Raw genomic sequence first — 57,671 nt, 5'->3', positions numbered from 1 at the left:
AACCCAGTTTCTGGTCTAGAATGGTCAGTTTTTGAGAAAAATACCCAGAAACCGGGTTTTTGAAGGCTTCAAACCCTAGCTAAAAGAGTAGTGCTTTTTCACGTCTTGGTGAATTTGCCAAGTGCAGGACATTCCCGCAGGAAAAGTCACTAAGTCCCCTTGACCCATTGTGACAGGTTCGCCCTGTTCCGGGGTAACAGTAACTTTCCCTGCGAGGAAATAACAGGTTTCCGTGGCATCGTAAGTCCAAGGAAACTCCGATACTTCTTTTGTCCAAATCGGCCAATTTGGGACCCCTAATGTTTCTAAACGCTCGGGAGTGACTTGAGGTTCAATTTGAATGGTTTGTCCTTGTTGTACGGTCATAGAGTTTGATTGGATTATCTTTTAGCCAATGAGTCTTAAGGTGATTGTATCGCGCTCTGTGCAGAGTTAATTAGGGCTTGCTGTGCCACTTCGTGGAGCTATGCCTACGGCAAACTACGTGAACGCTAACGTGGAGCTTGCCGTTAGCCATATCTTTATCTTAGGCGAAGGAGACTATCCGATACAGATTTTTATTGCCATTAATCCCCTTTAATTTAATTCTAAGTGTCAGCCATTATTCCTAGGGTTAGATGGGCTGGTAGGATAGCAACAACACAGAGACTTATCTGCGCCCTTACTCACCATTCCCCCCCTTGTTTACCAGTCATGCTAAAATTAGTTTAAAGAACTTAGTTGGGTAGGTTTGCCATGAGATTTATTAACCCCAAAACCGACTACGCTTTTAAAAAAATCTTTGGTTCTGCTGAAAGTAAGAACATCTTAATCAGTTTTCTCAATGCTTTAGTCTATGATGGCCATTCAACTATTGAAGATTTGGAAATCATCTCGCCCAATTTGCCCCCTCAACTCGAAGGTTTAAAAGATACCTATTTGGATGTTAGAGCGCGGTTGAATGATGGCACATTGGTAATTATTGAAATGCAAGTTTTAAATGTGCAATCTTTTGGGAAGCGGGTTTTATTCAATGCAGCTAAAACCTATGCCTTTCAACTGCAACGGGGACAGGGATATCGATATCTAAAACCCGTGATTGCTTTAACCTTAACTGATTTCGAGATGTTTCCCGGACAGAATCAATTGATTTCCCGCTTTGTTTATCGAGAGAAATTTGAAGGCTGGCATTATCCTGAGAATGAGATGGAGTTAATCTTTGTGGAATTGCCGAAGTTTACCAAGGAACTAAACGAGCTTGAAACCTTGACAGACAAATGGATTTATTTTATGAAATTTGCTAGATCGCTCAATTCAATTCCTGATAATATGGAGGATATTGCGGAACTTCATCAAGCCTTTGAAATTGCTAATCAAGCTGGGTTAACCCTAGAGGAATTAGAGGAGTTAGATCGGCGGGAAATGTTTATTTATGACCAACAGGGTGCGATCGCTTTAGGAGTTGAACAAGGACTTGAACAAGGACGAGAACAAGGACGAGAACAAGGACGAGAACAAGCAAAACGTGAGGTCGCTCGCAACTTATTGGGTCAACTGAATGATGAGGCGATCGCCCAAGTCACTGGATTAAGCCCGGAAGTCATCGCAGCTTTAAGGCAGGAGATGCCTAATAATTAGGGTCTGCTGAAAAAGCCCAACGCTACACTCAACAAGGGAATTGATAATTGATAATTATTAATTGACAATTATTTCCGACTCCCCCACAGGGGATATCAGATCACTTAGCCAATAAGGGTTTTAATTCGGGCAGATCCTCTAAGGAAATTTCCCGTAAACCCATCATTTCCGTGAATTGACTGGCAGGGGTTTCCAATTCTGGTTCTGCCACATTCAAAGAATCATCATCCAAGGAAAGCGTTTCCAGTGCGTCCTCTTCCTCCACTGCGCTGGTTTCCAATTCTTCGGGAACTTCCTCGCTAATGGTATCCTCTGTCATTACTGCCGCGTCGGAAGATTCTACAGGTTCTACAGCCGTCGTTTCTAATTCACCCTCAATCTCTTCAAGAGAACTATCCTCCTCCACAGTAGGAGTTTCCAGTGCTTCTAGATCATCCTCGGGACTGGTTTCTAATTCTCCCTCGATCTCTTCAAGAGAACTATCATCCTCCACAGTGGGAGTTTCCGGTGCTTCTAGATCATCCTCGGGACTGGTTTCTAATTCTCCCTCGAAATCATCAGGAGTCAAGTCTAGCTCAGTTAACCCCGTTTGTGTTTCCACCTCTTCAAGGGTGTCATCCTCCACAGTAGGAGTTTCCGGTGCTTCTAGATCATCCTCGGGACTGGTTTCTAATTCTCCCTCGACTTCTTCAGGGGTGAATTCCAGTTCAATCTCTACCTCTTCAAGGGTGTCATCGTCTACAGCAGGGGTTTCCGGTGCTTCAAGATCATCCTCGGGACTGGTTTCTAATTCCCCCTCGAAATCATCAGGACTGCTGTCTAGTTCCGTTAATCCGGTTTCCGATTCAATGGGGATGTTATCATCTACGCCTAATAAGCTGGTGATTTCCTCGACTTGTTCTGGGGACAGTTCATTTAACCCCACTAAACCGGGGAAAATGCGACTATTGGGGCCAATTTGCTGGAATCCGCGTAAACCGACAGCCCGACCGCGATCGCTTCTTGTGGCCACCAAATAGGACGCACCCCGATTATTCACGCTGCGGACTTTCACCCGTCCCGGACGAATATTCCGCGCATTGAACTGTACCGATTGCAGGATTTCATAGTTCACCTGTGCAGTACCTGAAGCGTCGGAGAGGTTAAAGACACTGAGATTAGAGGAGGTATTGAACAGACTTAAGGTGTTGGGAGCATTCACCAAAAAGGTGGTAATGAAAACCTGTAGGGTTTGTTCAAGAGTCGGAGCAGGGGGAGCGCTAGGACTAGAAGGGGTGGGAGTTGGGGGTGAACTGGGTTGGGTAATCACCACCACAGAGGATCCCCCTTGGGGAGGGGGAGTCGGTTGAGGACTGAAGGTAATCCCTAAGTCAGAGAAGGAGGTGTTCCGGGAAAGGGTGACGAACGTTCCCCCACTGCGTCGGAAACGGAGGGTGCCATCGTCAAAAAACCGGACAACCGATGAACCAATTTGTAGGTCAGATCCTGTAACGATGGTGGGGTTGGTAATGTTGTAGACGAGGGTGAGGTTCTCATCATCAACGGGATTGTAATAACGGAATTCCGTCAGGTCAACGGTGCGACGGAAGGGGGTTAATCCGGCCGTGGCATAGAAGTTTACGCCATCTTCCCCTTCTCCTGTAATGGTGGTGTTACCTTGTTTAAATTCAAAGCTAACTTCTCCCTCTTCCCCACTAAAGGCAATGGCCCCTTGACCGAAAATGGAGGTAATTCCTCGGACTCCTCGGTTTTCAGTTTTAATGCGGAATGAATCTAAATCTCGGCTGAGGTTGATTTCACCATCCACGTCGTTGGAGACTCCGGGAATATGGATATCAAGATAGCCGACATTGCCTCTGACCTTGAATTCCCGCTCCCCTCGGGTGCCAACGCTTTGGATGCGGAAGGTGCGGTTAGCGGCTCCGAGGAAGTTTAAACCGTCTTCGGCAAATTCTAAATCATATTCGCCCGCTTCTAAATCTTTCCCTTCAAACTCGAAGCGAATGCGACGGACAAGGGTTTCTGGTTCCGGGAGACGAAATTCTCTGGAGTTGACGAGGGTTAAACTGGCAGGCAGATCAATTAATCCAGCGTTAATATCTGCTTCAAATTCCCCAACTTGTAGGTTGCCGGGATCAGCAATAAAACGGTCTGAGGAGTCATCGGCAAGGCTAACCTCTCCTGCATTGGGGAGGAAAATGAGGGGACTGGCTCCAATGACTTCAGGACGGATGAGGGTGCCTGGAATATCGAGGGGGGAATCACTAAAGTTAGTGAGGGTGAAACTCAGGATGGTGTCGCGATTGATGAAGGGGACTAACATCCCTTGGGGGGTGAAGGCAATGCCGGATAGTTGTCCTTGAATGAGTCCGCGATCGCCTGATTCAATTTCTCCTACCGTACCACGATCGTCAAAACTGGCGGCAGTCGGCACAAACGCCGGATTTGTTAACACCCCATTGGGACTCTCAATCTTTAATTCATTCAGATTGAGGTCAAATAACCGAATCGCTCCATCTGCACTGGGAACAAAAAAAGCCGCTTCTCCCGCTAGATTACCGCCTGTTACAGGAATTTGGGCTTGTGCAGGTGCGATCGCACACATCGAACCCACCGTTAACCCGATATACAATGCCGCCCGATAGCGATTATCAATCATCATACTTCCTCTCATCTTCACACTGTAGAATCTAAATTCTCGCCCATCCCATCCCCTCTCGATTGCTCCGGATCAGACTACAACAGCCCAGTAGAAGGGAAAGAATAGACCTTGAACCACGCCTAAAATTCTCTCGACAGCGAATTTTTCCAAGGTCTGTATTCTGCTGACGATTTTTCCCCTCGGAAGTTCCCGCCATAAACAAAAAGTTTTGTAAACTTTTTTACCACCGGAAACTTCCGTAATTTCTCGGATATGCTCTAATCGAACTTCAGCACGGGGTGATAAGCGTAGCACAAACGAGAGCCATAACCCACTAAAAACAACAGTTTACGAGAACCAGACCTTAGAAATTAAACGTCGTCCGCAAAGCCCCAATCGTAATCGTGTCATTAGCAGAATTTTGCAATGGATTAAAAATCACAATCACCCCCGGAGTAACACTGACATTATCCGACACCCGAAAACGATAAAACAATTCGACATGAGTCGTCGTACTCGGTTGTCCCCCCGGAGTCGCGTTAGGATTGCCCAAACTCAAGAACGTTGGGACATTGCGACCATCAGGCAGATTACTACTGGTAATTTTCGGCGGTTGTCCCACATATAACCCCGCCACATTGCCCTCTCCCAACAAATCCGAGAACCGGAGAAACGCCATCCAGTTAAGAGTTTGCACACTCCCCGCTTCCACCTTATAGTTCGTGGTGGTATACCCCACCCATCCCCCTAAAGCCACTTGGGGAGTCACTCGAAACTCCAGCGCCCCACCAAAAGCATCCGTCGTCATCGGAGCGCGGAAATTATCAGAATTGGGAATAATGACCAGATCATCCCCCACCCCTGTCCTTAAACTACCCAAAATCGGCGTATAAGCATTCACATATTGCAGAGAAAGGTCAATATTATCCGTCGGGGAAACCACCAACTGACCCCCCACAATCGTGCTGCCATTTTGGCCACCAAATAAGCCCCCACCCGTAGAATTTTCTGGATCTCCCGTAGAATAAACCGCCTGAAAACTGAAACGATCGGTAATTTGCCAATCAATCCCTAAACCCCCTTGTCCACTGCCCACATTAATAATCGGATTCCGTTGAGCAAAACGAGACAGAGGGCCTGACCCCGCGCTTTCAATGCGGTTTACCCCTCGGAAAACATTCGTCGGACTCACCCCCATTGGACCAACAATCACAGCCAAACGATTCGCAATCAAATGACGATAATTGAGGTCAGAAAGCAGCATACTGTTGTCTGTGTCCCCCTCATAGCCCAAACTCACATAATTACCCACCGTATTGGTAAAGGTGCGTCCCGTGTTGCCGTCTCCCATTTGGAAACTGGTCAGCAAGAGACTATAGGGACTAAATTGAGTAAATAAACTCAGTTGAGCATTGTGGATGACATTAATTTTGGTATCTTCATCCCGCAAACGATTCTGGAACAAATCAAAATCATTATCTGGGCTTCGCCCTTGAATCCCGATGACCGCTTGTCCAAAGAGTTTGGTCGTAGTAGAGAACTGATTTTCCTCTAAAAACGCCACTCGTCCCTCTAAACTATCCACCCGGGTAGCCAAAGTGTCGATATCTGCTTGAAATTCTGTCACCAAGCGCTGCATCACTTCGAGATCCTGTAATGTCACCGCATTAGCTTGTTGAGCAATGAGCCTTTCCAAGTATTGGATACAAGCATTCAGTCCAGCCGCGAATTCATAACGAGTGAGGGGGCGCGCTCCCCGAAATGTATTATCTGGATAACCGCTTAAACAGCCGTAGCGGTTAGTTAAGTCCATCAACGCCTCATAAGCCCAATCCGTGGGGGAAACGTCCCTGAATTGGCTCACAGGAGCAAATTGAGCAATAGGATGGTTGCCATCAATAGCCGCTTGATAGACCCCATCAAAAGTAATTTCAGCCTCACTACTGTTCAGGGTATTAGACAAGGGAGCAGATTCGACTAAATCAGGATTGGAGTCCAATTCTTCTCGTTCTTCTGCCGAGTTTTGTAGGGCGTGGACTGTGGGAAAAGCGTCAGATAAGGGCATTTCGAGATCAGCCACCGGGTAGATATCCTCTGCGACCTCGGGAGAAACATTTAAATGTCCTTCTAAATTTCCTTCCGTTTCCAACTCTTCTAAACCAATTTCAGGAGGAAGAGCCACACTGGTTTCAGACCTCAAAACTAACTCAGGAGTGAAAACAAATTCCCCCCCATCCCGTTCTATTCCTTCTAGAGAGAGTTCTGAGGGTATTACTACCTCTTCCCCTGCCCATCTATCAACCTCTAACGCTTCTAATCCTATGGTTGCCTCTTCCTCACGAATTATCCCAGCATCCCGTTCTAGCTCTTCCAAGGGGCTTAAGGTTTCTTCCTCAACAGTAGGGAGAAGGGCATAGGTATCAGCTTTAGAGGAAGGTTCTGTATATCCCTCTTGACTCATCTCCCCCCCCGTCGTGACAGCATCTAACACCGAGGAAGCATCTTCCCAATAGGGGGAGACAGTTTCGGGGCTGGTTTCAGCAACAGCAATCTGTGTTACAGCTCCGAGCAAAGTAAACAGAAAGGTAGAAGAGGCCACCTTTCCAGCATAGAATTTTCGGTTCATCACTCACTCCTCATCAACCAAGAAATCATCCAGGGTTCGCCTAACATATTAGTTGAGTCTTGGGAAATTGCGTGAGTAATATAGAATCGTTCTATATTTTGATTGGCAGTGAATCCTCGGATTGAGGTTGCCCTTTTGTCAACTATGGATAATTTTGTGATCCGAGTGAGCGATCCGGCTGAACCGAAAATTGGTCAATTGCTGGAGCGATTAAATCAATATTTAATGGAGTTATATCCCCCAGAGGTGAATTATATTCCCTCCCTTGAATCTCTGCGACAACCCAATGTGACCTTTTTAGCGGCTTGTTTGCAAGAGGAAGTAATTGGATGTGGAGCTTTAATAGACCAGCAGGGGAAATACGGTGAGATCAAGCGGTTGTTTGTCAAACCCGAGTTTCGACGGTTAAAAATTGGCGATCGCCTTTTAGCCAGTCTGGAAAAGTCTGCCATCTCCTTGAACCTTCCTTGGATTCGTTTAGAAACTGGTATTCTTCAGCCGGAAGCCTTAAGGCTATACGAAAAACGAGGATATCAACCCTGTCCCCCTTTTGATTGTTACAAAGAAGATCCTTTAAGTGTTTTTTTACAAAAGCAATTATTGAGAAGTTAACAACTTGGAAGAGCAACAGTTCAGTTGAGAAGTGAACAATGAGAAGGCAAATATAGGTCTATTTTTCTCAAAATTTGCTAAACTAAAAAAGACGATTCCCCCTCACCCAGAGGAGATAATTCCTATGACCATTTCCTTGGATTGTGAGATACTCTACCCCGACAGTGACGGTCAGCCCATGGCAGACAATACCCTACAATTTCGCTGGATTGTCCTGATTAAAGAAAACCTAGAACTGCTCTTTGCTGACCAGCCCGATGTGTTTGTGGCCGGAGACTTACTGTGGTACCCCGTAGAAGGACACCCGGAAATCCGAGTCGCTCCCGATGCTTTAGTCGCATTTGGCCGTCCAAAGGGAGAACGAGGATCTTATCGACAATGGGAAGAGGATAATATTGCCCCTCAAGTCGTATTTGAAATCCTGTCCCCCGGCAATCGTTTAAAAGAGATGCTCAAAAAGCAGGAATTTTACAATGATTACGGGGTGGAAGAATATTATATTTACAACCCAGACCGTAATGATTTACATGGACTGTATCGCACAGCAGAAGGATTGAGAGCGATTGAAGAAATCCAGAACTGGATAAGTCCTCGTTTAGGGATTCGTTTTGTTGTAACTGGGACGACGTTGGAACTTTATCGTCCTGATGGGCGACCATTCTTGAGCTTTTTGGATTTGGAACAACGGGCCGAGCAGGAAAGACAACGCGCTGAACAAGCTGACCAACAGGCCCGGCAAGCTGACCAACGGGCCCGGCAAGCTGACCAAAGAGCGGAACAGGAACGCCAACGAGCGGAACAGGAAAGGCAACGGGCCCAACAAGCTGACCAACGAGCGGAACGATTAGCGGCACAACTGAGAGCGCTAGGCATTGACCCGGAAGGCTAAATTCTGGAGTTTGCCGTATTGCACTTCTCCCTAAGCCCCCATTTTGAGCCATTGAAAGACTTGTTCTGCGGTAAAAAATAACGCATTAGGGGATGCTAAATAGCTTAGAACCAGAGAATTTAAAGGGGAGAAGCCTACGCTTCCCCCCTCCAATTTTAACCAAAACTCAAAGCCTTTCCTCGCACTTCCGTATGAAGCACCCCCCGTTCATAGGCCACTTGACCCCCAACAATGGTATATTCCGGCCAACCCGTGAGCATCCATCCCTCAAAGGGACTCCAACCACACTTAGAAACCACCTCCTCCCGCAAAACCGGGTGTTCTCGCTCCAAATTTACTAACACTAAATCCCCATCATAGCCCACCTCAATTAAGCCCTTGTTGGGGATGTTATAGGCCTTAGCCACAGCCGTAGACATCCAATTGGCCACCTGTGCATAGGTACAGCGCCCCCGTTTCGCTTGGGTTAACATCAAAGGAAAAGAAGTTTCAACCCCCGGCATTCCCGAAGGCGATAAAGGATAAGGTTTCGCTTTCTCTTCCAAGGTATGGGGAGCGTGGTCTGTAGCAATAAAATCAATCACCCCGTCCAATAAAGCCCGCCATAATACTTCATTATCCCATTCCGTTCTTAGGGGGGGATTCATTTGGGCTAAGGTGCCAATTTTGGCGTAAGCCGTTTGATTTAATAACAAATGTTGGGGCGTAACTTCTGCTGTCACCCAACTGGGTTTTTCCTGCCGCAAGAATTGCGCCTCAATCCCGGTCGAAAGATGCAAAATATGTAAACGACGCTGGTATTTTTTGGACAATTTCAGCGCCAACTGGGTCGCATTTAAAGCCGCTTGGGGGTCTTGAATTTGAGAGTGAACGGCCGGGTCAGAAAAATCAGTGAATTGTTGACGGCGCTCATTAATCCGCCCTTGGTCTTCTGCATGAACGGCAATTAAGCGGGTTCCGGTGGCAAAAATGGGTTCTATTTCGGCCTCGGTACTCACTAACAACGCTCCATGAGCAGACCCCATAAATATCTTAATCCCACAGCTAGGGTTCGCCTCTCGTAGGTCGGGTAAATTTTCCGGGGTTGCACCCATAAAAAACCCATAGTTGACGAGACATTTCTGGGCAGCCCGTTGTAATTTATCGTCTAGTGCTGCTTGGGTGGTGGTCAGGGGGCGGGTGTTGGGCATTTCGAGGAAGGATGTCACTCCGCCCCGCGCACAGGCACAACTGGCTGTAAAGAGGTCTTCTTTGTGTTCGAGGCCTGGTTCCCGGAAATGCACTTGGGGGTCAATTACACCCGGAAAGAGGGTTAAACCTTCGGCCTCAATGATTTTATCCTCGGTTTGGGCTTCGAGTTCAGAGGCAATGGCGCTGATTTTGCCTTGTTCAATGCGCACATCTCCTTTTAGGAAATCCTGATTGGGGAGCAAAATCTGAGCTTGACGGATCAGTAAGTTAGCAGTCATCGTAATTTGGGGGAATAAAATCTGTGGTAAGATTTGGAACGGAATCCAAGCCAAAGGTTAGTTCTTGGCTTCACGGTCTGAGGTCAAATCCTGATCTAAAATTCGGGTCAGGATGTTCTTTGGTGTTTTCTAATTCTACCCCGTTTTTAAGACCCCTTGAACCAATGACTCGAATTGTTTGTCTAGCCAATTCTTGGAAACATGGAGAACGCTGCATTGCGGGAATTGATACGTTTACAAAACAGTGGATTCGTCCTATTTCTGATTTAGAAAAAGGAAAGATTTCCAAGGAAATGCGCCAAATTAATGGCATTGAACCTGCTTTATTAGAGGTTTTAGATATCCCCTTAGAGGGAATGCCGAGTGAGGAGGATTGGGAACGGGAAAACCGGGTGCTGTTACCGGGAACATGGAAACGATTAGGTCACGTTTCGGTTAATTTCTTGCAGCCTTTCTGTGAAAATGAAGGGCATATTCTCCACAATGATCAACGGTATGTTACAATGGAGTATTTGCAATCTTTATCCTTCGGAGAACGCCAGACGTTGCAGTTAGTGGAAGCGGTGGATTTTCAGGTGCGTTCAACGGGTAAACGTTTTGAGGCGATGGAAAAGTGGTCAGGGACGGTGATCACGGTGACGGGACGGGAGATGACGGGGATTATTACGGATCCGGTGTTCAATCGGCGGTTGAGTTTGGGAGATACTCCGCCTTCCCATTGTTTGGTGACGTTTAGCCTCAGTTGGCCTTGGGTGCCTCCGGGGTGGAAGGAAGAGGGAAGTCCCTGTTGGAAGTTAATCGCTTCGGTTATCCCCTGTTCTTCATAATACGATACATCCCCAATAGGCTGGAAATATTGTGCTGGATGTAGTCGATGCGGATTTCAAATTCGGTGATGCCTTTACGGAAGGCGCCTAGGACTTTTTGGGGGTGGGGTAGGTAGAGGGCGGTTTCGGGGTAATACTGGGTGTGGAGTTGGAAGGTGATGCCTAGCTGTAGGGCTTCAAAAATCAAGTCGGCGGCTTCTGGATTGCCGGAGTCTTGGGCGAGGTGGTAGGCGGCACAGAGTCCCTCCATACGGACGGCTGTGGGGATGGTGAGGGGAGGATAGTAGAAGCTGCCTAACCAGTCGATGTCGAGGGGGTCACGGTTTTGGGCTTGGGCGATCGCATCGGCAATCCGTCCAGCATGGGTCAGGTAGAGGGCGGAAGGACGTTCGGGAAAGAGTTCACGGAGGGCATAGAGCAGCCAGTGATCATGGGGGAGGAGTTCATCAGGGACGGCTTCCCGTTTCTCAATCAGGGTGGTGGCGGCGGTGTCGGCATTATCTAACCAAGTGGTATCGCGGGTCAGACGATAGAGACGTAGGAGGGAGAGGATGGCCTCAGCGGGGTAGTATTGGGAGACAAATTGACTGTCGGTGCCGTCGGGATAGGCTTGTTTGTGGAGGGTAAAGGTGCCGTCGGGTTGTTGCAGGCTACGGATGCGTTTCCCGAGTTCTAAAATAATGGGGACGTAGGGTTTATCTTGGGTGAGTTCGGTATATTTGGCGAGGGCAATGATGGTTAAGGCGTTGCCTCCGAGTTTGGCGTAACCATTTTCTACGATGCAGGTTCCGACACCGGGGGAGGGGGCGGGATACATGGATTGGAGGAGGTAGGAGATGGCAGAAAGACAAACTTCGAGTAATTCTTTGTCTTGGGTCACTTCGTAGAGTTCGAGGAGGGCGTAAATAGTCCCGGCATGGCGCAGGATGTTGTACTCTGGTGGGGTTTGGTCGGACTGGGGGAGGTAACGATAAAGAAATTGTCCCTCGGAGTTGAGGGAGGCTTTTAGGTAGTTGCCTCCGGTGATGGCGGCTTCTAGGATTTGGTCGGGGGAGAGGGTTTGATAGTTGAAAATACGATGTCCCCGAAACAGGGATTTTAGGGTTTTTCCGTCCCAGAAGAAACTCCGAGACTCAAATTGATAAAATTTGATTTCTTTGGCCTGCTCAATGCGTTCGTAGGCAGCCAGTTGTTGGGGATGGGTTTGTAGGTATTTTTTAATTCGCTTCGGTTGTAGGTGTAATTCGCTGTTAACGAGGTTGTGGATGTGGAGGTGTTCGGGCAGGAAGGCAATTTGGGAGTCGGCATCAAAGGCTAAACCGTAGAGACTCCGTTCTAGGGGGATGGGGAGGTCGGAGTTTAAACGATGGACGGGGACGACTTTCTGCACGATGTCGAGTTTGAACCAAGTGATGGCGGGGGGCAACTGAGGACGCAGTTGAGTCAGGGCATTTTCTACGGCTTGGGTAATCCCTCGACCCCCTCCCCAAGCGCATTGGGCGGTTGTTTCCCCGTCACTAGCGGATAGGGCCACCAGACGAGGACTTTGGTCTGTGTTGAGGTGGGCGGGAAAATTTAAGGGTTCTTGGGGGTTTTGTAGGGTGGCTTCGAGGGAATAGGCGATCGCTTCGAGATCCATTTCCCCCAAAACAAAGATGTTTTGAATGTCCCCAAACCAAACTTTTTGCTGCGTCATTTTTATCCCGTTCAACCCTGTACCGATTTCAATTTATCTTACATCTTCCCTTTGAGGGGTCAGGACAAAAACCCCTCCTCGGTGTTCTCCCCCCATGACTCAACCCCGCTCCAAAAAGGTCAAACCTCCAATTAGCACGGTTTTTGCTTCTTGGCTCAGTATTTTTACTGAACTAAGAAAATATAAATATTTTCCCCTGTGTCCTAATAAATGCTTAAATATTTTCCGCAATATAGGCTGAAAGTTATATATATCAAGTTTTTTGCTATAAAGCTATTATTCCCGACAAGCTGAATAAACGGCGTTTAAAATTTGGCGGTTCTCTGTAAAGATTAGATGAAGATTGGCTATTTTTTATACAAGGTCACTACGGGATCGGTTAAATTAGAAGATAGGAAGGAATAGGAATCATCAGGGGCAATCATCTACAAGCCAATTATTTTTGCTTAAAGCACAGGGGACCAGGGACGATGATGACTCAACTTCTCACCAAACCGTTACAACTAGCTACTGTGAGTGCTGTTTTATGGGCGATCGCAACTTCTGCCACCCAAGCGGCCTCTCTCACTTGGAACTACGCAGCGGACTCCTCCTCTGATGGTATTAGTACCTTGGGGGTATCCAGTGAAAGTGAGATGTTTGGGTTAGCCTACGCCCAAGACTCGGAAAATATTTACTTTGCCTTTAATAGCAATCTCTCATTAGGGGGAACCAATCCTTGGGGGGATTTCTTCTTAAACTTCAACTACTGGCAAAATCCCAGCATTGATAGTTCTTTAGCCAATGGCAACCTCTTAGCGGTTCACTTCGATGCAGAAAATAGTTCCGGGGCGACGGAAGGATTAGGGGTTTATCAACTCAACCCCAACGACAGTCTTTTGTTTACAGCCGACTGGGCCAACTATGACCAATACAATCAACAAGTCTGGCAGTCTGGCGGTCAAGTGACTAATATTACAGGCTTAGGCATTGGCGAATCCCAAAATTATCTAGGCGCTTATGGTCGTTCCGTTATGGGTAGCGGCACCAAATTAGGCGATATTCAGCTTTTCGAGCAAAACCAACTCACCTTACTGGGTTTAGATTTTTCTGGACAACCTCTCGGCAGTTCTATCTTTGGCTTTAGTTTTGCTCGTTCTCTCTTACCTGATGGGAATTTAGATTGGATTGGTCATGTGATGGCTCAATCTGGGGCCGATACAATGGGCATGATTGGGCAGTTTCAACCCGGTTCCGCCTTTCCTCCTCCCCCCAATCCCACTCCTTCCCCCGATCTCGATCCAGATCCCCAACCTGTGCCGGAACCTTCCGTTTTAATGGCAATGGTGGTTGCTCTAGTGGGATTTTGCACCCGCAAATCTCCCTAGGGAACAGGGAAAGGGAACAGGGAAAAGGTGTCAACAATCTCTGATTACTGTGAATGCACACCAGCTTAACTTGTCAAGGTTGCCCAATACTCTAAAGGGAATAAGAGCGGAAGTTGTTACCAATAGCTGACGAGGAAAGCGTGAGCCTTCTTTCAATATTAGAGGTAGAATTAAAGATAAGTACAAAGTAGGGCATGGGATATGAACGACAATGCAACCCCAACTCAGCGACTGGCTGAGAAGGTAGAAGTCTCGATCCAACTTGACTCCGACCTACTCGATCAGTTGAGACACCTAACCAATGACCCCAGTCGGGTGATTGAATCCGCGATTAAACAATGGCTGAGAGGAGAACGGGAACGGGATGATGAATTAACCCGAACGTTCCGTCGCAATCCTCCTGTACCACCTCGTGGGGAATGGAACGATTAAGTAGGAGAGTCAGTAGGAAAGCCATTCCTAAAAAAGTCCCCACCCTATCACTAAGTTGTAAATAACTGAGTTAAGGTGGGTGCAGTTTGGAAGGGGGGGCTAAACCTCATTCATAACAACAAGGAACAAGGATAGGATTCAAAACTTTGGGCAGGCAAGGCTTCACATTTGTTCATACTAACTTGTGATGACTCAAGGGGAAGGACAACGGTGAAACCTGTGACGGGAACTCTGTACAGTGTAAGCTTCAGAAACGTTGCAACTGCCCAAAAAATCGATAGCCTAAAATAGGTAGTTTAGAATCATCAGGTGATTAGATTTGAGCCAGTCTAGTTCAAACAAAGTTCTACAAACCCATCTTGCGGATTTAATCTTCATTATTTCAATCCTTCAAGCACAACCTTCTTCGGATCGACTGCTATGACATCTGCACCCGTATTTTCAGCGACAACGATCTGCTTATCAGACTTAGGACCTGAATTAGTTTACCTGCAAAATAACCAAGGTCAGTATCTTTCATTTTACTGGAAGTATGCAGAAGAATACGGTTTTAATCCAGAAGATGTGATCAGAAATTCCGAAAATCCTGCCTTTGCTCCGGTGGAAATGAACCAGTATCGGGAGCATATTCAAAGGGTGATGGAACGACGCATTCCTGAGACTTATCATTGCTTGTTCCAATACGGTGATTATACAGTGCCGATGGAGTTAGTTATTACTCCTGTTTTCAATTCGGGGGAAGTGGTTTCTTCGGTGTTAGTGATGGGGCATTGTTTAGATGAAAAGGTGATTTCTAAAACCAGTTATACAGCCCTCACCCCAGAACCGGATAGTTATCAAAATTTAGCGCAGCAAATTATGCGCAATATTCGCCGTCATCCCTATCAAAATTTGCTGGGTGAGTTGTTGCGGAATATTCGTAAAACCTTAGATTTAGATATTATTTGGCGGCAAACGGTGGATGGACTGGGGGAAACCTTGGAGGTGAGCCGTTGTTTGATTATTTCCTATGATATGGAAAATAAGGTGTTTCGGGTGGAGGCGGAATATTGCCAAAAACCCTATAAACCCATGTTGGGCGAGCGCCTGTATTTGGAAAATGAACCCTATTTACAGCAAGCTTTGCAGAGTTCAGATCCTGTTGCACTCGATGAGTTAGCGGTAGAAACCTTTGAGCAGAAATCGGTTTTGATTGCCTCTACGTTCTATCAAAATCAACGGAATGCGCTGATTTGCTTGCAACAATGCGATCGCCATCGGTATTGGGGAGAGGCAGAAATCGAGTTGCTGCGTGAGTTTGCCGCCCAAGTTGGAACAGCCATTGCCCACGCCACCCTCTACAAAGAATTAGAATTAGCCAGCAAAAAAGCCGAAGAAGCCTCCCGTTTAAAAAGTGATTTCCTCGCCAGTACCTCCCACGAATTACGCACCCCCCTCAACGGGATTATCGGCTTTTTACGCTTAATTCTAGACGGCATGGCCGATGATCCCTTAGAACAACGGGAATTTCTCGAAGAAGCCCATAAATCCGCCCTTCATTTGCTCAATTTAATCAACGATATTTTAGATGTTGCCAAAATTGAAGCCGGAAAACTAGACTTAGAACTCTCCGATTTTAGACTTGGATTATTATTTGAAAACGTCGAAAACTTTACCCGAACTCAGGCGCTTCAGAAAAAGCTCAGTTATGAGATTCAAACCCCATCAACCCGGGATCCCATCATGGTTTATGGTAACTATCAACGCCTGTTACAAGTTATGTTGAATTTAGTGGGGAATGCCATTAAATTTACTCACGAGGGCGGCATTACCATCAGTGCAGATATCTTGAAAAAACCCCTGACCTTTAATGGTCAAAAATTCCCCGGAAGTGTACGGATTCGCGTCGCAGATACGGGGATTGGCGTAGCCTTAGAAGAACAACCCCGCTTATTCCAAAAATTCAGCACCGTTGATGGAGGACGGACGAAAAAATACGGAGGAACGGGTTTAGGTTTAGCCATTTCCCAGAAGTTAATTGAAGCAATGGGGGGAACTATTAATTTCTTTAGTATGGGGGAAGATTTGGGATCTACCGTCACGTTTACCGTGCCTCTATTCCAAATGCCTATTATGAAAGTCAGTCAAGATTAAGCCACTGGATTACAAAACTCCAATGGAAACGCTATAGCACAGAGGAACAGTGAAACGGAGAATTCCTCTATGGATCGGGGAATGGTCAAAGGATCGTTCTGTCTTTTGCCAGATGACAGAATGCCCTAAGGATTAGACAATAGAAGGGTGGCCGTTGGGCTATCATCTCACCTCAGTTTGGGGTGGTTTTGGTGAAATAAGCAATAAGGATCAGAAACAATGTCATTAGCACTAACCAGCGACAATGTGGAACAAGTTCTCGATGAAATGCGCCCTTATTTGATGGCGGATGGTGGAAATGTGGAATTAGTGGAAATTGACGGGCCAGTGGTGAAACTGCGTTTACAAGGGGCTTGTGGGTCTTGTCCCAGTTCCACCATGACCTTGAGAATGGGGATTGAACGGCGTTTGCGGGAGTTTATCCCGGAAATTGCCGAAGTAGAACAAGTCATTTAGTTTGGGCGCATAGTTTGGGCGCATAGTTTGGGTGCAACGGAGCGCGAAACCCAACAATTCGCCGCCGTTTTGGGGTGGGATGCCGACGGATTAGAGGCCATTGTTCATCATGGCTAACTCGGCGCGCAACTGTTCGATAAACTGCTTGGCAGTTCGACCAGAACGCCCATTATTGCGAGTTGCCCACTGTTTCGCTCGAAATTCCAAGTCAGCCGCATTAATGTTAATTTGCGACTCCCGGGCGAGATGGTGGACAATTTGTAAGTAAGTGTCTTGGTTGGCGGGTTCAAAGGTAAGGGTCAGACCAAAGCGATCGCTAAAAGAAAGTTTTTCCTGTACCGTGTCCCAGTAGTGGATTTCTGAGGCATCTTGGGGACGAGGGCGATCGCTAAAAAACTCCCGCACCAGATGACGACGGTTAGAAGTTGCATACACCACCACATTTTGCGCCCTAGCCGTCACACTGCCTTCAAGAACCACCTTCATCGACTTAAACGCCTCATCATTCTCCTCAAAAGACAGATCATCCACAAAAATAATAAACTTTTGCGGCACCCCCCGCAGACACTCCACAATTTCCGGCAACGCATTGAGATGAGACTTTTCCACCTCCACCAAACGTAACCCGCACTCCCCAAACTGATTGAGCAATCCCTTGACCAAGGAAGATTTCCCCGTCCCCCGACTGCCGTAGAGCAACACATGAAGAGCAGGATGACTAGCTAACAAAAACTCCGTATTGCGGATTAAAGCCCGTTTTTGACCTTCGTAGCCCATAATTTCCGAGATTTGCACCGGGTCCGGGTTAGGAATCCCCACAAACTCCCCATCTTGCCAGCGTAAAGCCCGATAACGGGCAAAAATCCCACAGCCATGCTGTTGATAGTACACCGCCAACTTAATCACCGCCTCCTCCCAGTGAACTTGTTGATGGAGAAAAGCCCCCGGACAAACAGGGGGAATGTCTAAATTCCAAGGCACAGGGGCGACAATACTTTTCGAGAGATTCTGCACCCAATAACTTAACTGTTCCCCAGTGCATTGATAGAGAGCTTGGAGGGCCTGTAAATCTTGGGTAACAGCTTGAACCAGAACAGGGGGTAAGTCTTCCACAGAAGTCCGTTGAACCTGCTGGCTGAAGGGGTTATCATCCCACAAAACCGAATTCACCAGATAATCTTGCCAACTTTGGTTACTCGTGGCGAGTTGGCGAAACCAATGGGCGTAAGCTTGGAGGCAGAGGATAGGGTTAGCCGTTTGTAACGCATCAAGCAGAGTGAGAAAGGCCTCCCCAATGGGATGCTGTAGAACACCTTGATAAAGCAGCAGCGAGGCGGCTTTTTGTTGGAGGACGTAGATGGATGGATTTGACGGAGACATAATTAGCTGAGTTTAGACAATCCCCAGTCTAAAGACACAGGGATTTGTTAATCAACGTCGCCGCTTGCCCTAGCCAGACTGCTATAACCAGAGTAGGGGCCGCGACTCCTAAAGCGTTACTTCCGGTCTGCCCGACCGTAGATTTTGTCCGACGCAAAATATTGATACTCCTACTATCTTGCACTGATTCTCACCCTTTTCGGTAATATTAGGGTGTCGTGACTCAATGCTAAGGGCTTTTAGCTCTTCCTAGAGTGGATTTTTCCTCCTTTACTCACCCTGATTTTTTCGATGACATCTTCCGGTTTTTCATCTTCAGGTTTCTCCCAAAAGTCAGCCGTTGTTCAAGCGGTGGTGTTGATGTCCTACTATGGTTTTGACACCAAAGGGGTCACAGCAGCCGAGTTAGTCTTGCAATGGTTAGAGATTTATGAGGCCAGTTGGATTCGTTCAGCAGTGATTGAAGCCTTATATCAGGGACGCTATAAGGGCGTGTCAGTGGAACAAATCTTACGCTTGTGGTTGCGACGGGAACAGCCCTTTCCCCGCTTTACGGCAGATTTTGAACGGTTAATCTGTCGGAAGTTTCCGGACTACTTCGCCGCAGAAGCGGAACCTGTACCTGAGTATCTAGATTATTTGGATGATCAGGAGGACAAGGTGCAAGAGGAAACCGAGGTTAGAGTGGAAGAAGTGGGCTTAGATGGAGACTCAGAGATAAATCTGGACTTGGGGGAACAACATCTCTCTCAGTTGTTGGAGTGGGAGGGGGAGGAGTTGGAGTTAGATAGTACCCCTATCGCACCCTTAACAGTGTTGCCCATTGTATTACCCGATGAGTGGTTCAGGGGAGATTTTTCCCAGAGGTTAGAACCCACCCCCTCAGAACGAGAAACCCTGTCCAATCTAGAATTAAAACCCGAGGAAATGCCCCTAGCCGCCCCAGCAACGGCTGAAACAGCCCCAGAACCTCTCACAGAGTCTAAACCCCTAAAAGGCAAGCCAGAAAGCCCCACATTGCCCTCAGTGAACCCTAACAGCGTCCCCTACTACCCCAGCGCCATCCGTAAATTCATCCCTTTACTGGATAAGAAGTCCTCGGGTTTTTCTCGCAAGTTAGAAAAAATGGCCGTGGATAGTTAGGTTAGGTTTTGTAGCCATTGCTCCACTTCTTCTAAGCGGGAAAAGTCTAAGAGTGCCTCGCCTAGGGTTTCTAGTTGTTCTACGCTCAAGGCTTCGATTTGGGTTTGCATCTGGGGGGGAATTTCTAGGTAGCAACGAGTTAAGAGACGGAGAATAAGCGATCGCTCTCCTTCCTAGTTTAGACAACCTGTAAGACAAAATGCAGACCTGCCCAGGTTTCCACATTGAGGGCATAAAAATCAGTTGGAGAACTTAAGATGTCGGGACTAACAGCGCTGGCGTTGTGAATATCCTGTAAAATGGCCTGGGCGACTTCTTGGGGGTTGGGTAACTCTACAAAGCGATCGCCTTCTCCCTTGTTGGCTAAACTGGTCAACAGGGTGAGGGTTTCGCTAAAGGGTTCAGTGCTAAACAGGGTAAATAATTCCACCACCCCGGTAGACCCCGTAATAAACCAGTTAAGATTAGACGGTGTGCGGGGTAGGGTGAGGGTTTGCCCGGCCTCGATTTGTAAGGAGTTAGACTCAATGGCGTTGTAGTTGGGATCTGAAAGACTAGAGAGGGCGGGAGTATAGAGAACAAGGGGGTTGCCTAGGGGATCTAATCCCACCAGTAACACATACAGTTTGCGATCGCCTTGATTCACTAACTGACATTCCAATTTCCCCCCCACAGGCAGCGTGACCAGGGTGCTGGTGCGGTCGGCCAAGTTGGGAGCATTCTGACTCATCACCCCCCCGAGATAACGTCCTGTAGACCGTTCCAACAGTGTCATCGGTTGAGGTTGCAACAGTTGGAAACGCACCGTCACCCCCAACCGAGACGATCCCTCATTCACCATTAACCCCCACAATTTACCCGCTAAAAGGGTTTTTAAATGGGGAATCAAGCGATTAACTGCCGACCGTACCGCTTCATCCGCCATGCCCAAAGTATTAGGAATCGGTAAATTGCCCACGGAAAATAACTCATAACCCTTGGTCGGGGGACGATCTAACGGCTGTAAATCTGTCATGGCCACTGTCACCGGATGGGGGGATTTGGCCTTCCCAAACAAACAATCAGCCCGTTGTTCCCCGGCCGTCACCACAGAGGACACCACCTTAATATTGGCAAAGGCACTGGTAGCATCCACCCGTTCAATGCGTTGCAAGGCGTTATCTAAGGCCACGACTAGCCCGATATGGCGAGGTAAGACCCGAATGGCTTCCTGTACCCATTGCCCCACTTTCAAGGCCGTAGCGGGGCTGTCTACCCCCTTCGCTTTCGCTTTTAACCCATTACGGGACCGGATTTGAACTTGGGGGGTTTCTGGGGTAATCTCACCCTCCACCACCCAAAAGCGGGAATTCCCACAGACATCTAACACCCCAGCAGGCAACCCCCCGAGGGTTAATTGCACCATATTCTGTTCTTCATCAATGGCGATAATTGCCCCCTCAGCCCCGAAAGTGGGCTGAAGGGGTAAGTCATAGACTAAGGGCGGATTGCCGGAAAAGGTACCAATGCCTTGGGGCTGCTGGGTGGTTAGGGGGCGTAGGGTTTCTGTGGCTCGGGTGAGGCTAATATAGAGCGTGCTAGGGGGGGTACTTTCCCAGAGATATTGGGTTAAGGCATAGGTAAATAAACCTGCACTAAAGCCATTCCATTGACTCTCCAAGGCCGGTTGATCGTGAGCGGCGGCTGTCAGGATAAAGCCCGGAAAGCTGGACTTTCCCCAATTGAGGGGGGTGGCCGAGCGACCGGCCGAACGGAGAAGGCGTAACTGTTCTTGAAAGGCTAATTCCTCCGGGCTGGGGCGTTTGGCGGGTTCACTGGGGCTGGAGCGCGATCGCAAATTCCCCCGCAATTCTGGCCCATTGCTGGCATAACTGGTATCTAACACCAAGGTGACATGACGAGTGGAAAGCGATCGCGCCAACAAAATCAAGGTTTCCTCTAACAAATCATTAACCGCCGGTTCCCCCTTCGTGGCAATCACCCCATCGGCCGGAACCAAACTCCGCACCAACAGTTCCCCCTCTTCCGTCGTCCCCGGCAAGCGCACCTGACTGCCATAGCCACTAAAATGAAACACCACCCGATCCCCCTCCTTCGCTTGTTGGATCAGGTGTTCTGAAAAAGCCGATTCGATATTTTCCCGCGTTGCCTCCTGATTCAGCAACGAGACAATATCCCCCCGTTGGAAGCCAAAGCGGTGAACTAATAACTCCCGTTGTAGAGCAACATCGGTCCCACAACCCTGCAACGGGGACTTATAGGGATATTGATCAATCCCCACCAACAACGCCAACTTACGCCCTGTAGGAGTTGCCAAACCTTGAGCATAAGCATTACCCAAAGGGAAAGCCTTGGCCTTGGGACTAACCATCCACTGTCCGCCCCAAGTCAGCAGACCTAAACCCAAACCTTGTAAAAATGTCCGTCGATCCAATCCCATAGCCCTTGTCCGCTATCCATCGACCCTATCAGGGTATCAGGTTTTTACTCTAGTTGTTGAGGGGAAAGGGACTAACCACCTTCCCCTTAACCCCTCCTTTCCATTTTAAGCAACAGGGACTTGCATCGCCTTGGCCAACTCGGCCGCCACTTCAGGACGAGAGAATTGAGGAGGGGGTAACTCACCCCGTCGTAACATTTCCCGCACCTTCGTCCCCGATAGATGAATCCGTTCCTCTAGCTTACTCGGACTGGTTTTCGTCGTCGCCATTTGTTGCGTCCGGGTGCAATAAAAAGCGTGTTCAAACTTCATGGGTTGAATCCCCAACTCTTGGGGTTCAAACTGATCGAAAATCTTCTGAGCGTCGTAAGTGCCGTAATAGTCCCCCACACCTGCATGATCTCGTCCCACAATAAAATGGGTACAGCCGTAATTTTTCCGAATCAGGGCGTGGAAAATCGCCTCCCGAGGGCCAGCATAGCGCATGGCTGAGGGATTAATGGCTAACATTACCCGGTCTTGGGGGAAATAATGCTCTAGCATGATCTCATAGCAACGCATCCGCACATCCGCCGGAATATCATCGCTCTTAGTTGCGCCGACGAGGGGATGTAAAAACAACCCATCCACGGTTTCTAGAGCGCATTTTTGAATATACTCATGGGCGCGGTGGATGGGGTTGCGAGTTTGAAACCCTACAATAGTTTGCCAGCCTAATTCTTTAAACTTAGCGCGAGAGAAAAGGGGATCAATTTGATATTGAGGGAAGAGAGGGTGAGGATCTCGTTGCAGCAACCACACCGGGCCGGCTAAATTGACCGCACCTTGGTCATACACCACCTTAACCCCCGGATGTTTAATGTCATCGGTGCCGTAGACATTTAAGACTTCATGGGCTTTGTTGTAGTGGTATTTCTGGGTGAGTTCCAACACCCCAATAAAACGACCTTCTGCATCATCTAAACGCACCCAATTCCCTTCTTTTATGGGATCGGCTTGTTCTTGACTGACGGAAAGGGTGATGGGGATTGACCAGACGGTACCATTGACTAAGCGCATTTCTGTAACGACTTGCTCATAGTCGGCCTGTTCCATGAAGCCCATTAAGGGACTAAATCCCCCAATGGCAATCATTTGTAGGTCAGAAATGGCGCGTTCATCCAATTGGACGCGGGGCAGTTGATCCCCTTGGGCTAAAAATTCCTGTCGTTCTGCTTCTGAAGCTAGGCGATTGATAAGATGTCCGCCGTGGGGCGCGATGCCATCAACATGAGTAGTCATACTAAATCTTGATTGATTGCGGGTTCTGGCCGCTTTAACGTTCCATTCTTCATCCTATCTCAATGGGGGAAGTGGGGAAAGCTGGGAGAAGGTCATGAGTCGCGAATAATCATCAGGTTTGTCGTTGCGCTTGGGCGCCAAATCGGGAGTCGGGAATAATTATTAATGAATGATTAATGATTATTAATTCCCTATAACCACCCTCTTAACCGATAGACCAATAGCCCAATATACTCTTTCAAGGCTTCTGTGGTGGTGGCGACGCGCCCGGTGTCGGGGAGAAAACTGAGGAGATGGGTCCCGAAACTCACTGGACTAGAATCCCCTGTGGGGAAGGTGGCGAGAAAATCTGTCGGGGCGGGGATGGTTTCTATGCCTTGTCGTTGGAATATTAAGTAGGAACGGGGCATATGGAGGGCGGAGGTGACTAATAAAATCCGTTTAAGACCTCGTTCAATGAGGATTTCTCGGGTAAAGATGGCGTTCTGGTGGGTATTGAGGGAACGAGATTCTTGGATGATGGCCTCGGGGGGAACGCCTAACATTTGTAAAAATTGGGCTGTGTCTTCGGATTCTGGGGGGAGTTGACCTAACCAATCAATCCGCCCCCCAGAGGCAATAATGAGGGGGGCTTTGCCGTCTCGGTAAAGTTGGGCGGCATAGATAACGCGATCGCCTTTGTCACTCAAATTAATCATCGGTCGAGGGGGCAGTTTCGGTTTAAGGGCCCCCCCTAACACCACAATGGCATCGGCTTGAGGCAGTTCGGCCGGGGGAATATGTTGCCACTCTAAATGACTCACTAAACGGGAGTTCACCCAACCATTGCCCGATATCATTAACAGGAGAAAGGCTAGCGCTAAAGGCAGGGGAGTCCAACGGGATTGTCGCCAGCCTAAAACAAAGGCCACCACCAATAAAACACAGGTTAAGCCGATGGGGTAAATGAAAATAGGTAGTAATTTAGAGAGGTAGAGGAACATCTTTCCCAATGGCGATTCCTGATAATATGTAGTCTGGTTCTGAATATCACATCACAGTAGCGCAAGTGGATGCAACCGCACAATTTCCCCTCTAATCCTTCCTCTGTTGGCCCGGCGTTGGGTCATGATCGTTTTGCCCCCCTTATGGCTCAAAACACCCTAGAAGAAGCCTTAGAACCTCAGTACAGACCGGAAGTTGCACCCCATACCATCCTCGAAAATTACGGCGGGATGATCCTCCTCTCCCTATTGATGTTGCTCTTGATGGTCTTCCTCTTGTTAAAGCGTCAAGTGCGAGAATTACGCTTTGGTATTGTCACTACGTTGTTAATTGGGATTGCTTTACCGATTATTTTAACGGTTCAAATTACGACGGATTTATTAGAAGGGGCTTCTCGGGTCGCTGAGGAGTCTAATGGGTTGGAGGGTGGAACAGTCCAAGAGGTAGATTCTTCCCCCTTAGAGGCGGAAGAAACGACCCCTGAGCCTGAAATTGAGGAGGCATCGCAGGAGGATGAGGAGATTGTAGTAGAGGAAACGGAGGAGGCGACAGAATCTCCCTCTCCTGTGACCCAAGCCCCCACCACCCCATCCAATGGGGCGGTTTCTGCTCCTCTGGGTACCCCATCGACTGCATCGAGTGATGATGGGACTCTAGGGGCTACAAGGACAGAATCTGAATCCCCTAGGAGGACTCCTCCCCCCACTCCCTCCCTTGGAGAAAGGGCGACTCCGACGAGAACTCCCCCCCCAAGGGCTGACTCGGCACTTTCTCCTTCTCCGAGAAGATCGTCTTCTGTGGGGGGAACTGATTTCCGTCGTCCGATGGGGGATGAACTGAGACGACAGGGGATTTTAGTAAGACGAGGCGATCGCACGTCTCAAGTGGAACTGATTCAACGAGCGTTAACTATTCTGGGGTTTTATGATGATGAAATCGACGGTTATTTTGGCCCCCGCACAGAAATAGCGGTCAAACAATTCCAAATTCGCAATAATTTATTACCCGATGGCATTGTGGGATTTAGTACCTGTAAGGTTCTACAAGCTCAAGTTCCCGATCTGAATATTCAATGTGTCAGCAATTAGTTTGATTAAGATATGTGCCTGAGTCAGTATTCCCCCCCTAAATCCGACTTAGGATAAAACTAGCGGCAGGAAATTGCTCAATGTTTGTGACTCTTTAAACCTAATTTTGCCGTTGGAGAGGTGACTGTTGTCTGAACTGTTTTCATTTTCATTGCGGGATATGTCCACCTTGGGCCTTGCTCTGCGCCAGTGCGGGGGAGGAGTGGATAGCATGGAGGAAGTCAGTCAAGCTTTAGTAGATTGTCTGGCGTTGAATTTGGGCGTCTCCCAAGATCACTCCTCGGTTTGTGAATGGGTGCAGTTTTGGAAAACTCATCTCTATGGTGATTTAACCCCGGAGTTACAAAGGGCTTTAGAAAGCCAAGAATTAGGGGCGGGTAGGGGTGGGGTTTCTACCTTAACGCTACGCAGTAATACCCCTTGTTTGCTCTTACTCTCTAGTACCCAACGCTTAGGGAATGGGGGGAAAAAGGCGATCGCTCTCCATCCGGATTCTGCCTCGGCTTCCCCTTGGTTTATCCTGTTAGAAGAGGCCCAGTTACCCCGTCATCTCTTTTTAGGTTCAGAAATCACTGAATCCCATGCCCTCTCTCCCCAATATAATCCGGTGTTTCAACTGGGGCAAGATAGCTTAAAGGCGATCGCCTCGGCTGGATGTTCTGGGGGGAAAATGCTTGATGTTCAAACTCTTAATGTTCAAACTATTGTAGGCCTGTGGGGGGTTTTACCTTCGGGGAGTTGTTTCGTCACCCTCTTGGGACTACGAAACACCCTAGCCGGGGAAATGTTGGAATTATTCCGCCCTTTGGCTTTAAATATCAAAGTGGCTATTTTACCCTTTGATCGGGGGACGGTTTTCCAAACAACAGAATCTGAGGATCTGTTTGATTTCAAAAGCTTGGCCACCGGAGGCCGCCGACAATTAATTACCCGCTTGCGCTCTCAGGTTAACACCCTGACGGAACTTCTAGACATTTCTGAACAAGCGACTCTCGAACAAAGCGATCGCCTCGAACAAACCATTAAAGTTCTGCAAAACACCCTCAATCAACTCCAAGCCACCCAAGCCCAACTGATTCACACAGAAAAAATGTCCTCCTTAGGGCAATTAGTCTCTGGCATTGCCCACGAAATTAACAACTCCGTCGGCTTTATCTACAGTAACCTGCCCTACGTCAACCAGTACCTACAAGACCTCTTACAACTGGTCAACGACTACCACACCGCTTTCCCCACGGCTACCCCAGATATTCAGGACTACATTCACGAAATTGACCTAGACTATCTCAAGGAAGATTGTCCCCAAGTCCTTGCATCCATGCGACAGGGAACAGAACGCATCCATCGCATCGTGCAGAGTCTGCGCAACTTCTCCCGACTGGATGAAGCGGAACAGAAAGCGGTGGATATTCACCAAGGGTTAGAAAGTACCCTGGTGATATTACAAAACCGTCTCGAACAGCACAACATTGAGATTATCCGCCACTACGGGGAGTTACCTTGGGTGGAATGTCATCCCGGACAACTCAATCAGGTGTTCATGAATTTGCTTAATAATGCCATTGATGCGATCGCCCAAGCTCAACCCAACCATCCCACCCTCGAAATTACCACAGAATTCACCCCCCAGCGAAAGGTTTTAATTGCCATCACAGACAACGGTTTGGGGATTCCCTCAACCCTACAAAATCAAATTTTTGACCCCTTCTTTACCACCAAACCCATTGGACAAGGGACAGGGATGGGATTATTTATCAGCTATCAAATTATCGTGGAAAAACATCAAGGACAACTGATCTTTAACTCTAAACCCGGTCACGGGACGACCTTCTCCATCCTTCTCCCCGTCCCCAACAAAACAGTAATCAGTAACCAGTAAAATGTGGGGATTGATAATTGTTGATTATTGCCTATTCCCTGACCTTGACAAGAGGAGAAACAGCCTAACTGGTCAAGATTGTCGCAATCCTGACCCACCATCCTTAATCCGTTTCCAACCTAAAGTCAGCAGGGGTCGCCCGTTATACCCGAAGGGTTAGCGGGGGAGAACTTCACTTAACTCACTAAATACACATCATTCACCCTCTGCACAGATTGGCCTTGAGCCTTAGAAACCCGTTGCTCGATCGGAATTTCCACCCGGAATTCTGAACCTTTACCCGGAACAGAATGACACACCAACTGACCTTGATGGAGGTCTGTAATGATTTTATAACTAATCGAAAGTCCTAATCCTGTTCCTTTTCCCACAGGTTTTGTGGTAAAAAATGGATCAAAAATATGGGGACACACCTTGTCGCAAATGCCCAGCCCATTATCTTTAATCGTGATCCTAATCTGCTCACCCTCTATCTGTTGGGTAGAGATACAAAGTTGAGCGGGATACTGTTCTATCTCCTCGCTATTGCGTTCAAGATCCGCTTCAATCAACGCATCAATCCCATTACTAATCAAATTCATAAACACTTGATTGAGTTGACCGGGATAACAGTGAATTAACGGTAAATCCCCATAGTCCCGAATCACCTCAATGGCTGCTCCTCGTAAAGAAGTTTGTAAACGATTGCGCAGAATAACCAGAGTGCTTTCAATCCCTTCATGAATATCCACCCGCTTCACATCGGATTGATCCAAACGGGAGAAGTTACGGAGAGATTTCACAATTTCTAAAATACGCTGAGTTCCCATCCGCATTGACCCCAGTAAACTATCTAAATCTTTTAAGATAAAATCGAGATCAATCTCTTGTTTATACGCTTCAATATTAGCAGCGGGATGAGGATATTCTTGTTCATAAAAGCGGACTAACTGGACTAAGTTCTGCACATATTCCTCTGCATGGGATAAATTGCCAAGAATAAAGCTCACAGGATTATTAATCTCATGGGAAATTCCCGCCACTAACTGCCCCAAGCTAGACATTTTTTCCGTTTGAATCAGCTTAAACTGGGTGGTTTTCAGTTGCTCTAACGTATCCGTAAGTTGTTGATTTTTTTCCACCAGTTGGGACTCTATTTGTTGGCGACGGCGAATTTCTTGGCTGAGTTCATCAATTTTTCGATTTAAAACAGCAAAATCTAAATTCGCAGCAGCCCGTTTTTCTAAACGCAATAAAATTAAGGCGGGAGAGTCCCCAGAAGCAGGTTGTAAAACGCCCCCTTCTCCACGACACAAGAGAGACTCCCCGTTAGGTAATGCAAAGGTTAAAGACCCCAGTACCAGTTGCCGACTTCTGCCGCAGGTTTGCAGATAATTTTGCACCTGCTCCCCAGTCTCTTCTACCAAGTCAAACAAGTGTAACCCTCGTAATTCTTTCCGATTCCGTTGGAGTAATTTAGCACTCCCTTGATTGAGATTGAGAATTTCCCCCTGTATGGAGACTAACAACAGGGGTTCTGGTAAAACACGGGCAAAGTCTAGGAACTGTTCAGGTGTCATGGTTTTTACGCGCCAAAATACTCCCGACCTTCTGCATCTTCTGCCTCGTCTGTCAGTTGAAGATAAACTACCACTCGGCAGCCATCATGACCTTGAGCAATGGTTTCTTGTAATTCCACTTTGGCATAGCCAAGATTATCCGCCGCAATGGAGCCAAAAACATTGGAGGTCATCATACACATGGAAGGACGATCTAATACTTTGTCGGCAAAGGGACAAACTCGATTACCAAAGACAATTTTTTCGTCGCTTTCTTCGATGACATAAAAATCACCCTGAATCCGTCGTTTGAGGTCTAATAAGACTTGGGTCACTTGCTCACGGGAGAGTTTAGACACTTGGAGGGCTGATTTATAGTCCTCATCAATGGCTCGACCCATTGCCTGACCTACAACACTAATAAAGCCCGAGGCTTCTTCTAAACCCACCACATTTTGTAATGTGCCAGCGAGTTCCCGGATTAAGGTGCGTAAAAAAATATCTCGCTCTAAGGGAATTTCTAGGGTTTGTAAGGGAGATGAATTCGCTAAAGCTTCAGTCATAGTTGTGTTCCTTGAATGAGTGAAAAAGCGGCTAACTCAGGAGGAGTGCTAGAGAAAGCCGAGACATGGGCAGATGCTGCTGAAAAAAAGCCTGAATATGACTCCTCAGCAAGCTGGAGTGGATCCCCAACTTGATTGAGTTGTTTCTGGATTGATGATGACATTTTTTGGAGCTAAGTGTCGAGGGAAGATAGCAGGTTAAGGGGAAAACTTAACAGTTTTTAGGATTAGGTGTCATACCACTATCCACCAATGAAGTTTCAAAGCTAAAGTTAGCCTCAATTCGTTTTGAATACATAGTACGCCATTTTTGTCAATGCAATCAAATGTACTGGCTTGCTGTTGGTCGCTAAAATTGGGTATCGGAACGAATTAATATTTCTACATCATTTGGGCAAAGTGGGGAGTTGAGGGGGATTTGAGTATGAAAGAATCGGGGGTGTAGCGGTTATTTTTTAGAATTGCTTTATTTTTTTTCCCAAAGGGCATAAAACACCTTTGGATTTTTCATCTTGTCAAGCCTACCAAAACCCTTGATATTCCGTCAAGAGGGGGGGCAAAAAAGGGACTATTTTTTGCAATAATTCTTAATGTAATTTTGAATATTAAATGTTCGCTCAAAAAATTAATAAGTAAAGTTTAATCTTATTCGGCTACTCAGTCCAATGGGAAGGTATAACATTCCAGTCTAATGTTCCATCTGGGATGGTCATTCTAACCATCGGATGTCACCATAAAGAAATAACGGAAATTTTTTAGATTATCTCAGCCATTAAACCGAAGCCCCATTTCAGGAGTAGTAAACTGTGTTGACTTCACTGACGACCTTTTTAGACCCTCATTTTTACAGGCTATTATATATTCCCCATGGTCATTGTTTTCTCTGGCAACGGTCTTTAGTCACTCTCCATGTGGTGAGTGATGCCTTAATTGCGGTTGCTTATTTCTCCATTCCCGCCATGTTGATTTACTTTATTCACAAACGGCGGGATATTGCCTTTTCTAGTGTCTTCGCCATGTTCGGGGCATTTATTATCCTCTGTGGGGTGGGGCATTTATTAGATATTTGGACGCTGTGGCATCCTGATTATTGGTTATCGGGGGTAGAACGGGCGATTACTGCCCTAGTTTCCTGTTATACTGCCCTGCGTTTGGTGGAATTACTTCCCCAATTTTTAGCCCTCCGTACCCCGGAACAATTGGAACAAGTTAATCAGGAGTTAGAGCGGCAAATTGCCCAACGACAAAGGACTGAGGCCACCCTCAAGACAGTAGTATTCAGTACAGCGACGGCAATGGGACAGGGTTTTTTCTGGGCGTTAGCAGAAAATTTAGCCAAAGCGCTTAAGGTTCCCTATGTGCTGATTTCTGAATGGGCAGATGAGCAACATAAAAACTTGGAAAGTATTGCTTTTTGGGCGAGTGATCATCCTGTAACTAACTTTAGCTATCCCATTGCTGATACACCTTGCGAACAAGTTTTACGCCGTCAAGAAACCTGTTACTATCCCCAAGGGGTTAGGGAAATGTTTGCTCGAAGTCCTTTGATTCAAGAGATTGGGGCGGCGGCTTATTTTGGTGTTCCTTTATTTAATAATGACCAGCAAGTGATCGGCAATTTGGCCATTGTTAGCACAGACCCTTTAGTGCTGGATGAAAATGAACAAGCTATTGTGCAGATTTTTGCCAATCGTGCGGCGACAGAATTACAACGTAAATGGGCAGAGGAGGACAAAAAACGGGCTTATGAACAGTTAGAATTGCGGGTGCAAGAACGCACCGCAGAACTGGTGAAAGCCAACGCGGTGTTAGAAGTGGAAGTCCAGGAACGTCGCAGTGCCGAGAAAGCTATCCGTTTAATTGCCCAACGGGAAAAAGCGATTAACTGGATTACCCTGCGTATGCGGCAAAGTCTGGACTTAAACGCTATCTTGACCACTACCACCGCCGAACTCCGAGATGCTCTGGAATGCGATCGCGTCCTCATTTATCGCTTCAATCCCGACTGGAGTGGCACCGTCCTCTGTGAATCAGTTGCTTCAGGTTGGAAGTCCTTGGGAGATCCCGATCTCAACCTCCCCCAACTCACCCAAACCGTCACCGGAAACCCCGATTGTGGAGCTACCCAGTTCAATTTTAGCAACCTCACCCTAGAAGATACCTATTTACAAAGCCAAGCTGGGGGCAAATATCGCCAACGAGATACTTACTGTTCTGTCCCCGATATCTATCAAGCGGGCTTTAATGATTGTTACTTAGAACTGCTCGAAACCATTCAAGCCCGTGCCTATGTCATAGCTCCCATTTTCTGTCAACAACAACTCTGGGGATTAGTCGCCGTTTATGAAAATAAATCTCCCCGGGATTGGCAAAGGGCAGAAGAGCAAATTGTCACCCAAATTAGCAATAAATTAGGCATTACCGTCCATCAAGTCCAACTATTCAGCCAAACTCAAAAACAAGCTGCCGAACTCCAAGAAGCCAAAGAAGCTGCTGAACAGGCAAACCGGGCTAAAAGTCAGTTTTTAGCGAATATGAGCCATGAACTGCGAACGCCTCTGAACGCCATTTTAGGCTTTACTCAGTTGATGCAGCAAGAAGCCAAGTTTGAGCAAGGAGAATGCCGTCTTAGTTCCACCTATCAAGAATATGTTCGCATTATTAATCAAAGTGGAGAACACTTACTGCAACTGATTAATGATGTACTGGAAATGTCCAAAATTGAGGCGGGACGTATTACCTTAGAAACGGCAGAATTTAAACTCCATGAACTGATTTATAATCTAGAGTCAATGTTGCGACTCAAAGCCCATTCTAAAGGACTCTCTTTCCATTTTTATATCGCATCTGATGTTCCCCAAGTCGTCCAAGGAGACGCGAATAAACTGCGTCAAGTCTTATTAAATTTATTAGGCAACGCCCTTAAATTTACTCAAGCGGGTGGTATTTGTTTACGAGTTTTCTTAGAAGACACCCCAGAGACAGCAATAGATTCTGAACAGCCCGTGAAGGTGCAGTTCCGCGTTGAGGATACTGGTCTAGGTATTGCCCCCGAGGAGCTAAATACCCTCTTCCAAGCCTTCTCCCAAACCCGCACCGGGAAACAGTCCCAAGAGGGGACAGGTTTAGGACTGCGCATTTCTCAGCAGTTTGTGCAGTTAATGGGGGGGGAGATTACCGTGGAAAGTGTGGTGGGACAGGGCAGTTGTTTTGCCTTCTCCATTGAGGTGATTCCCTGCTTAGAAGCGGCGACAACCTCCTCCGCCTCCCAATTTACCCACGCCCTCCGTTTAGCCCCTAATCAGCCCTCCTATCGCTTGCTGGTGGTGGAAGATCATCCGGTGAATCGTTTGCTGTTAACAACACTCCTCCTCGACTTGGGGTTTGAGGTGAAGGAGGCGGAAAATGGTCAAGAGGCGATCGCCCTTTGGCAAACCTGGCACCCCGATTTGATCTTCATGGATATGTATATGCCGGAGTTAAATGGTTATGAAACCACTCGTTTGATTAAACAACAGTCTTCCCCTCCCCTCCCGTTTATTGTGGCTATTACAGCCAGTGCTTTTGCTGAACAGCAACAGGAATGTTTACAAGCGGGGTGCGATAGTTTTGTGGGCAAACCCTTCCGTCGAGAAGAAATATTAGAAGTCTTAGCGCATCATTTAGGTGTGCAATATTCCTACCGGGATATTGATCCACCCTCCTCGACACCAACCCCAGAATTAGCGCCAGTGTCTCAGGGGGTAGATATTCAGGTCATGCCTACCCCTTGGCAGGAAGAACTTTATGCAGCCGCTGCCCAGGGCAATGATCATCTTTGTCTCGAATTGCTCAATCAAATTCCTGAAACTTATATGGACTTGCAGGAATATTTAAAACAATTAGTCGAGGGCTATGAGTTTTACGAAATTATCCTATTGCTGAAACCCGAAAAAGCGTAATTCTTAGAAATATGCCAAATTCAGAAAAACTAGCCGATATCTTAATTGTCGATGATAAGGTGGAAAATATCCGCTTTTTATCAGAATTTTTAGCTCGCAACAACTATCAAGTGCGAAAGGCTATTAATGGGAAGTCAGCCTTGACGGCTATTGAGTTTAGTCCCCCAGATTTAGTCCTTCTCGATATTAATATGCCTGAAATGGGGGGCTATGAGGTCTGTGAGAGCTTAAAACAAGACCCGCGATATCGTTCTATTCCGATTATTTTTTTAAGCGCGGGGAATAGTACAGAAGACAAAATAAAAGCCTTTGCTGTAGGGGGTGTAGATTATATTACCAAGCCTTTTCAACTGGATGAAGTCCTAGCACGAGTCCAGTCTCAACTGATGATTAAAGGTCTTCAGAAAAATCTGGAAGTTCGTAATACAGAACTGGAAGCTACGATTAATGATTTACGGCAAACTCAAGCATCTCTAGAACAATCTGAGCGAGAAAATCAGGCATTATTTAACGCGATGAATGAATTAGTGTTAATTCTAGATCGCCAAGGCAATTGTCAAAAAGTAGCTACTCCAAATAGTGATTTAATACGCTTAAAAGACGTGGCTAAAAGCGGAGCAAATATTTTAGATATTTTGCCTAATTGTAATGAGTTAGATATTTTATCTACCTTAGAAAAAGTGTTAGAACACCAAAGCAGTTATGATGTCGAATGTTCAGTGGTTTATGGAAAAATTAAGTTAAATTTATTTACATCCTTTTGTGCCATTTCTCAGGAAAAAGCCCTCTGTGTGATTCGGGATATTAGTGAGCAAAAGAAACGGGAAGCAGCCCTTAGCTTAATTGTGGAAGGAACGGCAGCTAAGACGGGAACTGAGTTTTTTCAATCCTGTGTCCGTTACCTAGCCGAAATTCTGAAAGTGCGTTATACATTTATTACGAAATGTCTCGATGCTAACAAAACTCGTGTACAAACCTTGGCCTTTTGGCATCATGAAAATTTTGTAGAGAATGTAGAATATGACCTCGTAGGCACTCCTTGTCAAGAGGTAATTCAGCAAGGACAATCCACTTGCTACCCCGATCATGTCATTGCTTGTTTTCCCGAGGATGAGGACTTGACCACCCTAGAAGCGAGAAGTTATACCGGGGTACCGTTAATTGATTCTCGGGGGGAGGTGATTGGTCATATTGCAGTGTTAGATATTTACCCCATGCAGGATGATCCCATTCGGGAGTTAGTGTTACGGATTTTTGCGGCGAGAGCGGGGGCAGAACTAGAACGGCAGATTACTGATCTAGCCTTGAAAAAGAGTCAGGAACAATCGGAAAAGTTGTTGTTGAATATCTTGCCGGGTCGGATTGCCCAACAATTAAAAACCAATACAGGGGCGATCGCAGAATCCTACAATGACGTGACCATCCTCTTTGCCGATTTAGTCGGTTTTACGGAACTTGCTTATCAGATTAAACCCATTGAACTGGTAAATTTACTGAATGAACTCTTTTCTCGCTTTGACAGTCTCAGTGAACAATATGGCCTAGAGAAAATTAAAACCATCGGCGATGCTTATATGGTGGTGGGAGGACTCCCCACACCGCGACCAGATCACGCCCAGGCAGTGGCTGAGATGGCGCTGGAGATGCAAAATGCGATCGCCCAACTCTCCACCCCCTACGAATCCCTACAAATCCGCATCGGCATCAATAGCGGTCCCGTCGTTGCTGGAGTCATCGGGGTGAAAAAATTCATCTACGACCTTTGGGGAGATGCCGTTAATATTGCCTCCCGCATGGAATCCTCGGGAGAACCGGGTAAAATACAAGTGACGGACACCCTTTATCAACAGTTAAAACATCAATATCAATTTGAACAACGGGGGACTGTCGAAGTTAAAGGACGCGGGGAAATGATGACCTATTGGCTGTTGGGGAAAAGAAATGATTTGGAAACACTATAAAGCTAAACATTCCTGACCTCCCGGTAAATTAGCACCCACCACATAGAAATCTTGAGGGTAAATCCAATGGGTATCTAAGGGACCATGAATCTGAATCCCTGTCATTACCGCATAATTAAACACCGAACTATCCACCGAACTTAATAACTGTTTCACATCCTCTGAAATCAGCCGACTGGCTAACTTCGTCATTTCAATGAGATTCGGTTTTTCCCCATATTGCAAAGCAGAAATAATTTTTTGACGAATAATAGATTGCTCAATATCCTGCATATCCATCATTAATTGCAAAGACCCCCCTTGTAACTCTTTAACAATAGCTTCCAATGCCCCACAAGCATGGGATGCTTTATCAATTCCCGAACGATAAACCTTGCCAATTTCTCCATTTTTAGAAATGGCAATATGGGGCATAGCATAAAAAGTAAAACGGCGAATTCCGTCAACAATGGGCGTATGATCTGTTGCCGCCGCTAACCCTGTTTTTCCCATCATAACAAAGCCCGCCAAACTGCAACAATTAAAAGTTTTCCCCCAATATTTAATAACTTCATCCATTAAAATATCGGTAATTTCATCCCGACAAATTGCTACCATGCCGATAGTTTTCCCTGTATCAAACCCATAGTTTTTGAGTTTAATGTGGGTTTGATTAATATAATCTTTCATGGGCAAACTGCCGGGAAAATTATCTTGTAGGGTTTGATGAAATACAGGATTACTGCTAGCATCATACCCATCAACGGCTTGAAATATCTCGTCTCTCAGACTATCAAAATAGTTAAGATTCATAAGTTTAAAATTGAAAAAAAAATGGCAAAAGCTACATCAGAGCAATGATTAGTCGGGAATCAATGAGACATCCTGATCGAATAATCCGTTGGGAAAAGTAACAGTTTGACCCACTCAGTTCATCCCAGAGTAGATCATCAAACATCAAGGTCTAGAATTTTGAGAATTGATTGTAGTAGGGTGAGAAAGGAAATCTCAATATAAACCACCATGACATCAGAACAACTCTCATCCACCGACTGGTCAAGTCTACTGCAACAACTCCTAGATGGGCAATCTCTCAGTCAAGATCAAGCCGCCCAACTGATGACCGGATGGCTAGAGGAAGCCATTCCCCCTGTTCTCTCTGGGGCTATTTTAGCCGCTCTGCAAATGAAAGGGGTTTCAGCTTCCGAATTAGCCGGGATGGCCGAAGTCCTCAAATCCCAATCCTTACAACAAGGGACCTTGAACTATGAGACTCCGGTAATTGATACCTGCGGCACGGGGGGAGATGGGGCGCAAACCTTTAACATTTCCACGGCGGTGGCCTTTGTCTGTGCGGCGGCTGGGGTGAAGGTGGCGAAACATGGCAACCGTTCGGCTTCGAGTAAAGTAGGATCGGCGGATGTTCTCGAAGGCTTAGGGGTTCATCTAGCTGCCCACCCAGAAAAAGTACAAGCGGCGCTGTCTGAGGTGGGGATTACTTTCCTTTTTGCCCCCGGCTGGCATCCGGCGATGAAGGCTGTTGTGCCGTTGCGGAAAACGCTTAAGGTGCGGACAGTGTTTAATCTTTTGGGACCGTTGGTGAATCCGTTACAGCCGACAGGTCAAGTGATTGGGGTGTTTAGTAGCCAATTTATCACGACAATGGCCGAAGCCTTGAATCAGTTGGGTGTGGGGAAGGCGATGGTGTTACATGGTCGAGAAAAGCTGGATGAGGCGGGATTAGGGGATTTAACGGATATTGCCCTGTTACGGGATGGGGCAGTCCATAGAACCAGTTTAAACCCCCATAGTCTCGGTTTAACCCATGCGCCGTTAAGTTGGCTGAAGGGGGGGGAATTGGCGGACAATACCCAAATTTTGAGCCAGTTACTTCAAGGGAAGGGGACCCAGGCCCAGCAGGATGTTGTGGCACTCAATGCGTCTTTAGCCCTACAAGTGGGGGATGTGGTGCCTTGGGAAGATCATGGCCGAGGGATTGAGATGGCGAAGGATATCCTCCACAGTGGGGCCGCTTGGTCGAAGTTACAGGAGTTGGTGCGGTTTTTGGAGAGTTCAAATTTCCCGATCTAAAAACTGCTGAAGGGCTTGGATGACTGGGTGTTGAATTTCGTGGGCCATGTTGAATTCATGGTAGTCGAGTTTAACACCTAGTTGGGTGAGGAGGGTGCGGGCTTGTTGGGCTTGTTGGATGGGGACGACTCGATCTAAACGACCGTGGGCCATGAAGACGGGGGGGAGGGGTGGGGTGGCTTGGGGAGGGGCGTGGAGATAGCCGCTTAAGCTACAAAGGGCGGCACAGGGTAGGGCTAAACCGACATCTAAGGTCATGGCTCCCCCTTGGGAGAAGCCACAGAGGACGATGCGGGAGGGGGGGATTTGGGCGGTTTGGCTGGTTTCCTGTAACCAGTCTAGAAGCTGCTGACGGCTTTCTGGGAGTCCGGTGTAGTCTTCTGCTTCTAGGTCGTACCAAGAGCGTCCTGTGGGGCTGTAAGGGTGTTCATAGGGGGCGTTGGGGAAGAACATCCCATAGTGGGGGAGATGGAGGAAGGCGGCGAGGGAAACGAGGTCATGGGCATTGGCTCCCCAGCCATGAAGGGCGATGAGGAGATGGCTGGGGGGATTGCCACTGCTGGGGGGGAGATATAAGGCTTCTAAAGACAGAATCAGGACTCCTTAAGCGAAAGGGACAAGTTTTCTTAAGGATAGTGTAGCGTTTGGGGTTTGAGTTAAAACAGGGTGTTGTCGAAAAATTCGGGTTGGTGGATGACTAAATGGCGATCGCGATTAAAACCGATTTGCCCTTCTTTTTGTAGTTTGCCCATCAGTCGAGTAATGGTGACGCGGGTTGTGCCGAGGGCGTTGGCAAAGTTCTGATGGGTTAAACGAATGGGGAGGGTGACACCCTCGGGGGTGGCTTCTCCGAGTTCGTCTTTGAGCAGTTTTAAGAAATAGTATAAACGCTCTTCTACCCGTCGTTGTCCGGCAATGGTCAGTAAGGCTTCACTTTGGCGGAGGCGTTGGATTAACTGCTTTAGCACCAGTTGAGCGAGGTGGGGGGATTGCTCAATTTCGGGCAGGAAAAACCAGCGTAAATAGACATCACAGAGGGCCCGGGCTTCACAGACTTGGAGGCGACTGAGGGCTTGACCAAAAAAACTGTTGGGTTGCGCCCAGCCTAACATGATTTCCTCGCCACTGATTTGGGTGGTACTCAGTTGGACATAACCCCGGTAGACTTGCCATAGACCCTGATTGTTCAGAATAATGCGATCGCCCCGGTGATAGAGGTGAAGACGCCGTTCTTCCGGGGAAATGAGGTGAGGCGTTTGGGAATGGGTGGATTGGACTAAATACATAGGGAAGTAGGGGAGAGGAGGACAGGTTAAACCATTTCCCCTCTAGCCTAGGGGGTGGAGGTAAAGGGCGGGTAAAGGGCGGGTAAACGGTAAACCGTCTAATCGGGAGTCGGGAATAATGATCAATTATCAATTGTTCCCTATTCCCCATTCCCTTCGGGAATCAATAAATTCAACACCACACCCAACACGGCAGATAAACCAATTCCTTCTAAGCCGAAATTGCCTGTTTTCACCGCTAATCCCCCAACCCCTAAGACTAAAATCACCGCCATAATCACCACATTCCGGGACTTTAACAAATCCTGCCCCGACTGAGCTAAGGTATTAATCCCAATCACCACAATAGTCCCAAAAAGAATCACCACAATTCCCCCCATCACAGGGGTGGGAATGGTGCTTAAAAACGCGCCTAATTTGCCCACAAAGGCCAATAAAACCGAACATAAGGCGGCCCAGGTCATAATAGCCGGATTAAAGCTTTTCGTCAGGGCAACGGCCCCGGTGACTTCAGAATAGGTGGTATTGGGCGGTCCCCCGAAAAAGGCGGCTAAACTGGTGGCTATACCATCTCCTAAAAGGGTGCGATGGACTCCGGGATCTCGAAAATACTCTTTTTTCGCCACTGCCCCGATGGCTAGGATATCACCAAAATGTTCAATGGCCGGTGCGATCGCCACAGGGACAATAAACAAAATCGCCGGCCCATGCACCACCGGAAAGGTAAACTGAGGCATCGCCACCCAAGGGGCCTCAGCCAAGGGGCTAAAATCCACCATCCCCAAGGGTAAAGCCACTAAATATCCGGTGACAATCCCCACCAAAATGGGAACTAGGTGTAACCATCCCCGAGCAAATAAGGCTGTGATCATAGTGGCTAACAACGAAGCACCTGACACTCCCAAGGCCATTGTTTCCGTATAGCGATCGCCCCCCTGAGAGGCCATATTAACCGCAATGGGAGCCAAAGACAGACCAATCACCATAATCACTGGTCCGGTGACAATAGGAGGCAGTAAGCGCAATAAAAACCCCGGCCCCCGCCAGAAAATCAGCAAACTGAGGACTAAATACAACCCTCCAGCCGCCATTAATCCTGATAGAGTTTGGGGTAAGCCATATTGTTCAACCCCCAGTTGAATTGGTGCAATAAAGGCAAAGGACGAGGCTAAAAAAACCGGGACTTTCCCCCCCGTCACCAGTTGAAATACCAAGGTTCCCACTCCGGCCGTAAAAAGAGCCACATTGGGATCCAATCCCGTGAGAATCGGCACTAAGACCAACGCACCAAAGGCCACAAATAGCATTTGTAAGCCCAAGATAATATCCCGCCACCGCCATTGATAGGCTGTAGGATCAGGAGTGACTGATAGATCCGTTTCCGGATCGAGATGGGGATCTTGAGTCATAGTTTTTTGTCTTATAAGAACTACCAGAAGCCAATTAAGGGGAAGATTTGGTCGTTGGGGTGTCGCTGTATTCAAGGTCGATATTGTACCACACCCTAAGTTATAATGGGTTAGGGTTGATATGAGTAGTATTAATCCGTCAACAACCCCACCCACAAGGGGATGGAGTTTCGCGAAGGAAGATTATGAAAAAACCGTTTCCCTTAACAACTGTTGGGGCATTAGTGGTTAAATCCGATCAACAAGTTTTAATCGTTAAAACCACGAAATGGCGAGGAACATGGGGAGTTCCGGGGGGTAAAGTAGACTGGGGGGAAAGCTTAGTAGAGGCTTTGATCCGAGAGTTTCAAGAGGAAGTGGGTTTGCAGTTGAAAAATATCCGGTTTGCTTTATGTCAAGAGGCTATTTTAGACCCCCAATTTCATCAGGAAGCCCATTTTATTATGATGAATTACTACGCTTTTTCTGAAAGTGATGTGATTGTGCCGAATGATGAGATTAAGGAGTGGGCTTGGGTGAGTCCTGAGCAGGCTTTAGACTATCCTTTAAATAGTTATACTAAAGTTTTAATTGAAGAGTATCTAAAACATTAGAGTGATCATTATAAATTAAAAACAGGTAAAATGAAGGCGGCGATAATTCCACCAATTACGATAATCTCAATCATTGTTAATAGTGCATTGGAGCGTTTATGATTAAGCTTCTTTAACCAAGAACGAGGTTGATCATCTTCTCGCTTGCTCCAGTTAAACATGGATATTAACAAGGGAAATCCACCAACTTTAGCACCTAGTAGGAGGTGAAAAGTAAGACCAATAAAGACACAAAGCCATGAGACTAAATGGGCTATATACCAAGGACGATCAGTTTCTCCAGCCGGAAGCCATTCTTCTTTCATCATGCGACCTGTCACTACGGCAAACGTCAGGGTTAGCAACATAAATGTATTGATTAAACGGTGTAGGGATATCCACCAAACTGGCTTGCCAAACTGTTTTAATTGACTCCAAGATTGTTGTTGTATGAGGCGACGATAACCGAGACGCAAGCTATAAAGGGAAAAAAACGGTAAAACCAATAGTAATGTCAGAGCAATCGTGCCATGAATTCCCTGAATATCGCTGAGGTTGGGTAGTGCGAAACGACCCCAACGTTGGTCATAGGTGTTGTAGACCCAAAAGCCTGAAATTAAGGCTAAAACTGTTAACAAAGCGATTCCACCATGCAAGATGCGCAACAGGATGGGCTGGTATGGGTAAGATTGGGACATATCTCAAAGTAACTGGAATTTTTGAAGTCTACAATATGGGGACTCAAGCCGTCTACTCCGGTGCTAACGTGGGAGATTTTGGGCAACATTCGGTTAAGGATTTTCCATTGCCCCATAGACTAAACTTAACAGGGGTCCCATTTGTTCGGTTCCGGTAACGGCGAGGTCACTGTGACAGAGGATGAGATGTTTTTCGACTCGCCCTAGAAGGTCGCGCAGTAGTCGTTCTAAACGCTCTTTGTCTGCCTGTGCTTCCTCTTCTGGGGACCACTGAGTGCCGGACCAATGGCGGAGAAAAATCGGTGCGCCAAATAGTCCGGCTGACCCACTTTTAGCCCACAAATTTGACCCGACATCTAACCAAAAGTGCCAGGGATGACTACGACGGAGGGAACGGTATTGGAAGATGGTGGCGAGGGTGACGGCGTTAGGTTGGGTCATGCCCCAAGGTCGGAGGGGGTAGGGATTGGCGGAAATGGTGCCTTGCCGGAGGAGTTGGATAAAACGGGCAATGGCATCGGAATTGCCGGAAAGGGGTTCATGTTGATGTAAACGCCGTTCGACTTGCCAGAAATGTTGAGCGGTTTCCATTAATTCCCGTAGGGCGGCTAACTGGCTAAAGGGTAGGGATGCTCGATCTAGGAAAAAATGGTGCAGGGCTTGATCTAAAAAAATTATGGTTTTGACTCCGGGCTGTTTTTGCTGGGTTTCCTGTAACCATTGGCGGATTTCTTCATAGGCATTGAGCGCTCGATGCCCTAAACGATCCCAACGGGGGTAAGTGGTGGCGGGACGGAGTTGGGGCTGTTCGGAATTGGGATAATAACAGTAATCGGCTAATAGGCCGGCTCTTATTGGATCAATTATACTATGGGCGGGGTTGCCTGCTCCACTTAAGACGACTAACATTTCTGCGACTCCATCCCGTTCTACCCAATGGCCGAGATGGGGGTAAAAGAAGGGGAGGAGGGTCAGGAGGGCGCGGATGGAGGGTTCACTAATGAGGGGGCGCTGTTCGTTGAGGGGTTCAACGGGGATGCCGTGCTGGGTGAGGAGGGAGATGAGGGTGTAACGGGCGATCGCATCTAATCCCGGAGCAATGACGGCAATCTCTGAGGGTTGCACCTGTTTCTCCCCCACGGCCTGGGCGATCGCATTAGCGGTCTGGCCGAGTAAACTTGACCGCGAGATGGTTTGTAGGGAGGTCACGGATGGGGGGAGGGGGGGAATACTTTCCTGTCCTAATGCTGTCCCGACCATGGCATCAGCCCAGTCGGCGGCTAATCCGGGGGGAGGGGGGAACTGTTTGACTTGACACCGGGTGCTGAGTCCTAGGAGATAATTAGGATCGGCATTGAGGCCTAAGCGGACTTGCCCTTGAGGATTATAGGTAAACACCCCCCAGGCTCCGTGATTCAGGAGGGATTCTATGAAATCCCGTGCGATCGCCGGATAATCGTCGAGATCATCGGCAAAAATCCCCTGATACCGTCGTTTTAAATGATGCTCATAGGTGGGATGGGGCAATAAATAACGCCAGTACAACTCATAGAGAATGCCATAACTCAACAACCCCCGATCTAAACACCATTTGCGCCACTCTTCTAACAATTCCCCCCGTAACTGACTGGCCTCGGGTTGATACTTCCACTCTTCCCCCACTAAACCCCGAGTCAACATCTGGGGGATATCTTCGTAAGGAATACCACTGGCAGACGCTAACTGCAAAATATCCAACGTCTCCCGCACAAAACGGGCTTCAGACATCCCCCCTAAGTCCTGTTGGACTAACTTAGGATGCCAGAGACGGGTAGCTAAGGTCTGTTCCATCTCCGGCCGCAAACGCAGGGGAAACTGGGCTTTAATTTGTAATTCCTCAAACAACAGAGGCCAGAATAACACCACCTCATCCGTCACGAAACCGAGGGGGGTTTTCGAGTAAATAGGATAACGTCCTGCGATCGCCTGACTCAACTGTTCCGCCAACACCCGCCGATTATCGTCATTGGCCGCCAACACCAACCCCCCCGGCGTTTTCGCCCCAGCCCATGCTTCTTGTTGAGTCACCCAACGCCGAAATTCCTGTACCAAACGTTGGGTTTTCCCACTGCGCGTAATACCACTAATCCAAAGGGGTTTTAGGTCAGACATGATGGCCAAATCTTCAATCAATCCTCAAAAACCAAGAAGCTTAGACTTCATCGCTAAAATAACAATTGCCCCTCATTCCTAACAAGCAACTTTAGGCTGTTTGACTGCCATGAACCTAAAAATCCTAATTCGTAACCTCCGACGCTGGTATTATGACACACCTGACCGCGCTTTAGATCAAGCGTACCGGGCAGCCCGGATCATCAAAACCCTCGAAGATGAATATTTTGGCGGTCAAAAAGTCGCCCGAGAGAATGGAGAACATTCCGAACGAGTTTTTAATTATTGTCAAGCAGAAGTACAGAAACAACTGAAAACCGCCCGTTTGCGGCTCACAGAATTTAAAGCTACTCGCAGCATTATTAATGATCCTGACCTACTCAACTCCCCCTATTATAAAGTAGAAATTACACAAAACTCTGCTATTATCATTGAAAAACTAAACTTTATTGATGAAATATTTTTAAGGTATAATCCCCCCCCGGAAACCAATCCCACAATCTCTGTTTCTGTGGTGAAACTTCCTGAATATTCCTCGAATCAGTCCCTAGACTTAATTAACTCGCCCCCCCAACCTAAAGCGATTAAGCCACCCAAAGAACCCCCAAACCTACAAAGTGCCTCGGATAAACGGGGGGCTGTTCCCCGCTCTATTTTAAACACATTTAGCCGCATCAAACGAGAAATTGATCCAAATACATCGGAATCCGAAGAAGAAGTTGTTACCAAATTTCGTAAAGCCCGCAATCGTACCGCCAGTTCCATTAAATTTATTTTGCTACTGATTATTATTCCTTTGCTCACCCATCAACTGAGCAAAAATTTTTTAGTTAAACCTATTATTCAACAGCAATTTTTCTCCCATCAACAGGATATTGTATTTTTAAATCAAGACCAGCAAGAAGAAGCATTTATGGAACTAGAACGGTTTCAACGCAGCTTAGAGTTTAGTCGGATGATTGGGTTACTGCCAGATATTTCTGAGGAAAAGATAGAAGAACAAGTGACCGAAAAAGCACAAGAATTAGCCAAGGAGTTTCGGGAACGTGGAGCGGATGCTGTGTCTAATGTCTTTGCGGATCTCTGTTCTTTGGGGGCGTTTACTTGGATTCTCTTGATTAATCAAGCCGAGGTAGCGAATTTAAAAGCGTTTATTGATGAGTTGATTTATGGTTTAAGTGATTCCGCGAAAGCGTTTTTAATTATTCTGTTCACAGATATGTTTGTAGGATTCCACTCTCCTCATGGGTGGGAAGTAATTCTAGAAGGGTTTGCTCATCATTTTGGTTTGCCAGAAAGCCGAGATTTTAACTTTCTATTTATTGCGACCTTTCCCGTTATTTTAGATACGGTCTTAAAGTATTCAATTTTCCGCTATCTTAACCGCATTTCTCCCTCTGCGGTGGCGACTTATAAGACGATGAATGAGTAGTCAGCAAACAGAAAATTTGTTGTTTTTTCGTTTTGTAGGTTGGGTGAAGCGACAGCGCAACCCAACAATTAGCGAAAAAAGGGGAGGCGTAAATGTTGGGTTATATTTCATTTCACCCAACCTACAATATTCTCGCAATTAAACAAGAAATGTTGGTTTACATTTCATTTTACCCAACCTACAATATTCTCGCAATTAAACAAGAAATGTTGGTTTACATTTCATTTTACCTAACCTACAATGCTTTTGAACTATAAACATTTCTGAGCCGAGCAAGCTAACTTTTCTCGCGCTTCTTGGGTGACACGACCTTCCATAATTTCCATTTGCAATTGACAAAAAATCTTCATGTCATCACATGGACAGTTTCGACCTAATAGTATTCTTAGTTCTTGTTCAGCCTCAATGGTTAAATAGCCTTGTCTAAGGGCTTGTTGAACAATCTCACTAATACTACCCATAATTATGAATACCCCACAACAACATTAATTAGTAAACTGGGAACGACCTACTCACCCTCGAAGAATCGCGGTGATGAATGCTTCATAGGTCACTACAGACGATCAACCTTTCATTTCGCAGCAACGCCAATTTTCTTTAGCGGAGAAATAGAGCCGTTTCTGGCAAACTGACCCAGTAGAGAGGAACAAAGTAAACCCCCTTGAGGTTGGTCTTTGCCCTTAAGGCGGATTGCTGTAAAAGATGCCCTTTAGTATTGAACCTGACTTCAAGGCTGTTGAAAGCGATCGCCGTAAGTTATGATGGTGATCTGATCCCACCACACGATTTAAGCGAAAACCCACGCATGAAGTCTTATCTCGCCGCCGCTATTCAAATGACCAGTCAGCCCGATCTAGAGAAGAATTTGATCGAGGCCGAAGAATTGATTGATTTAGCCGTCCGTCAAGGAGCAGAGTTAGTCTGTTTGCCGGAAAACTTTGCCTTTATGGGAGAGGAACAGGATAAAATTACTCAGGCTGAGGCGATCGCACAAAAAACCGAGAAATTCCTCCACAGGATGGCGCAACGCTTCCAAGTGACCATTCTCGGGGGAGGTTTCCCCATCCTCGTCGAAGGCACCCAGAAAGTCTATAACACCGCCTTATTAATCGATCCCAACGGCAAAGAATTAGCCCGTTATTATAAAGTGCATCTCTTTGATGTGAATGTCCCCGACGGCAACACCTACCGAGAATCCAGTACCGTGATGGCCGGCAAAGAATTGCCCCCCGTGTATCATTCAGACACCCTCGGCACATTAGGGTTATCCGTTTGTTATGACGTGCGCTTCCCCGAGTTATACCGTTATCTGGCTCAACAGGGAGCCGAAGTCCTCTTTGTTCCCGCCGCCTTCACCGCCTACACCGGAAAAGACCACTGGCAGGTTTTACTACAAGCCAGAGCCATTGAAAACACCGCCTACGTCATCGCCCCCGCCCAAACCGGCAATCATTACGGCCTCCGTCACACCCACGGTCACGCCATGATTATCGACCCGTGGGGCATGGTTTTAGCCGATGCCGGAGATCAGCCCGGTGTGGCCGTAGCAGAAATTGACCCGGCCCGTTTAGCCCAAGTGCGGCGACAAATGCCCTCCTTAGAACATCGAGTGTTTTAGCAGAATAGCCGAGAATCCTCCTATTGTAATTTTTGAATGAAGCTCACCCCACCTGCGAGGGCGCGAGGTGGGGGAGTGCGTCGCTCTTTTTGTTCAAAATTGTTGATGGAAAGCATTCCCCTGGGAATCCCGAAGCCGCTCATCTATCCGTAGGATGATGAGTCGGTAATTCACGACAAAATTTCCCCAGTTTTCTTATAGATAAAATCTCGCACCTTCTCATACCCTTCCGGATCTCCCGGTTGGGTGAGAATGATGGGAATAGAAGTATCCGGCAGCCAAAAAGTAATTTTTTGATTGGGACTATAACAAAACGTGCTAATGCGGTTCAAATCAATAATGTACTCGCTGCGGTCATAGAACAAACGAATCCATGAACCGTTTAAAGAATGGCTCGCCAGTTGAGTTACATAGTCAAACACCCGGTAGTAATCATCGGGATTCGCCTGATGATTAATCACAATCGGACTGGCACTTTCAGGAAGCCAGAAGGTTAGACGACCGTTGGGGGCGCAAACAAAAGCACTAATATGATCGAGATCAACAATATACTCTTGTCGTTCATACTGAATTCGGACCCAATATGCCACGCAACCTCCTCTCCCAACACGACCTGAAACGAACGACCCCCTTTGATATTAAGTCAGAGTTCTGTATCCTTGAGAATAACGCGAAACCCCTTGCTTTGGATATGCCCTGAGTACAGATTGAACAAAATCGAGTTAAGGGTCTTGGGGATTGTTCAAAAATCTTTACATGACCCTGTTGTAACTTGCCTAAACTAGCTGGGGAAAACCATTGGCTCTCGGCATCAGTGATGCGTCGTCTGAGATTTGGGGTAAAATAGCAGCAATTCCGATTGTACAAACCATTAACCCTAAGCTAACGAACACAATTCAGTAAGCATACGCCTGTGAGAGAAAAGAAAACCCGCCGGGATGTCCCTCAAATTAACGAAAGAGTCCGTTTTCCCAAAATTCGAGTCATTGACACCGATGGCTCCCAAGTCGGGGTCATCACCTCGGAAGAGGGGCGTCGTCTGGCCGAAGAACGGGAATTGGATCTGGTGTTAGTCAGCGATAAATCCGACCCCCCCGTTTGCCGGATTATGGACTACGGCAAATATAAATTTGAGCAAGAGAAAAAAGCCCGGGAAGCTCGCAAAAAGCAGCATACGGCTGATGTGAAGGAAGTCAAAATGCGCTACAAGATTGAAGAACACGACTACCAAGTTCGTGTAAACAGCGCCCAGCGTTTTCTTAAAGCAGGAGATAAAGTCAAGGCCACTGTGACCTTCCGAGGTCGGGAAAGTCAACACGCGGATCTGGCGGAAGCCTTACTGAAACGGATGGCTGACGACTTACAAGAGTTTGCAGAACTTCAACAGGCTCCAAAAAAGGAAGGGCGTAATATGATTATGTTACTTTCTCCGAAAAAATGATTTTTTAAGTAACAAGGTAAGAGGCAAAAGGCGGAAGTGATTGTTTAGGCTTTTGCCTTTTTCTTTTCTCTTTTTCCTTCCACAAGAGACTATGAAATCCTTAAAAATTGCCAAAAGTCCAACGGACTGGGGTGCAAAGCTGTTGAATCTGCTCAATCTCCGTCCTGAAGAAGGGGAACGAACCCTCTTTATGTTCATTGCCTACACTTTGACCTCTGTGGGGTTACTGTGGTTAGAGCAAACTACAATCGCGCTGTTCCTCGATGGGTTTGGGGCGGAAGGTTTACCCCTGATCTATATGGCCAGCGCGTTAATGGGATCTGGTCTTGGGGTGTTGTACTCTTGGCTACAGAATAATTTCCCCCTGAAAAAAGTCTTTGTCATTATTGCCCTGTTAATGTCCATGCCCTTGATTGTCTTCCGTCTGGGGTTAGAATTAGACAACATTAACGGTTTTTTTGTACTAGCGACGGTCTTTATTCTGCGCTTGTGGATGGATGCGGAAGAAATCCTCAATGATCTGAATTCTCAGGTGGCCGCCAACCAGTTATTTAATATTCGGGAAATTAAGCGGGCTTATCCCATTATTGCCAGTGGGTTGTTGTTGGGGGATGTGATTTCGGGGTTTTCCATGCCCCTGTTACTCTGGCTGATTGGGCTGAAAAATGTGCTATTCCTCGCTTCTCTGATGATTCTGTTGGGGGGTGGGGCGCTATTGTACCTCAGTAATCGTTATAAACAGTTTTTCCCGGATACTCCGGTGCGGGAGTTGGATGATTTACAACCGACTTATGCCTCTCGCCGCACCAATACGTCTTTACGCAAATATGTTATTCCTCTGTTTGCTTTCTTTATTTTGGGAGAAGTGTTGTATTTATTGGTGGAATTCCAATATTTAGGGGAGTTAGAACGGGCTTATCCTAATACGGATGAAATTGCTGGGTTTTTGGGGCTATTTTCCGGGTTTGTGGGCATTTGTGAGTTAATTACTCAGTGGTTTGTCTCCAGTCGGGCTGTGGAACGGTTAGGGGTGTTTATTGCGGCGATGTTCTTACCCGTTTCTCTCTCGATTTTGGGTTTCTTTACCATTGTTCTAGACTTGACCAAAATCGGCGGGTTTGAGTTGGACAGCGCCCAGATTCTGTTTGTTGGGGTGATTGTCCTCAAGTTTTTTGATGAACTGTTGCGCTATACCCTAATTGCCGGGATTGAGCCGTTTTTGTTCCAACCGATTCCGGCGGAAATTCGCAGTTCTATTCAAACCCAAGTGCAAGGGATTGCGGAACCGCTAAGTACGGGGTTAACTGGGGTTTCGATTATTACGGCGGTTTGGTTTATTGGGCGACTGTTTACTGATTTACCGGATGATTTACGACGAGAGTTCCAAGGTGGGATTTTTGTCGGGGCAATTGTACTGTTTTCCATTATCTGGGCGCTCAGTGCTTTGTCTTTGCGTCAAAGCTATGTCAGTTTGTTGGTGCAGAGTGCGGAACAGGGGCGGATTAGTTTCTCGTCGGTGGATTTGAAGGCTTTTAAGCGGGCGATTATTGAGTCTTTGGATCAGGAGGGGAATGAGGAGGATCAACGGTCTTGTATTCAATTGTTGGAGCGGATTGATTTGGAGGGGGCGGGGGAGATTTTAGCCCCGCGTTTGGTGAAAATGTCCCCGGTGTTGCAGCGTCAAAGTATGGAGGTGATGCTGCAATGCCCTAATGTGGTCTATTTGAGCCATGTGCAGCGCTTGATTGAGCATAAACCCAATTTAGATGTTCTGGCGCTGGCGTTGCGCTATATTTGGCTGTCGCAACCGGAGTTAGAAACCCATAGTTTGAAGCCTTATCTGAATGAACGGGTGGATTCGATGGTGCGGGGTACGGCGGCGGGTCTGATTCTGCGTCGGGGGACGGTGGGGGAACAACAGGAGGCGATCGCAACTTTGGAAGATTTGTTAACGTCTAAACGAGAGCGCGATCGCATGATTGGCATTCAAGCCCTCGAAGAACTCCCGGTAACATCCCGAGTGAGTCAACATTTTATCCCCATTTTGCTCAAGGATGAGTCCCCCCGGGTGCGTTGTGTTCTCTTAGAGGCGATCGCCCACAAAGAATTAACCCCCTACTATGGCGCACTCATTCGCGGTTTATACTACCGTTCCACCCGCAGCGCCGCCAAGCGTTCCCTGGTCACTCTCGGGGATCAAGCCCTCCCCCTACTCAACCAGTTAGCCGATGACTTGCGCAAACCCGATTTTATCCGCCAACAAGCTTGGACAGCCATGGCAGAAATCGGCAGCCCGGAAGCCCTCGCTCTCCTCTCCCAACGTTTGATGAATAGTTGGGGCATGACCCGCCGGAATCTATTGCGCATTCTGATTAAAGTTCCCGGAGATCAAGGAATTGAGGCTGTTTTAGAGCATTTAGGGCGCAGTGGGGTAGAAACCCTCATTCAGCAAGAATTGCTCTTATTGGCTCAACTGTGTGCCGCAGAACTCGATTTAGCACCGGATCTCGTCACGGGACAAGCGGCGGATCTCCTGCGTGGGGCCTTGCAAGGGATTCAACAAGATGTACTGGATCGGTGTTTCTTAATCATGAAACTCCTCTATCCCTTTAGTACCATTCAAGCGGCCATCCTCAATCTGGATTCTGACTCAGAAATTAGTATCGCCTTGGGCCTAGAAATTCTGGATAACACCCTAGATGTTCCCCAGAAACAACTACTGTTAAGGGTATTAGAGCGTCGTTCTACGGCTCAAAGTTTGTCGGATTTATCTGAGTTAATGCCTTACGAACCCTTAAGTCCGAGCGATCGCCTCCGTCGTTTGCTAGAATTACGTCATTTTCTCTCGGATTGGACTCTCGCTTGTTGTTTCCACCTCGCCCGAGAACAGCGTTGGATGGTGACTAAAGATGCCACCTTAGTCTGTTTGCAACATCCCAGTAGTTTTGTCCGGGAGGCGGTTCTGATTTACTTAAAACAAGCCAGTCCTCGGACTTGTATTGAACTGTTGCCCATCTTAACGGATGATCCTGACCCCCTCGTGGCGGCACAGGTAAACCGTCTCAAGAGTGAGTTAAGTTCTTAATGAATTATCAATTATCAATTCTCAACTCCCTCCATTGCTTGTTTTTTAGCGAACATGGGCTAGAATCTTGATGAGGTCTTGGGAGTTCTGATATTTGCTGTGATCCAACACTTTTGCTATCAACAATGCTAAGTAGCTTTGAACGCTTGTTGTTTTTACGTCGTGTCTCGATTTTCCAAGAATTGCGTGATGAGTTCTTGGTGAAATTGGCCTCGGCAATGGATGAACTCTCTTTTCCCAATAATCACACTATTTTTGAGCAAGGAGAAGAGGGGAGATCACTATATATTGTGGTGTCAGGACGGGTTCGGGTACATTTAGGCGATCGCGATCTAGCGTTTTTGGAGAAAGGGACTTTTTTCGGCGAAATGGCCCTGTTTGACGCAGAACCTCGTTCTGCTTCTGTGACTACCCTCGAAGCTTGTGATTGTTTAACTCTCAATCAACTTCAACTCATTGATGCCATTGAAGAAACCCCCGAGATTGCGGTGAATGTCACCCGCGCTTTATCCCGTCGAATTCGGGAACTCAACGGCAAAATCAACAGCTACGAAGCCCAGATGAAAGCCGCAAATTTAAGTAAAGCTTAACCCCTCTCAGCAGAATAACCGATGGGCTTCGCCGGAATTAAGTTAAAATACAGTATCGGCTTCTGATTGTTGCGCCGTCGTATCGCTCTATTAAATTATGACTGCCTCTTTTCCCAGTCGCGATAGTGACTTTCCGGTTGACCTCCGGCTTTACAGTGCGCGCATTGAAGCCCGTCAATCCTCCGCGACTTGGCGAAATTCAGCCCGTCGTTACCGTTTGTTATACAAAGAGGAGTATTATGGCGCTCATTTAATGCCCCTCACGCGACGAGATTGGAAAGCGCTAAATCAGATTTTCGGCAGTGTGACGGATTTAGAAGGGATTTATGAAGATATTCAAAATGCTTTGAGTATTTTAATCCCAGAGCCTTGTTGGGAAGATGATCCATTCACTCCAGAGGAAGAGGAAAATTTAGGTTTCTTGGCTGAGTTTTTATCTTAATTGCGGGATTTGGGTCACGCGCTTAAGTTAGGATCTCCACCGGGATGGTCGAGTGAGCAATATACAGGTGTTGGAGTCCAGTGGTTTTGCTCCTTTGGACAATCTGCGATCGCCCATGTCCAGACCTTACAACGTCAATTCAGACCCTACCTAATTTAGGACATCAGCTAATAAATATTCTCGAAAAACTGATGATAAACCAAAATAAACAGCGTCAGTTGTGATAGATTTAATCAGATACCGTCTTTGTAAACACTGTAAACCATTAATCAAATCGGGTGAGGGTAAGGATAGCTCTGCGTTTAACTGATTCCTGTCAATGGGCTGTTCAAATTCAGTCAATCTTAAAGCAATCTGTTGTTCAATAGGGGATAAACGCTGGAATAAATCTCGAAATTGATCTTTCATTTCATCAGTCAAAATGACGCGATTTTCTGCTAAAAAATCAGAAACTTTACCCAAGAAAACTTTATTAATCACCCGAGCAATGGCTTTGAGATACATGGGATGGCCTTCATATAAAGCCATGAGTTGACACCAGTTTTGACGATCCTTTAAGCCCAAGTTTTTTAGGATATCTGTATTTTCTAAACCCTCTAATTCTAAAGCCTGTATAGGGTACAGTTCCTCATCTAACTCCATCATTTCTGGACATTGTTCTTGGGAGATAACAATAAGGCTGCTTTGATGTTCAACATGGGTTAGCATTGTCAACAAAGTTTTATAGTCTCTATGCTCCATTTTATATTGTCCAGCCCCTTTCCCCGGAACAAAAATCTCCTGTAAGTCATCGAGAACGATTAAACATCTTTGTTGACGAAAGAGATCAAAGAGTTGTGTTAACTGATGATCGTTTTCCTCGTAGTATGGGTTACTGTGGGTTAAAATATCACGAATAAGAGAGGGGAAAGAAGGGCAAAGTTTAAGCGGTTTCCAGACAATGAAATCAAATTGTTCTTGGTTGAGGTCAACAACTCGTTTCACTAAAGTCGTTTTGCCGATTCCTGCAATGCCTAACACGGAGATTAAAGGAATTTTTTTATCGCACAGCCAAGAGGAGAGGGTGTGGAGTTCAGTTGTGCGATCGCAAAAGCGGTGAATCTTGGGAGCTAAGGTTAAATCTTGGTATTTTTTAAGGGGATAGGGTGTTTCTGGAGAAGGAATCGGTTGTGGGGGATTGGCTGGAGGATGATAGGGACAATATCTAATATTAGCATTTACTAACCCAAAAGCCTGAGAATTAACTATTCTTTCGATCGTCCAGCAAAAATTAGATTTTTTAATTGGTTCATCTAACTGTTCAGATAAAATTTCAAATAACTTGCGGCTGACATCCCCAATATAATTTTCGTTGTAACCTTTAGTGCTATCTTCTGCAATTTTTTGATAGGTTTTCCCTTCCCAAATCCCTTGAATAATCTCTTTTTGGAGGTCATCGAGATGTTCTCCGGTTTGTTTCTGTACTAAGCGATCGACCAATTGTAACACTTCTGTAATACTCATAGACTTAAGATAGAGCATGGTTTTGAAGCATTATAGCTTACTCTTCGGTCAGAAAATCTGGTTTTTTCTGGTTCAGACTTCATCCTTCTTTACAAAAAACGACAGAAAACCAGTTATTTTTGGGGTGGCAATACCAAAATTAGAGTGGCATCTTGGAATTGAAACAGAACAGTAGTCAGAACGAGAAACGTTTACGAGTAGTCAAGATGTCACACTCAAGCTACAGAACAGGGAGTCAATTTAAAACCCTGATTTACCAACAGGAGTTAGACTACATTGCTGGATGGGTTGAGGAATATCCTGAATTGGAAACAGGTGGGGACTTATTTGGATTTTGGACTCATTCAGGTTTTCCTGTGGTTCAGCTTGTACTAGGACCAGGACAAATGAGCCAACATAATCGAACCAGCTTTTATCAAGACAGAGATCATTTGATTAAATCTGGTGAAATTTTGAGAAACAAACATGGTCTTCAGCACATTGGAGAATGGCACTCGCATCACCAGATGGCATTAGCCCAGCCTAGCGGTGGTGATGAACAGACGGTGTTTAACGCACTGAGGCGGTACGATTTTCCTAAATTCTTGTTATGTATTGCTAACTTAAATCCAACAACAGAGCGATATGCACGAGGAAAATACAGAGTTAATGTGGGGTGTTTTTTATTCAATGCCTTATCTTCTCATTATCAAACAGGTGCTTGGGTTGTTTTACCTGATCAAAGTCCAATTCGCAAAGATGTAGAATATGGAGAACATCGAACTTTATTTAAACGTCCTACCATTCCTAGAAATAACTGGAATGTTGAGCAAACAACTCTAGACGCACAATCCTTGGTTGTTACTGAACCTATTGTTATCTCAGAGAATATTTGGTATTCAACACCCCAAGGTAAAGCTCTGTTGAAGGAAATTTTTGATGCGTTTGAGAGCCTGGATCAAAACCGTGAAATGATTCGCACCCCCCCTTCTGAAGACATTTATTTTACATTTTACCATAAATATAAGGGAGTTTCTCAAAAATGGCAAGTTTATCTACCCCCTAGTTTTCCTAAAGATTCACCTAGAATTAAGGTCGGTGGTGAATCTTTCCCGGTAAAAGATTGGGATGGTCAATGGAATCCGGTTCAGCAAATCGAAGCCTGTATAAAGCGTTGGGAAAATAGATGTAGGTATTAGATTATGTGGAGTCAAGTTCAGCGTCAAAGACTGGCAGTAGAAAAACAAATACTACGGAAGTATTTTCCGTCATTTGGCTGGGTTAACCCGACAGATTCGAGTAATACTAGAATAGAGGGAAACCTCAAAACAAATGTCGGCAATCAATACAAAGTCCGAGTTTATGTCCCTTCTGATTTTCCTAATTCTAGACCTGATATGGTTGTAGTTTCTCCCAGTCCTCTAAGAGGTTTTCTCGGCCAAGATATGAAAGCCTATGAAACCAGCAGTATGATGCACACTCTTTCTCCTGACACCTATGGTTATGTTCAAATTTGTCATTATCGAGATTGGTTGCCTAACTTGACTTTATATAAAGTTGTTCTTAAGGGTCGTTTGTGGCTAGAAGCCCTCGAAGCTCACAAAAGAACAGGTCAACCGATTGATCACTTTCTCCCACATATGTAATCACAGTAATTAATCACAAAAACTGCATTTTAAAGTCATGAGCCAAGCTGAATCTCAACAAGTTGAACAATTTCTAGCAAGAACAGTTGAAGAAGGAGAAACTCCTTCAAGTCAGAAACTGACTTTTGATCCTAGCACGGGTGAGTTGGTTGTTCAACGTTCTACTCAAAACCCCCCTAATCCTGATGCTGTAGTAGCAGATCAAATTGCTGAGGAGGGATTTTTTTTTGCCAAGCCTTCGTTTGTTTATATGCACGAAGATCAGATTCAAAATGTTTATCAGAAGTGGGAGAATTCTGCAATTAATCAATTTTCTGCTGTAGCATTTGGGTTTGATGGTGGAGATGTATTTCATGTTTATACATCACACCCAAAAACTCATTTTTCCGGTTTTCCAGTTGCTTCTATCATTTACTTTTTACCCCAAATGATCAGAAATGATGAAGGATTTACTCTGGCTCAATCAATTATTAATAGCCAACCTAGACAAACACAAAATATTCCCCATTCAATAGTTATATTATTGGCAATTGAAGAAGAAAAATTAAACCATCGGGTTTTTATTTCTCAAGCAGATGGTTCTCTATCTGAGGGAATCATTAAATTTATTCCTCAGCGTTGTGAACTGTATTCACGCAGTCATGGATTGCTAGAAACATCTGTTCTTGAGCAATGCAGAGTTGGGATTGTTGGGCTAGGGAGTGGGGGGGCTTCTGTAGCGATAGAATTAGCAAAAGCAGGAGTAGGTAAGTTTGTTTTAATTGATTTTGATCGATTGGAATTAGCTAATGTTTCTCGTCATGTTTGTGGAACTGGTGATCTAGGTCGTTATAAAACTAAAGCTGTTAAGGATTTATTATATGGCAAAAATCCTTATGTTCAAATAGAAACTGCTGAGATAGACGTTAATACTAACTTTGAACAAACAAAACTATTACTAAAAAATTGTGATTTAATTATTGGTGCAAGCGATAATAATCGCAGTCGTTTTAACCTTAATAACATAGCCCTTGAGTATAAAATAACTACAATTTTTGGAAGAGCTTTAACCCGTGCTTGTGGTGGAGATGTTTTAAGGGTTCGCCCTTTTCAAGGCCCTTGTTTGGCTTGTGTTTTTACTAAAGAATTTCTACAGTCTCGCCAAGAAGAAATTTCTTCTTTTAGACAAGCGAGAGATGATAATCCAGCTTATGTATCTAATGATCAAGTTGAGGCAACTATCCAAGTAGGTTTATCTTCAGATATTGTGCCGATTTCAAATATGATTGTTAAATTAGCCCTACAGGAACTTTCTCGCGATAAAGATAGTGGTATTAAATCTTTAGAGGAAGACTTGATTGCAGATTTTTATATTTGGGCTAATCGTCGAGAGAATACTTATGAAAGCTGGCCTAAGATGGAATATGGCTCAAAAACTCCTTCAATTTTACGATGGTATGGTGCTAAATGGGAGCGAGATGTATCTTGTCAAGTGTGTGGAAATTCATGGGATTCTACTAATCCTGATGACAATTTTTTTGGGTAAAATATTAGCCATGCTCTAGCGCACCTCAATTCCTCGTTCCGCAGCGATTACAATTTGCCGTTCTGTAAAAACAACACTATTCGGTTTTCCCTTTTCTATCCTGTGAATTGTAATTCCCTGCTCACTGGGATTTTCCTGACTGGCAATTGCAGCAAGGCTCGTCCAGCAATCACTGTTATGCGTTGTTGCAAAAACTTGAACATTAAGCCGTTTCGCCGTTTCCCATATTAATTTCCACATATCAGACATCTCACCACCCCAGAAACCGGGTTGCGTTTTTACTGTTGCAAAATGGCGATCAATTTTGCAACTATTTCTGTCAACTTATTACCTTTCAACTTTCCTGCTTTATAGGCAATTATTCTTTCATTAGCCGTAAAAATTCGATTAGACTTAACGTAACTGATTCTATTGAGACTTCCTGTTTCAAAATCACTATCCTCGACCCGGGTTGTATAGTCATCCTCAGCAAACTGGCTGGTAATCTGGCAAAGAATTAAATCATTTTTGTTCAATTCTGCCAGAACTAACGCTGGTCTTCGCTTGATCTGGGTCAAATCTGAAAAAGGAAAGGGAACAACAACCACATCACCTTTTACAAATGTTCCCATGCTTTATCCTCTGCTGGGGTTAGCCAATCTTCTGCTAAACTAACTTCACTCAATCGGCTAATTTCTAAATCATCTTTCTGACATTCTTTGAATTCTAGAAACAACAAAAAATCTAAAACTTCTTGGAGAGTAGATTCCGAGGCTTGTTCAATTTTTTCGAGGAGTTTTTCTTTAATTGCCAAATTCATAGCACCTTCTCCTAGGGATGATTTTTGAGTAGATAACCCTCAACCTAAGTTTTACTCTATTTTGGGAATTTTATTTTTGAGGGTTTCCCTGGACAACAGCGCAATCCACCCTGTCCAAAGCTTCCACCCGTCATTTTAGCACCTTCCCCATATCCGAACACGGGTTGCCCTCATCCTCTCCTTTTCCACCTAAATCCTGCCAAAAACCCGGTTTCTTATTCCTCACGAACCCAGAAACCGGGTTGCGTTAATTGGCTGGTTTTCCCGCTACTCCCTAACAAAAACCCGGTTTCAAACATAGGATTAGCTATAGACCAGAAACCGGGTAGCGTTGATTGACCAAAAATAATGGGTTTCAAGCCCCGCCCTTCCAGGGCGGCATTAGGAGTGCTACAATGATACCAAGCAAGCCAGTGTCAAACAATGTTTGTTCTCGAATACAAGGTCAAACCCAAACCTTAT

General features: G+C 46.3%; 46 protein-coding genes and 2 pseudogenes. 24 read left to right on the top strand and 24 right to left on the bottom strand.

Features of this window, described 5'->3' with window-relative positions; translation table 11 throughout:
• Positions 1 to 75 precede the first annotated feature (75 nt).
• Positions 76 to 366 (bottom strand): cupin domain-containing protein, encoded by a 291-nt coding sequence (locus tag K4A83_RS04020; RefSeq protein WP_265263129.1) that lies wholly within the window; start codon positions 364 to 366, stop codon positions 76 to 78.
• 369 nt (positions 367 to 735) lie between these two features.
• On the opposite strand from K4A83_RS04020, the gene K4A83_RS04015 reads away from it, so the two are divergent.
• Positions 736 to 1,617 (top strand): Rpn family recombination-promoting nuclease/putative transposase, encoded by an 882-nt coding sequence (locus tag K4A83_RS04015; RefSeq protein WP_265263128.1) that lies wholly within the window; start codon positions 736 to 738, stop codon positions 1,615 to 1,617.
• Between the two features lie 100 nt (positions 1,618 to 1,717).
• On the opposite strand, the gene K4A83_RS04010 is transcribed toward K4A83_RS04015, so the two are convergent.
• Positions 1,718 to 4,279 (bottom strand): hypothetical protein, encoded by a 2,562-nt coding sequence (locus K4A83_RS04010; protein WP_265263127.1) that lies wholly within the window; start codon positions 4,277 to 4,279, stop codon positions 1,718 to 1,720.
• A gap of 343 nt (positions 4,280 to 4,622) precedes the next feature.
• On the bottom strand, positions 4,623 to 6,884 hold the full coding sequence (locus K4A83_RS04005) for an iron uptake porin (RefSeq protein ID WP_265263126.1): 2,262 nt from the start codon (positions 6,882 to 6,884) through the stop codon (positions 4,623 to 4,625).
• Between the two features lie 144 nt (positions 6,885 to 7,028).
• On the opposite strand from K4A83_RS04005, the gene K4A83_RS04000 reads away from it, so the two are divergent.
• Complete coding sequence (locus K4A83_RS04000) at positions 7,029 to 7,496, top strand: GNAT family N-acetyltransferase (RefSeq protein WP_265263125.1); 468 nt, start codon at positions 7,029 to 7,031, stop codon at positions 7,494 to 7,496.
• Between the two features lie 124 nt (positions 7,497 to 7,620).
• A complete protein-coding gene (locus tag K4A83_RS03995) occupies positions 7,621 to 8,385 on the top strand; it encodes a Uma2 family endonuclease (RefSeq protein WP_265263124.1) in 765 nt (254 codons plus the stop codon).
• 155 nt (positions 8,386 to 8,540) lie between these two features.
• Here the strand turns inward: K4A83_RS03995 and K4A83_RS03990 are convergent, their stop codons facing one another.
• Positions 8,541 to 9,854 carry a dihydroorotase gene (locus tag K4A83_RS03990; protein ID WP_265263123.1) on the bottom strand — a complete coding sequence of 438 codons (1,314 nt, stop codon included), beginning with the start codon at positions 9,852 to 9,854 and terminating at the stop codon, positions 8,541 to 8,543.
• 164 nt (positions 9,855 to 10,018) lie between these two features.
• Between K4A83_RS03990 and K4A83_RS03985 the strand changes: the two genes are divergently transcribed.
• Positions 10,019 to 10,681: a dual OB domain-containing protein gene (locus K4A83_RS03985; protein WP_265263122.1), complete on the top strand. Its 663-nt coding sequence runs from the start codon at positions 10,019 to 10,021 to the stop codon at positions 10,679 to 10,681.
• Here K4A83_RS03985 and K4A83_RS03980 read toward each other — a convergent pair.
• Entirely contained in the window at positions 10,662 to 12,377 is a 1,716-nt protein-coding gene (locus K4A83_RS03980; protein ID WP_265263121.1) for a glycoside hydrolase family protein, read from the bottom strand. The two genes, K4A83_RS03985 and K4A83_RS03980, sit on opposite strands and share 20 nt — an antisense overlap.
• A 470-nt stretch (positions 12,378 to 12,847) precedes the next feature.
• On the opposite strand from K4A83_RS03980, the gene K4A83_RS03975 reads away from it, so the two are divergent.
• The 4 genes from K4A83_RS03975 to K4A83_RS03960 all read left to right on the top strand — a co-directional run bounded on the left by K4A83_RS03975 (position 12,848) and on the right by K4A83_RS03960 (position 16,765).
• Entirely contained in the window at positions 12,848 to 13,744 is an 897-nt protein-coding gene (locus K4A83_RS03975) for an XDD3 family exosortase-dependent surface protein (protein WP_265263120.1), read from the top strand.
• Positions 13,745 to 13,945: 201 nt separating this feature from the next.
• Positions 13,946 to 14,176, top strand: a complete 231-nt coding sequence (locus K4A83_RS03970; protein ID WP_265263119.1) for a type II toxin-antitoxin system CcdA family antitoxin — start codon at positions 13,946 to 13,948, stop codon at positions 14,174 to 14,176.
• Between the two features lie 420 nt (positions 14,177 to 14,596).
• Complete coding sequence (locus K4A83_RS03965) at positions 14,597 to 16,309, top strand: ATP-binding protein (RefSeq protein WP_265263118.1); 1,713 nt, start codon at positions 14,597 to 14,599, stop codon at positions 16,307 to 16,309.
• A 219-nt stretch (positions 16,310 to 16,528) separates the two neighbouring features.
• The gene (locus tag K4A83_RS03960) at positions 16,529 to 16,765 is read left to right on the top strand and encodes a NifU family protein (protein WP_265263117.1); all 237 of its coding nucleotides are present in this window, start codon (positions 16,529 to 16,531) and stop codon (positions 16,763 to 16,765) included.
• A gap of 90 nt (positions 16,766 to 16,855) precedes the next feature.
• Here K4A83_RS03960 and K4A83_RS03955 read toward each other — a convergent pair whose 3' ends face one another.
• Positions 16,856 to 18,145 carry an ATP-binding protein gene (locus K4A83_RS03955; RefSeq protein WP_265263116.1) on the bottom strand — a complete coding sequence of 430 codons (1,290 nt, stop codon included), beginning with the start codon at positions 18,143 to 18,145 and terminating at the stop codon, positions 16,856 to 16,858.
• 291 nt (positions 18,146 to 18,436) lie between these two features.
• On the opposite strand from K4A83_RS03955, the gene K4A83_RS03950 reads away from it, so the two are divergent.
• Positions 18,437 to 19,288 carry a hypothetical protein gene (locus K4A83_RS03950; RefSeq protein WP_265263115.1) on the top strand — a complete coding sequence of 284 codons (852 nt, stop codon included), beginning with the start codon at positions 18,437 to 18,439 and terminating at the stop codon, positions 19,286 to 19,288.
• On the opposite strand, the pseudogene K4A83_RS03945 reads toward K4A83_RS03950, so the two are convergent.
• The 4 genes and pseudogenes from K4A83_RS03945 to K4A83_RS03930 form a co-directional block, all read right to left on the bottom strand.
• Positions 19,285 to 19,449, bottom strand: a pseudogene (locus K4A83_RS03945) (DUF4351 domain-containing protein); the annotation flags it as partial. The gene K4A83_RS03950 and the pseudogene K4A83_RS03945 sit on opposite strands and share 4 nt — an antisense overlap.
• Positions 19,450 to 19,466: 17 nt before the next feature.
• On the bottom strand, positions 19,467 to 21,728 hold the full coding sequence (locus tag K4A83_RS03940) for a caspase family protein (RefSeq protein ID WP_265263114.1): 2,262 nt from the start codon (positions 21,726 to 21,728) through the stop codon (positions 19,467 to 19,469).
• A 105-nt stretch (positions 21,729 to 21,833) separates the two neighbouring features.
• A complete protein-coding gene (sat, locus tag K4A83_RS03935) occupies positions 21,834 to 23,009 on the bottom strand; it encodes a sulfate adenylyltransferase (RefSeq protein WP_265263113.1) in 1,176 nt (391 codons plus the stop codon).
• 191 nt (positions 23,010 to 23,200) lie between these two features.
• Positions 23,201 to 23,992 carry a YdcF family protein gene (locus tag K4A83_RS03930; protein ID WP_265263112.1) on the bottom strand — a complete coding sequence of 264 codons (792 nt, stop codon included), beginning with the start codon at positions 23,990 to 23,992 and terminating at the stop codon, positions 23,201 to 23,203.
• A gap of 69 nt (positions 23,993 to 24,061) precedes the next feature.
• Between K4A83_RS03930 and K4A83_RS03925 the strand changes: the two genes are divergently transcribed.
• Both K4A83_RS03925 and K4A83_RS03920 read left to right on the top strand, forming a co-directional pair.
• The gene (locus tag K4A83_RS03925; protein WP_265263111.1) at positions 24,062 to 25,081 is read left to right on the top strand and encodes a peptidoglycan-binding domain-containing protein; all 1,020 of its coding nucleotides are present in this window, start codon (positions 24,062 to 24,064) and stop codon (positions 25,079 to 25,081) included.
• 127 nt (positions 25,082 to 25,208) lie between these two features.
• Positions 25,209 to 26,960, top strand: a complete 1,752-nt coding sequence (locus tag K4A83_RS03920) for a sensor histidine kinase (protein ID WP_265263110.1) — start codon at positions 25,209 to 25,211, stop codon at positions 26,958 to 26,960.
• Between the two features lie 176 nt (positions 26,961 to 27,136).
• On the opposite strand, the gene K4A83_RS03915 is transcribed toward K4A83_RS03920, so the two are convergent.
• Positions 27,137 to 28,519, bottom strand: coding sequence for an ATP-binding protein (locus K4A83_RS03915; protein ID WP_265263109.1), 1,383 nt, complete (start codon positions 28,517 to 28,519; stop codon positions 27,137 to 27,139).
• Positions 28,520 to 28,524: 5 nt separating this feature from the next.
• Positions 28,525 to 29,061 carry a methanogen output domain 1-containing protein gene (locus K4A83_RS03910; RefSeq protein WP_265263108.1) on the bottom strand — a complete coding sequence of 179 codons (537 nt, stop codon included), beginning with the start codon at positions 29,059 to 29,061 and terminating at the stop codon, positions 28,525 to 28,527.
• 806 nt (positions 29,062 to 29,867) lie between these two features.
• Here K4A83_RS03910 and K4A83_RS03905 point away from each other — a divergent pair.
• Complete coding sequence (locus tag K4A83_RS03905; protein ID WP_265263107.1) at positions 29,868 to 33,002, top strand: GAF domain-containing protein; 3,135 nt, start codon at positions 29,868 to 29,870, stop codon at positions 33,000 to 33,002.
• Between the two features lie 11 nt (positions 33,003 to 33,013).
• Positions 33,014 to 34,963 (top strand): adenylate/guanylate cyclase domain-containing protein, encoded by a 1,950-nt coding sequence (locus K4A83_RS03900; RefSeq protein ID WP_265263106.1) that lies wholly within the window; start codon positions 33,014 to 33,016, stop codon positions 34,961 to 34,963.
• Here K4A83_RS03900 and K4A83_RS03895 read toward each other — a convergent pair.
• Positions 34,958 to 35,755, bottom strand: a complete 798-nt coding sequence (locus tag K4A83_RS03895) for a hypothetical protein (RefSeq protein WP_265263105.1) — start codon at positions 35,753 to 35,755, stop codon at positions 34,958 to 34,960. The two genes, K4A83_RS03900 and K4A83_RS03895, sit on opposite strands and share 6 nt — an antisense overlap.
• Before the next feature lie 210 nt (positions 35,756 to 35,965).
• Here K4A83_RS03895 and trpD point away from each other — a divergent pair, with 210 nt between their 5' ends.
• Positions 35,966 to 37,033, top strand: a complete 1,068-nt coding sequence (gene trpD / locus K4A83_RS03890; RefSeq protein WP_265263104.1) for an anthranilate phosphoribosyltransferase — start codon at positions 35,966 to 35,968, stop codon at positions 37,031 to 37,033.
• Here trpD and K4A83_RS03885 read toward each other — a convergent pair.
• The 3 genes from K4A83_RS03885 to K4A83_RS03875 form a co-directional block, all read right to left on the bottom strand.
• Positions 37,016 to 37,564 (bottom strand): alpha/beta hydrolase, encoded by a 549-nt coding sequence (locus tag K4A83_RS03885; protein ID WP_265263134.1) that lies wholly within the window; start codon positions 37,562 to 37,564, stop codon positions 37,016 to 37,018. The two genes, trpD and K4A83_RS03885, sit on opposite strands and share 18 nt — an antisense overlap.
• Before the next feature lie 125 nt (positions 37,565 to 37,689).
• Positions 37,690 to 38,319: a Crp/Fnr family transcriptional regulator gene (locus K4A83_RS03880; RefSeq protein ID WP_265263103.1), complete on the bottom strand. Its 630-nt coding sequence runs from the start codon at positions 38,317 to 38,319 to the stop codon at positions 37,690 to 37,692.
• A gap of 140 nt (positions 38,320 to 38,459) precedes the next feature.
• Positions 38,460 to 39,728: a uracil-xanthine permease family protein gene (locus K4A83_RS03875; protein WP_265263101.1), complete on the bottom strand. Its 1,269-nt coding sequence runs from the start codon at positions 39,726 to 39,728 to the stop codon at positions 38,460 to 38,462.
• A 185-nt stretch (positions 39,729 to 39,913) separates the two neighbouring features.
• Between K4A83_RS03875 and K4A83_RS03870 the strand changes: the two genes are divergently transcribed.
• Positions 39,914 to 40,321, top strand: coding sequence for an NUDIX domain-containing protein (locus tag K4A83_RS03870; RefSeq protein WP_265263100.1), 408 nt, complete (start codon positions 39,914 to 39,916; stop codon positions 40,319 to 40,321).
• 8 nt (positions 40,322 to 40,329) lie between these two features.
• On the opposite strand, the gene K4A83_RS03865 is transcribed toward K4A83_RS03870, so the two are convergent.
• Together K4A83_RS03865 and K4A83_RS03860 are read right to left on the bottom strand one after the other, a co-directional pair.
• Positions 40,330 to 40,998: a cytochrome b/b6 domain-containing protein gene (locus K4A83_RS03865; RefSeq protein WP_265263099.1), complete on the bottom strand. Its 669-nt coding sequence runs from the start codon at positions 40,996 to 40,998 to the stop codon at positions 40,330 to 40,332.
• A gap of 93 nt (positions 40,999 to 41,091) precedes the next feature.
• On the bottom strand, positions 41,092 to 43,149 hold the full coding sequence (locus K4A83_RS03860) for a recombinase family protein (protein ID WP_265263098.1): 2,058 nt from the start codon (positions 43,147 to 43,149) through the stop codon (positions 41,092 to 41,094).
• A gap of 109 nt (positions 43,150 to 43,258) precedes the next feature.
• Between K4A83_RS03860 and K4A83_RS03855 the strand changes: the two genes are divergently transcribed.
• Complete coding sequence (locus tag K4A83_RS03855; RefSeq protein ID WP_265263097.1) at positions 43,259 to 44,581, top strand: proton extrusion protein PcxA; 1,323 nt, start codon at positions 43,259 to 43,261, stop codon at positions 44,579 to 44,581.
• A 251-nt stretch (positions 44,582 to 44,832) separates the two neighbouring features.
• On the opposite strand, the gene K4A83_RS03850 is transcribed toward K4A83_RS03855, so the two are convergent.
• A complete protein-coding gene (locus K4A83_RS03850) occupies positions 44,833 to 45,042 on the bottom strand; it encodes a hypothetical protein (RefSeq protein WP_265263096.1) in 210 nt (69 codons plus the stop codon).
• A 344-nt stretch (positions 45,043 to 45,386) separates the two neighbouring features.
• Here K4A83_RS03850 and K4A83_RS03845 point away from each other — a divergent pair, with 344 nt between their 5' ends.
• Positions 45,387 to 46,199, top strand: a complete 813-nt coding sequence (locus tag K4A83_RS03845) for a carbon-nitrogen hydrolase family protein (protein ID WP_265263095.1) — start codon at positions 45,387 to 45,389, stop codon at positions 46,197 to 46,199.
• A 170-nt stretch (positions 46,200 to 46,369) separates the two neighbouring features.
• Here the strand turns inward: K4A83_RS03845 and K4A83_RS03840 are convergent, their stop codons facing one another.
• Positions 46,370 to 46,789: a hypothetical protein gene (locus K4A83_RS03840; RefSeq protein WP_265263094.1), complete on the bottom strand. Its 420-nt coding sequence runs from the start codon at positions 46,787 to 46,789 to the stop codon at positions 46,370 to 46,372.
• Positions 46,790 to 47,112: 323 nt separating this feature from the next.
• Between K4A83_RS03840 and infC the strand changes: the two genes are divergently transcribed.
• The 4 genes from infC to K4A83_RS03820 all read left to right on the top strand — a co-directional run bounded on the left by infC (position 47,113) and on the right by K4A83_RS03820 (position 51,757).
• Positions 47,113 to 47,640, top strand: coding sequence for a translation initiation factor IF-3 (infC, locus tag K4A83_RS03835; protein WP_265263093.1), 528 nt, complete (start codon positions 47,113 to 47,115; stop codon positions 47,638 to 47,640).
• Between the two features lie 91 nt (positions 47,641 to 47,731).
• Positions 47,732 to 50,725, top strand: coding sequence for an MFS transporter (locus K4A83_RS03830; protein WP_265263092.1), 2,994 nt, complete (start codon positions 47,732 to 47,734; stop codon positions 50,723 to 50,725).
• A gap of 125 nt (positions 50,726 to 50,850) precedes the next feature.
• Positions 50,851 to 51,315 carry a cyclic nucleotide-binding domain-containing protein gene (locus K4A83_RS03825; RefSeq protein WP_017304371.1) on the top strand — a complete coding sequence of 155 codons (465 nt, stop codon included), beginning with the start codon at positions 50,851 to 50,853 and terminating at the stop codon, positions 51,313 to 51,315.
• A 97-nt stretch (positions 51,316 to 51,412) separates the two neighbouring features.
• The gene (locus K4A83_RS03820) at positions 51,413 to 51,757 is read left to right on the top strand and encodes a hypothetical protein (protein WP_265263091.1); all 345 of its coding nucleotides are present in this window, start codon (positions 51,413 to 51,415) and stop codon (positions 51,755 to 51,757) included.
• 150 nt (positions 51,758 to 51,907) lie between these two features.
• On the opposite strand, the gene K4A83_RS03815 is transcribed toward K4A83_RS03820, so the two are convergent.
• On the bottom strand, positions 51,908 to 53,260 hold the full coding sequence (locus tag K4A83_RS03815) for an NB-ARC domain-containing protein (RefSeq protein WP_265263090.1): 1,353 nt from the start codon (positions 53,258 to 53,260) through the stop codon (positions 51,908 to 51,910).
• Positions 53,261 to 53,466: 206 nt separating this feature from the next.
• Between K4A83_RS03815 and K4A83_RS03810 the strand changes: the two genes are divergently transcribed.
• The 3 genes from K4A83_RS03810 (at position 53,467) to K4A83_RS03800 (ending at position 56,410) form a co-directional block, all read left to right on the top strand.
• The gene (locus tag K4A83_RS03810; RefSeq protein ID WP_265263089.1) at positions 53,467 to 54,438 is read left to right on the top strand and encodes a Mov34/MPN/PAD-1 family protein; all 972 of its coding nucleotides are present in this window, start codon (positions 53,467 to 53,469) and stop codon (positions 54,436 to 54,438) included.
• Positions 54,439 to 54,636: 198 nt separating this feature from the next.
• Positions 54,637 to 54,885: a hypothetical protein gene (locus tag K4A83_RS03805; RefSeq protein WP_265263088.1), complete on the top strand. Its 249-nt coding sequence runs from the start codon at positions 54,637 to 54,639 to the stop codon at positions 54,883 to 54,885.
• 37 nt (positions 54,886 to 54,922) lie between these two features.
• A complete protein-coding gene (locus K4A83_RS03800; RefSeq protein ID WP_265263087.1) occupies positions 54,923 to 56,410 on the top strand; it encodes a HesA/MoeB/ThiF family protein in 1,488 nt (495 codons plus the stop codon).
• Between the two features lie 15 nt (positions 56,411 to 56,425).
• Here the strand turns inward: K4A83_RS03800 and K4A83_RS03795 are convergent.
• The 3 genes and pseudogenes from K4A83_RS03795 to K4A83_RS03785 all read right to left on the bottom strand — a co-directional run.
• Positions 56,426 to 56,659: pseudogene (locus K4A83_RS03795) on the bottom strand (AAA family ATPase); the annotation flags it as partial.
• Between the two features lie 29 nt (positions 56,660 to 56,688).
• Entirely contained in the window at positions 56,689 to 57,021 is a 333-nt protein-coding gene (locus tag K4A83_RS03790; protein ID WP_265263084.1) for a type II toxin-antitoxin system PemK/MazF family toxin, read from the bottom strand.
• Positions 57,006 to 57,209: a hypothetical protein gene (locus K4A83_RS03785; protein ID WP_265263083.1), complete on the bottom strand. Its 204-nt coding sequence runs from the start codon at positions 57,207 to 57,209 to the stop codon at positions 57,006 to 57,008. Before K4A83_RS03785 ends, K4A83_RS03790 begins: the two co-directional genes overlap by 16 nt.
• Between the last annotated feature and the right edge of the window lie 462 nt (positions 57,210 to 57,671).

It is taken from the genome of Spirulina subsalsa FACHB-351, assembly GCF_026130165.1.
GTDB classification, from domain to species: domain Bacteria; phylum Cyanobacteriota; class Cyanobacteriia; order Cyanobacteriales; family Spirulinaceae; genus Spirulina_A; species Spirulina_A subsalsa_A.
Note: the sequence above shows the minus strand (reverse complement) of the source record. Positions and strands in the feature narration are given on the sequence as shown.

Excerpts from the sequence above, each read along its gene's own strand:
- sat (WP_265263113.1), bottom strand. The coding sequence starts at position 23,009 with ATGACTACTCATGTTGATGGCATCGCGCCCCACGGCGGACATCTTATC.
- K4A83_RS03785 (WP_265263083.1), bottom strand. The coding sequence starts at position 57,209 with ATGAATTTGGCAATTAAAGAAAAACTCCTCGAAAAAATTGAACAAGCC.
- K4A83_RS03900 (WP_265263106.1), top strand. The coding sequence starts at position 33,014 with ATGCCAAATTCAGAAAAACTAGCCGATATCTTAATTGTCGATGATAAG.
- K4A83_RS03955 (WP_265263116.1), bottom strand. The coding sequence starts at position 18,145 with ATGTCTCCGTCAAATCCATCCATCTACGTCCTCCAACAAAAAGCCGCC.
- K4A83_RS03880 (WP_265263103.1), bottom strand. The coding sequence starts at position 38,319 with ATGTATTTAGTCCAATCCACCCATTCCCAAACGCCTCACCTCATTTCC.
- K4A83_RS03990 (WP_265263123.1), bottom strand. The coding sequence starts at position 9,854 with ATGACTGCTAACTTACTGATCCGTCAAGCTCAGATTTTGCTCCCCAAT.
- K4A83_RS03925 (WP_265263111.1), top strand. The coding sequence starts at position 24,062 with ATGCAACCGCACAATTTCCCCTCTAATCCTTCCTCTGTTGGCCCGGCG.
- K4A83_RS03975 (WP_265263120.1), top strand. The coding sequence starts at position 12,848 with ATGATGACTCAACTTCTCACCAAACCGTTACAACTAGCTACTGTGAGT.
- K4A83_RS04000 (WP_265263125.1), top strand. The coding sequence starts at position 7,029 with ATGGATAATTTTGTGATCCGAGTGAGCGATCCGGCTGAACCGAAAATT.
- K4A83_RS03820 (WP_265263091.1), top strand. The coding sequence starts at position 51,413 with ATGACTGCCTCTTTTCCCAGTCGCGATAGTGACTTTCCGGTTGACCTC.
- K4A83_RS03980 (WP_265263121.1), bottom strand. The coding sequence starts at position 12,377 with ATGACGCAGCAAAAAGTTTGGTTTGGGGACATTCAAAACATCTTTGTT.
- K4A83_RS03940 (WP_265263114.1), bottom strand. The coding sequence starts at position 21,728 with ATGGGATTGGATCGACGGACATTTTTACAAGGTTTGGGTTTAGGTCTG.
- K4A83_RS03950 (WP_265263115.1), top strand. The coding sequence starts at position 18,437 with ATGACATCTTCCGGTTTTTCATCTTCAGGTTTCTCCCAAAAGTCAGCC.
- K4A83_RS03995 (WP_265263124.1), top strand. The coding sequence starts at position 7,621 with ATGACCATTTCCTTGGATTGTGAGATACTCTACCCCGACAGTGACGGT.
- K4A83_RS03845 (WP_265263095.1), top strand. The coding sequence starts at position 45,387 with ATGAAGTCTTATCTCGCCGCCGCTATTCAAATGACCAGTCAGCCCGAT.
- K4A83_RS03970 (WP_265263119.1), top strand. The coding sequence starts at position 13,946 with ATGAACGACAATGCAACCCCAACTCAGCGACTGGCTGAGAAGGTAGAA.
- K4A83_RS03930 (WP_265263112.1), bottom strand. The coding sequence starts at position 23,992 with ATGTTCCTCTACCTCTCTAAATTACTACCTATTTTCATTTACCCCATC.
- K4A83_RS03790 (WP_265263084.1), bottom strand. The coding sequence starts at position 57,021 with ATGGGAACATTTGTAAAAGGTGATGTGGTTGTTGTTCCCTTTCCTTTT.
- K4A83_RS03830 (WP_265263092.1), top strand. The coding sequence starts at position 47,732 with ATGAAATCCTTAAAAATTGCCAAAAGTCCAACGGACTGGGGTGCAAAG.
- K4A83_RS03865 (WP_265263099.1), bottom strand. The coding sequence starts at position 40,998 with ATGTCCCAATCTTACCCATACCAGCCCATCCTGTTGCGCATCTTGCAT.
- K4A83_RS04005 (WP_265263126.1), bottom strand. The coding sequence starts at position 6,884 with ATGAACCGAAAATTCTATGCTGGAAAGGTGGCCTCTTCTACCTTTCTG.
- K4A83_RS03850 (WP_265263096.1), bottom strand. The coding sequence starts at position 45,042 with ATGGGTAGTATTAGTGAGATTGTTCAACAAGCCCTTAGACAAGGCTAT.
- K4A83_RS03800 (WP_265263087.1), top strand. The coding sequence starts at position 54,923 with ATGAGCCAAGCTGAATCTCAACAAGTTGAACAATTTCTAGCAAGAACA.
- K4A83_RS03870 (WP_265263100.1), top strand. The coding sequence starts at position 39,914 with ATGAAAAAACCGTTTCCCTTAACAACTGTTGGGGCATTAGTGGTTAAA.
- K4A83_RS03910 (WP_265263108.1), bottom strand. The coding sequence starts at position 29,061 with ATGACTGAAGCTTTAGCGAATTCATCTCCCTTACAAACCCTAGAAATT.
- K4A83_RS03805 (WP_265263088.1), top strand. The coding sequence starts at position 54,637 with ATGGTTGTAGTTTCTCCCAGTCCTCTAAGAGGTTTTCTCGGCCAAGAT.
- K4A83_RS03965 (WP_265263118.1), top strand. The coding sequence starts at position 14,597 with ATGACATCTGCACCCGTATTTTCAGCGACAACGATCTGCTTATCAGAC.
- K4A83_RS03855 (WP_265263097.1), top strand. The coding sequence starts at position 43,259 with ATGAACCTAAAAATCCTAATTCGTAACCTCCGACGCTGGTATTATGAC.
- K4A83_RS03825 (WP_017304371.1), top strand. The coding sequence starts at position 50,851 with ATGCTAAGTAGCTTTGAACGCTTGTTGTTTTTACGTCGTGTCTCGATT.
- K4A83_RS03860 (WP_265263098.1), bottom strand. The coding sequence starts at position 43,149 with ATGTCTGACCTAAAACCCCTTTGGATTAGTGGTATTACGCGCAGTGGG.
- K4A83_RS03985 (WP_265263122.1), top strand. The coding sequence starts at position 10,019 with ATGACTCGAATTGTTTGTCTAGCCAATTCTTGGAAACATGGAGAACGC.
- K4A83_RS03915 (WP_265263109.1), bottom strand. The coding sequence starts at position 28,519 with ATGACACCTGAACAGTTCCTAGACTTTGCCCGTGTTTTACCAGAACCC.
- K4A83_RS04010 (WP_265263127.1), bottom strand. The coding sequence starts at position 4,279 with ATGATGATTGATAATCGCTATCGGGCGGCATTGTATATCGGGTTAACG.
- K4A83_RS03875 (WP_265263101.1), bottom strand. The coding sequence starts at position 39,728 with ATGACTCAAGATCCCCATCTCGATCCGGAAACGGATCTATCAGTCACT.
- trpD (WP_265263104.1), top strand. The coding sequence starts at position 35,966 with ATGACATCAGAACAACTCTCATCCACCGACTGGTCAAGTCTACTGCAA.
- K4A83_RS03895 (WP_265263105.1), bottom strand. The coding sequence starts at position 35,755 with ATGAATCTTAACTATTTTGATAGTCTGAGAGACGAGATATTTCAAGCC.
- K4A83_RS03815 (WP_265263090.1), bottom strand. The coding sequence starts at position 53,260 with ATGAGTATTACAGAAGTGTTACAATTGGTCGATCGCTTAGTACAGAAA.
- K4A83_RS03810 (WP_265263089.1), top strand. The coding sequence starts at position 53,467 with ATGTCACACTCAAGCTACAGAACAGGGAGTCAATTTAAAACCCTGATT.
- K4A83_RS03960 (WP_265263117.1), top strand. The coding sequence starts at position 16,529 with ATGTCATTAGCACTAACCAGCGACAATGTGGAACAAGTTCTCGATGAA.
- K4A83_RS04020 (WP_265263129.1), bottom strand. The coding sequence starts at position 366 with ATGACCGTACAACAAGGACAAACCATTCAAATTGAACCTCAAGTCACT.
- K4A83_RS04015 (WP_265263128.1), top strand. The coding sequence starts at position 736 with ATGAGATTTATTAACCCCAAAACCGACTACGCTTTTAAAAAAATCTTT.